Here is a 54,171-nt window from a genome sequence, read left to right on the forward strand (position 1 = left end):
TCGTCGCCGCCTGGACCAAGGTCATGAACGCCGATCGCTTCGATCTCGTCTGATCCCGACAGGGAGCGGCGCACATCGGCATGCCGCCGCGCCGTTCCCTCCCCCGCAGGCCAGACAACCTCAGCAGAATTCAGATGAAACCGCGGCGGATGCCATATTGGTCGAGCTTGCGGTAAAGCGTGGGACGGGAAACGCCAAGCCGGCGCGCCGCCCGGCTCAGATTGCCGTCCTCGGCCGCCAGGACCTGGCGGATCGCCTGGCGTTCCGCGTCCTCCAGCGTTCCCATCCCCGCCGCGGGCAAGGAAGCCGGAGCGTGAGCGTCGCCCTCGCCCCGGATGATCTCCGCCGGCAGGTCGGCAAGGCCGACGCTGCCGCCATGGCTGAGCACATGCAGCTTCTCGACCAGATTGCGCAGCTCGCGCACATTGCCGGGCCAGTGATAGGCCATGAGATGGTCCAGCGCCTGCGGCGTGAACACCAGCGGCTCCATCTGCATGCGGGTAGCGATCTTCTGGTTGAAGTGATCGAGCAGCAGCACGATGTCCTCTCCGCGCTCGCGCAGGGGCGGCACGCGGATCGACACCGTGCTGATGCGATAATAGAGATCCCGGCGGAAGCGCCCGGCCTCCACCTCCTGCTTGAGCTCGCGATTGGTCGAAGCCACCAGCCGCACGTCGACCGGCCGGCGCCGGCTGTCGCCGATACGGGTCACCACGCGGTCCTCGAGCACGCGCAACAGGAAGGGCTGGATATCGAGCGGCATTTCGCCGATCTCGTCGAGGCTGAGCACACCGCCATTCGCGAGCTCGAACACACCCGGCTTGCCCTCGCGGCTGGCACCGGTGAAGGCGCCGGGTGCATGGCCGAACAGCTCGCTGCCGAAGAGCTCACGGGTGATCGCCCCGCAATTGAGGGCAATGAATGGCGCGCTCGTGCCCGAGCGGCTGCCTTGCTGGAGGAGCCTGGCGAACAGCTCCTTGCCGACGCCGGTCTCCCCTTCGATCAGCAGGGATGTGACGTCACTGGATTGGGACACCCGGCAGGCGACGTCGACGGCTGCCCGCAAGGCAGGGCTTTCGCCGACGATGGCGGCCCGGGCCTCGTTGAGACGCGTGGATGCCGGATTGACGGCTGGCACGAGGCTCGGCGCCGCAACGGGCGGAAACACCAGCGCCGCTCCCCGCAGATCTCCATCCAGCTCCAGCCGGTTGACATGGCAGGTCTGGAATTCCTGCGGCAGCTGGCTGACCAGCCCCTCCAGGCTGTCGGCCCCCGTCAGTTCGACCAGCCTGCGGGCCGGGGCGCCCGAGAAGGAGGCGAGGAAGCCCCCCTCGATCGGCCTGGGCAGGTTGGCCTTGTAGATCACCCGGCCATGGCGGTCGACGATCATCAAACCGTCGGAACGGCGATAGCGCGGCGCCGAGGTGATGAAGGCTTCGAGCAGGCGCGTGCGCTCCTCGCTCTGCTGGTCGGCCAGGGCTTTTTCGATTTCGCGCGCGGCCGCCGCGACCAGAGCGGTGTTGTGGGGCCTGAAGATGTCGGGATGGCCCGAGAGGTCGACCACGCCGATGATGCGCCCATCGAAGGGATCGCGCACCGGGGCACCGGCGCAGGTCCACGCCTTGATGCCCGCGCAGAAATGCTCGGCCGCATGTACGAAGACCGGTTCACCGGCCCACAGCGCCGTACCGATGCCGTTGGTGCCCACGACATCCTCGGTCCATTTGCCGCCAATCGCCAGATGGATATCCATGCCGTCGCGCAAAGTGCGTTCGTCGCCGACCGTATCGATGAGGGTGCCCTCGCCATCGGCGAGAACCAGCATGGCGCCGGTGCCTTCGAGCAACCGGCCGATCGTGAAGAAGGACCGGCGTGCCGCTTCCAGGAGCTCGCGGTTGAGGTAAGCCAGGTGCTCGACCTCGTCCCGCCCGCCCCTGAGGGGCGCTTCGTTCTGCTGTGCATCGATGCCGCCGCTCGCACAGCGGTGCCAGGAATCGCGGATGAGGGAGCGGACCGGCGAACGCGCACGATCCCTGTCCGAAGCGCCGGAGAGCAGATTCTCCCAGGCCCGCATGGTCCGTCGTTCGTCATAGTCGAGGTTTGCCACGGACAGGCTCTGCGTCTGCCGGCCGGGCGGGGCAACGCTGGTGCGGATGTCGTCCAGATCGATATCGCGTGTCATGCGTGCTTCACATCGCTTTCTCGAGTAGCACCTCTAGTTCACGGGAGTTCCAATCGGGCGGCAGCGATAGTGCGAGGCACGGAATGCCAGCGCCATGCCGCAGGTCGTAAGAGCATCAGGAATGCACCGTCCTCGCAAGGTCCGTGGACACGGCGAGAACGGAGCTCCAGATTCATTCCAGATCCAGCCGGCGGCCGATCTCGGCAACAAGCCACTCTTCAGTGTGGTCGCCGGACAAGGTCTGGTTGTCGAGACCGGCAAGCAGGGTTGCGATCGGCTCATCCAGGGGAGCGAAAAAGCCATTCTCGCTGGTTGCCAGCACGAAGACCTCGCCGCCGTCCCGAGTCGTGATCTGGCCGAGATGGTGCAGCTGGCGACTGGTGTTTTCATCCACCATGATGACGCGGCCGTTGAGGCTGACGCGTATGCGGGCAAGTGGCTCCTCAGAGGGAGCGCCTGCGCTCATGTCATGGAAGATCAGCCCCTTGGGCTGCGGTTTCGGCTTGGCGACCTTGCTGGCGGAATAGGCACCGGCGCTGAACTGATCGGCAAGACGCGTGATGGTCGTGCGGTTCTCCGACAGAAGCCTGCGCAACGCGGCATCCTCCCGGCGCGGGCCATCCCGCTTGGAAATGATCTCGACCACGAACTCCTCCCAGATTTCATTGGCCAGAACGGCGGCATTTCATGCTCTGCTGCGAGCATATTCTTTTTCCGGCCACCTCACCAGCATGACCTTATAGGCCCGATTTTCTGGCTTGGGGTAGTAGAGGAGTACGACAAAGACCGGCAGGTTTGTGCTGCGACACCCAATGCGGGCCCGCTTCCGACCCAGACAATTTCGGCAAGCCGGCCACATTGGAGGAGGCCCCGACATGCGGAGCGCTCACATCTTCAAAGGCAACTTTCGTCAAAGACCACACGCCGGGCCAGAAGCCGGGAACGTCAAGAGGGCGAGCCACTCTCAATCCCGTTTTGAAGAAGCTCGGCCGCCGCAATACGCCTGCGGTAATGTTCCGTCCCCTGGACGATCTTGTCCATAAGCGCATCCAGCGCCCAGAATCGTTCGCGAATATCGAAAGTCACGGTCCGGCTGTCGGTGCAGGAGAAAGTGCCAATGCGCTGATGATAAAGCTTTGCCAGTTTCGGATACCCCATCGGCTCGGCCATTGCGGAGAGTGCGAGATAGACCGAGAGCTCATCGGCGAGGGCCGGATTGTCCGAGCTCTTGATCAGCAGCCATTTGTAGAGATCGGGATGGAAATTGGTAAAAACCCCGGTGAAACCGCGCGAGCCCGCCTTGATCGCGTCGAAAGCAATCGCTGCATTGGCATTGATGATGGAAAGCGGCGTATCCTTGGTGAGCTCGATGCGCCGCCTGACCGTATCGAGGTCGCACGACACGTCCTTCAAGATGACAAATCTGCCGCTATGGGCGCAGAAGGCCAGCTCATCATCCGTCAACAGACGGCGATAGGGAGCAGGACATTCGTAAAGACCCAATGGCATGTCCTTCGGCAGCCGCAGCAACAGCCAATTGAGATCGTCGATGAATTTCGTGCCGCCCTCTTTCTTGGCATCCAGACGGTTGGTGACGAGAACGATGCCGTCTACCCCTGTTGCCGCGATCGCGGTGAGTTCGGCGAGCTGATCATCGAGATCTTCGCTCACATGGCCCGATGCGATGACGGGGATCCGGCCTGAAGCCGCCTTCTTCACGAAGGCTGCGAGCTCGACACGCTCCTCCAGGCTCAGGAACTGCATTTCGCTGGATTGGCAAACGGCAAACAAGGCATCCGAGCCGTTTGCGACATACCATTCCACCAGATTGGCCACGCCCGCATAGTCGATCTTCCCGCTCGGCGTGAACGGGGTGATCATCACGGGAATGATGCCCTCGATTTTCTTGGTCATTTTGTGTTCGGCCTGGGTGTTTGTCTTGGACTCAACGAGGTTGGATCGTCAGTTTTAAACGGCTCGACATCGGCGACATTCGGGGAGGCTGATCCTACCCGCAGGACGCCGACATCATACCGGGCTCCCCTGTTCAGGTCCGAACAGAGGAGATCGTCGCGCTGAGCGGCTGGCTGTCCGAAACCCTTTTGATGAAGAGCACCAGGACGAATGCAAGAAACGCGGCTGCAGCGATCGCATAGAGACCATAGGCCTCGATGCCGGACCAGGTGATGGCTCCGGTACGGACGTTCGGAGCGACGAAGCCGCCCAGGGCGCCCAGGGAATTGATCACCGCAAAGCCGCCGGCCGCCGCCGCGCCGCCCAGATATTGCGTCGGGAAGGTCCAGAAGATCGGCTGCGCCGTCATGATGCCCATGGTGACAAAGCAGAGCGCCGCAATCGCCAGCGCCGGGCTGGCATGCGCAGAGGCCACCAGGCCGAGCGCGATCGCCGCCAGCGAAAACAGCAGGCAGATTTGACGCCGGCCCGAGCGCACCGCCCAGTCCGGATAGAAGAAGCCCGCGATCAGGGCACAAATCCACGGAATGGCCGAAATGCAGCCCACCAGCAGGCCGACCTTGACCCCGAGCAGGGCCGCAACCTGTGTCGGCAGATAGAAGGCCACGCCAAGGCCGGTGATCTGGATCAGGAAATAGATGGCGGCAAAATAGAACAGGCGCGGATTGCGAACGGCACGCGCAAAATCGATCTCCCCGCTATGGGCCTTTTCGGACTGCTCCGCGGCAAGCGCGGCCGTCAGGGCCTGGCGTTCGTCGGCAGGCATCCATTTGGCTTCGGCCGGCGTGTCGGTCAGATAGAAATAGGCCCAGATACCGACCAGAACGGTGATGCCTCCCTCGATCAGGAACATCAATTGCCAGCCATGGAGGCCGAACAGGCCGTCCATATCGAGGAACAGGCCGGATATCGGACCGCCGAAGATCAAAGCGAGCGGACTGCCGAAATAGAAGATCGCCAGGATTTTTCCGCGGACTTCCTTTGGAAACCAGAGCGTCAGATACAGGATTGCGCCGGGGAAAAGGCCGGCCTCGGCAGCGCCCAGGACAACGCGGATCAGCGAGAATGTCGTGTCGTTGTAGGCGAACATCATCAGCCCGGAAATGATGCCCCAAGTCACCATGATGCGGGCCAACCAGCGGCGGGCTCCGACCTTGTGCAGCATGAGGTTGCTCGGCAATTCGAAGAGGGCGTAGGTGAGGAAGAAGACACCTGCGCCAAAGGCGAAGGCCGCTTCGGTCACACCCGTGGTCGCCTGATAGGATTGCTTGGCGAAGCCGATATTGACCCGATCGAGATAGGCCAGCAGATACATCAGGATCAAGAACGGCAGGATGCGCCATTTCGCCCGAGATATGGCGCGGTCGAGCGATGCCCGATCGGACCTGTCGCGGCCGGCCAGGTGGGCCTGGCCATTGTTCATAGTCATCATAGTCTCCGTCCCATTGGCCTTTCCCATGTGGCCGGTTCTGTTTTAAGTCGGGTAATCTTCCGAAAGGTCCGTTTGGGGGCTGCCAGGATGCGCGGTCTGGCCCTGCCCTCGAGCCAGACGCCTATCTCCGGCTGCACCGGCTTGCGCGGCGCAGTTCGCTTCGGCCGCAGGCTCGGAGTGCCGACGAGGCAAGTGCGCAATGGCAACCGTCGTGGCTGCGCCACGGCCCGGCTCCGCCAGGCCTCAGACAACCTTTCCAGGGTTCAGCAAACCGCGAGGATCGAGAGCGGCCTTGATCGAGCGCATGAGCTCGAGCTCGGCCGGCGAGCGCGTGTAAGGCAGGAACTTCTTCTTTTTCAGCCCAATGCCGTGCTCGGCCGAAATGGTGCCGCCATGGCTGCGCACGAGGTCATAGACGATGTCGTCGATCGCCTCGTAAGGCTGCTGCGCCGCGCCGGGAACGCAGGCGATGATGTGCATGTTGCCATCGGCAATGTGGCCGTAGAAGTAGCTCTCGCACCCCGGCAGCTCACGCGCCAATCGTGCGCGGCAGGCCCGGGCATAGATATCCATGTCGGCAACCGGAAGGCCGATATCGAAGGAACTGTGCGGTCCCAGCACCTGCCTGAATTCGGCCGCCGCGTCTCGCGCGCCCCAGAATGCCTTCACGTCGCTCAGCGATTGCGCCACTGCCGCATCCTCGATGATGCCAGCTTCCATCTGGTTCTCGAGCAGGGCATCGAAGCGGGCCTTTTCGTCCTCATGGGTGCCCATGCCCTCGACGAGCACGTAGAAGGCATGTTCGCCGGAAACCGGACGGCGGATGTTGGGAACGCGCTGGGTCGCCACCTGCCAATAGTCGGGCCACATCACCTCGAAGGCCGACAGGGTCGGCCCCAGCCAGCGGCGGGTGCTGCCGAGAAACGAGAGAACCTTGTCGTAGCTGCCAAGGCCGCACAGGGCCGCCATCACGCAATTGGGCTTGGGATGCAGGCGCAGCACGGCCCGCGTCACGACGCCGAGAGTGCCTTCCGACCCAATGAAGAGCTGTTTGAGATCGAAGCCGGCATTGTTCTTGATCATCTTGTTGAGGCTGGTCATCAGCGTGCCGTCCGGCAGCACGACCTCGAGCCCGAGCACCATGTCGCGAGTCATGCCGTAGCGGATGACGCGGTTGCCGCCGGCATTGGTACCGATATTGCCGCCGATGGCGCAGGACCCGCGGGCCCCGAGATCCAGGGCAAAGAAGAAACCGGCATCGTCGGCCGCCCGCTGGATGGCCTCCAGCGTGGTACCGGCTTTCACGGTCATGGTCGCCGCCGCCGCATCGATCTCCTCGATGCCCACCAGCCGTTCGAGCGACAGGGCGATGGCGCCTTCGATAGGGCGGCTACCGCCGGCCAGGCCCGTCAGCCCACCCTGCGGCACGACAGCGATACCGTGACGCGCGGCAATCCGCATCGCCGTCGCAACGCCCTGGGCATCGGACGGCCGGACCACGGCCAGCGGACGGACGGGTCCGAGCGTGCTCCAGTCCTGGAGATTGCGTTCGGGAATATCGGCACCCGAAAGCACCACGGCAGGCCCAAGCGCCTCCTCCAGCGCACGGATGGCCTCGGCGGAGGCATTTGTCGACATCTTAGTAAGCATGAGCCCTGTCCATCGGCAGGGCGGAGTGAACCGCCACGCCCGTCCGCTCCTCGCGGAATTTCACCTGTTCGCGCACCACCGCCAGAGCGGCGTCGCGCATGAGACCGACATCGCTTGCCACCGGGACCAGGCGATAGCCGGCCTCGATGAGGGACTGCCAATTTGCACCGGCGCTCGGGACGGTGCCCATCGGCTTGCCGCTGGCAAGCAGCGCCTTTTCCGCTTCGCTCACCAGGACACGCACTTCCGGCCTGTCGAGCTGCTCCAGCATGCCGATCGAACCGGCCATGTCGTTGACCCCGAGAAACGGCACGTCGACGCCCTCGACGGCACAGATCTCGGCGGCACGATGCACGGCATCGGCGGATTCGAGCTGGATGACGATCAGGAGTTCTTCATTCGCCCGCGCCATGTAGTCGGCGACCTTGCCGAAGGTCGAGGCACGCACCAGCGGCGCCGCATAGCCGCGCCGTCCCTGCGGCGGGTAACGGCAGGCGGCGACAGCTGCCCTGGCCTCCTCGGCCGTCTCGACCGATGGGATCATCAGGCTGTTGGCGCCGGCGTCGAGCAAGCGCTTGAGGATAATCGGATCGTTCCACGGTACACGCACGATGCAGGGCGTGCCGCCTTCGGCCGCTCGAAGCATGTCGACGGCATCGCGCAGCTCGCCCAGGCCATGTTCGAGATCGAGGATGAGGAAGTCGAAACCCTGATGCGCCAGGATTTCGACATTGGTGGCGCTGCCAGTCTCCACCCAGGCGCCGAACAGGGCATCCCCCGCCGCAAGGCGTCGCTTCAGCTGATTTGGCTTGAACACTTTCCTCTCCCGTCGGGTGGCACGAGGCCTGTTGATGGCCGGCTTCCCGGATGCTGAGCCAACCAAGGCTGCCCGCAACTTAGACGCCTCCCTATCTGAAGTACAGTACCTCAGTAATTTTTGTTGCTAGCGCCTGCACCTCGGAGAATTTCACTCCCCATTGCCGGTGCGGGCTGTATCTTGCATACTGGAAAGCTGGAATCTGGGAGAACCGCCCATCGTGTCGCTCGCTTCATCCGCAGCCCTGTCGATCGACCGACCGCGCTCGCTGACGACCACCGTGGCCGAAAGGTTGCGCCAAGCCATCATCGATTCTGAATTGCCGCTCGGCAGCGAGCTTTCCGAACTCGGTCTGGCCGCCAAGCTCGGCGTCAGCCGCACACCGGTGCGCGAGGCCCTCTCGATGCTGCAATTGCAGGGAATGGTGAACATCGTGCCGCAGAAAGGCAGCTATGTTTTCTTCCCCACGGAGCAGGACCTGGTGGACCTTTGCGAATATCGCATCCTGCTCGAATGCCGGGCCGTCAGTTTCGCGCTGGCCCGCCGCCGTGCCGAGACGATCGAGATGCTGAATGGCGCCAAGGCGGCCATGGACGAGGCCAGGGCCAAGGCCGATCCCGTGGCTTATTCGCGGGCCGACACCGTGTTCCACGAGGCCTTCATCCGCAATTGCCGCAATCGCTTCATCGAAGACGGTTACGCCCTCGTCTCCGGCCCCATTGCGACGTTGCGCACCCATCTTTCGGTACCGCTCGCCGGCGTACAGGACCGCTCCTACATCGAGCATCAACAGATGATGTCGGCTTTCGAGAGAGGCGACCTCGTCGAGCTCGATTCGATCCTGGTCAATCATATCCTCAACACGCGGCACTCCTATGTCCGCGCCTTGCAGGAAGGCCTGATCGGCACTAGCGCCCGACACGACTAGGGCGCCGGCCACCTAGAACGTCTTGGCGCCGTTGACCGGCAGGCGGACGCCGTAGAGCGACGTCGTCCCGCAGATATAGAGATAATTGCGCTTCAGCCCGCCGAAACAGACATTGGCGACCACCTCCGGCACGAGGATCTTGCCGATGAGGCTACCGTCGGGATCGTAGCAATGCACGCCGTCGCCGGCGCTGGTCCAGATGCGGCCCTGCGTGTCGAGGCGCAGGCCATCGAAGAAGCCGGCTGTGCAGTCGGCAAACAGCCCCTTGTCGACGAGCGCCCCGCTCTCCCCCACGGCGAAACGGCGAATATGGGCCGGACCGTCCGGCAGATGGCTGCGGCCGGTGTCGACGACATAGAGCAGCTTTTCGTCCGGAGAGAAGGCGAGACCGTTGGGCTGGACGAAATCGTCCGCCACCACGCTCAGCTTGCCCGAGGCATCGAGACGGTAGACGCGATTGGCACCCTGCTCGCTGTCGGCCTGGTGGCCTTCATAGTCGGAATCGATGCCGTAAGTGGGATCGCTGAACCAGATATCGCCATTGGACTGCACGACCACGTCGTTGGGGCTGTTGAGGCGCTTGCCGTCATAGCGGTCTGCCAGCGTGATCACGCGACCATCGATATCGGTGCGCGAAACGCGGCGCCCGCCATGCTCGCAGGTCACCAGCCGGCCTTGCCGATCCACGGTGTTGCCGTTGGAATGGCCGGCAGGATGGCGGAATACCGAGACCGAGCCGCTGCATTCGTCGAGGCGCAGCATGCGATCATTGGGGATGTCGGACCAGACCAGCGAACGGGCTGCCGGGAAATAGGCCGGCCCTTCGGCCCAGCGGCAGCCCGTATACAACCGATCGAGCTGTGCAGTGCCGACGAACAGGCGCCGGAAGCGGTCGTCGAGAATTTCGAAACAGGACATCGTCACCGTCACCTCCGCAAGGGCGCCGCTATCGCGTTGTGGTCGGGCGCTTGACCACGTGACATATTGTACCTTAGGTTCATCGGCAAGCAGCCTGCGTTGGCAGGCAAGAAAAACATCAGAGCACTGAACCGGAGGACTCCCATGAATTCGAAGCTGGCCTTTGTCGTCGCGCCGATGCTGGCGCTCCTGCTGGGAGGCCCCGCGCTTGCCGACACGTCGGGCAAGAAGATCGCTCTTTCCAACAACTATGCCGGCAATTCCTGGCGTCAGGCCATGCTGCAGAGCTGGGACAAGGTCGGCAAGCAGGCCGTCGCCGACAAGGTGATCGCCGCAGCCGATGCCTTCACCACGGCCGACAAGGAAGCTCCGACCCAGGCCGCCCAGATCCAGAACCTCATCCTGCAGGGCTATGATGCCATCGTCATCGATGCCGCCTCCCCCGAGGCCCTGAACGGCGCGGTCAAGCAGGCCTGCGATGCCGGCATCGTGGTCGTGGCCTTCGACGGCCTCGTCACCGAACCCTGCGCCTACAAGGTAACGGTGGACCTCGCCGAGACTTATGGCGCCGAACAGGTCCGCCAGGTTGCCAAGCGCCTGCCCAATGGCGGCAATGTGCTCTATGTGCGCGGCCTGGCCGGTACGAGCATCGACGCCGACATCACCAAGGGCGTGGAAGCCGAAATCAAGAAACATCCGAACCTGAAGATCGTTTCCGAGGTCAACGGCAACTGGGACCAGACCACGGCGCAGAAGGCGGTGACGACGGTCCTGCCCTCGCTGCCGCAGATCGCCGCGGTGATCGACCAGGGCGGCGATGGCTACGGTACGGCGCAGGCCTTCAAGGCCGCTGGCCGGCCCCTGCCGCTGATCATGCTCGGCAACCGCCAGGACGAGCTTGCCTGGTGGAAGGAGCAGGGAGGCGCCAGCGGCTACGACACCTGGTCGGCCTCCGAAGCACCGGGCATGGTGACCTTCGCCTTCTGGGTGGCCCAGCAGGTCCTCGACGGCAAGAAGGTTCCCAACGAGGTGCCGATGGGTATCCTGACGATCGGGGCGAGCGAACTCGACAAATATCTCGCCGATACGCCGGCCGGGGGCGTGGCCAATCGCGAATACGGCCAGGACGAAGTCGCCAAGGCCATTGAGGCGGCCGCGAAGTAAGCGGCCGGGATGCAAGGCGGAGATTCATCGGTGACGCAAAAGCCTTCCGATATCGTTCGCCTCGACGGCGTGACCATGCAGTTCGGCACTGTCTGTGCGCTCGCCGGGGTCGATTTCACTGTCACCCCCGGCGAATGTATCGGGCTCGTCGGCCATAACGGCGCCGGCAAGTCGACGCTGATGAACGTGCTGGCGGGTACCCTGCCGCCTACCTCGGGCAGCATCCGGATCTCGGGCCGGCAGCAAATCGGCTATACGGTGACGGCAGCCAATGCCCTCGGCATACGCTGCGTGTTCCAGGAATTGTCGCTCTGCGCCAATCTCACCGTGGCCGAGAACACCCGCGTCAATCACGGCGCGCTGCGTGGCTTGGGTTGGCGACGCCGGGCCGGCGCCCTGATCACGGCCAAGCTCGACGAGATCTTTCCCGGCCATGGCATCGCCGCCGGCGACGTGGTGGAGGATCTCTCGATCGGCCGCCGGCAGATGGTCGAAGTGGCCCGCGCCTTCACGGTGACGGACGCACCGCTCCATCTCATCATTCTCGACGAGCCGACCTCCTCGCTCGACAGCCATACGGCGGGCCAGCTCCTCGCCTATATGCGCGCCGCAGTGGCAAAAGGCCTGAGCTGCATCCTGATCTCCCACATGCTCGGCGAGATCCTCGACAATGCCGACCGCATCGTGGTCATGCGCGATGGCGCCGTAGTCGCCAACGGGCCTGCGCGTGAGTTCGATCGCGACAGGCTCGTGAGCGCCATGGGCGCCGAACATCGGCAAGGCAGCACCAGCATTCAGGCGCCATCGGCGCATGGTGAGGTCTGCGTGCGCGTGCGGCCTGCCGGTGACGGATCGGCCATCGAGCTGCTGGCGCGCCGGGGCGAGATCGTCGGACTGGCCGGCCTGGCCGGCCACGGCCAGACCCGGATGCTGATCGACATCTTCGCGGCGAAGGGCGGACACAGCTCCGGCATCGAGGTCACCGTGCCCACGGCCCTGATCGCCGGCGACCGTCAGCGCGACGGTATCTTCCCCCTCTCCTCGATTGCCCGCAACATCGCCATCGGCTCGATGCGCGCCCTCCGGCGCGGCTTCCTGATCTCCCGCAAGCACGAAGACGAACTCGGCGAGACCTGGCGCAAACGTATGCGCATTCGCACTCCGGCCATGACCGATAACATCCTCACCCTTTCGGGAGGCAATCAGCAGAAAGCCCTGTTCGCGCGGGCGCTCGCCTCGGATGCACGGATCGTATTGATGGACGACCCCATGCGCGGCGTCGACATTGCCACCAAGCTCGAGGTCTACGATCTCCTGCGCGAGGAGGCTCGCAAGGGGCGTACCTTCCTATGGTACACCACCGAAACGGAGGAACTGGAGAACTGCGACCGGGTCTATGTTTTCCGGAACGGCAGCATCGTCGCCGAACTCGCCAGCCACGAGATTACTGAAGAGAAGGTCATCCAGTCTTCCTTTACGGAGGCCGCATGAGCCTTGCTTCCCCTGTCCCCGCTTCGGCCCGCACCGCCACCTGGCGTCCGCTCCTGCGGGCGGTGTTGCCTGCGATCTCCCTCTTCCTCGTGCTCGGCGCGATCGGCTGGCTGAACCCGCGCGCCATCAGCTATCTCGGCTTTAACCTGATGCTGAACCTCGCCGTGCCGCTGGTGCTGGTCACCATCGGGCAGATGTTCGTGATCACCGTCAATGATCTCGACCTGTCGCTTGGCTTCTTCGTCAGCTTCATCGGCTGTGTCACCGCCACCTGGCTGGTGCAGGCGCCCCTGCTGGGCACCGCGGTGATCATCGGCGCCGTCGTCGTCTATGGATTGATCGGAGCTCTCATCCATCTGCGCAACCTGCCATCCATCGTGGTGACGCTCGGCATGAGCTTCTTCTGGCAGGGTGCAGCCATCCTGCTGCTTCCCACGCCGGGCGGCAAGGCGCCGGACTGGCTTCACACGGTGATGACCATCAAGACGCCCTACGTACCGATGCCGATCGTCGCCGCTGTCGTCATCGCAGCGCTGGTGCATTGCGGACTGAAGCGCACGGCTTACGGCGCCATACTGCGCGGGGCCGGCGGCAATGCCGCTGCCATCCGGCGGGCGGGCTGGTCGCTGCTGAAAATCAAGATCGTGGCATTCATGCTGGCGGGCATGTTCGGTGTCCTGTCGGGCTTGGCCCTCACCGGCCTGTCGACGGCGGGCGATGCCAATATCGGCAATGGCTACACGCTGCTCTCCATCGCCGGCGTCATCCTCGGCGGCGGCGAATTCGTGGGCGGGCGCGTGTCGCCCGTCGGCGCAGTGATCGGCGCCCTGACGCTCTCTCTCGCCTCCTCCTCACTGCTCAGCTTCATGCATGTCCCGCCCGATTGGCAGGTCGGCGCCAACGGCGCCATCCTGATCGTCATTCTGGCGGCGCGTGCGCTCATCGCGAAACGAGAGGCCTGAGCGATGGATCTGACCCGCAAGCTCTTCGCCCTTCCCTGGATCTGGTCCTTCATCGGCGCCGGCCTCGTCTATGCCGCGACCATCCTCGCTACTGGCGGCGGTGGCGCGGCCGGCATGCTCGACGCAGCCTTCTCGCTGGCGGTATTCACCATCGTGGTCGGGATCGGACAGATGTTCGTCATCACGCTTGGTCCCGGCAATGTCGACCTGTCGCTGCCGGCCAATATCGGCCTGGCCAGCGCCGTTGCGATGAAAGTGATGGGGGGCTCGGATGCCATGATCCCGCTCGGCCTGTGCGCGGCGCTCGCCTGCGGCGCGTCCATCGGCGTGATCAACTACCTCCTGATCGCAGCCTTGCGCATCCCCCCGATCATCGCCACCCTTTCGGCAAGTTTCGTCATCCAATCCGTCGACATCAGCTATGGCCGCGGCCTGCAGATCAAGCCGCCGCCCGCCTTCGCCGCCTTCACGGATCTGCGCCTCGCCGGCCTGCCCCTCTTCGTGCTTGTCGCGATGCTCGCCAGCATCGGCATCGCCGTGCTGCTGCACCGCTCGATCTTCGGCTACAGCGTCACCGCCATCGGCCAGAACCAGCGGGCCGCCTGGCTCGCGGGCATACCGGTCGCCACCATCCGCTGTCTCACCTACATGCTCTGCGGCGGCCTGGGCGGCCTCAACGGTGCCTTGCTGGCCGGTTATTTTCGCGGTTCTTCGGTCGACATCGGCAACGAGTATCTGCTTGCCTCCATCGCGGTAGTGGTGATCGGCGGCACCGCCGTGGGCGGCGGCCAGGCGAGCGTCGCAGGCGTATGGGGGGCATCATTGTTCCTGGTGTTTCTGCAGATCATGCTCAACACGCTTGGCGCCGATGCGGGGATGCGTCTGATGGTGACCGGGCTCGTCATCGTCGCCGTGATCGCTGTTGCCGGCGGTCAGGCCAGCACCGGTCCACGGCGCTGAAGAGACATGTGCGCTCCCAGCACCTTATCGCGTTGTCCACCGTTGGCCCGCGGCGCCCTCTGGTCAGGAACGGGTGTCCTGGCTTCGACCACCGCGAGGAAGGGTTCCGAATTGTCGAGCGGCACGAAGCCGAGCTGGCTGGTTCTGCAGTTATCGACGATCTTGACTGTATTGTCGGAAATGCCGGACCAGATGACGTGACCGGCGCGCGGCGTAGCCCCCCGGACACTCCTACCGAAAAGCTGGCGAGGCAATCGCTTGGCTCACCACGCCGCCGGCGCGTCGAAAAGGCCTGCCGTCCACGCGTTGCACCGGCACCAGCGTCACGGGTTTCTCGGCTGCGCGTAGAGGCGCCAGGGCTTCGGCGCCAACCGCGTCATCGGTGATGATCTCGTCGATCTCCGAGACTTCGCAAAGGGTGCAGAAGCTCGGTGAGGTAAATTTGGAGCTGTCGACAAGCAGGATCTTGCGCCCGGCCGACGCAATCATGGCTCGCTTCAACGAGGCCACTTCCAGCGACGCCTCGGTCAAGAGGGTGCCGGTAACGGCCGATGCCCCCATGAGACAAAGATCGGCGTGCAGCGTGCGAATGAAGCTCTCCCCCGGCTCTCCGGCAAGGTGCCTGTAGCCGGCACGGATGCTCCCACCGGGCATGATCGTCCGCCAGGACCGGATGTCGGCGGCAAAATCGGCGATCTCAAGACTATTTGTCACGATCGTCAGGGGAAGGTCGCGCTCGGCCGCCGCCCGCACAGCCTCCATCACCGTCGAGGAACTGTCCAGGATGACGCTGTGTCCGGCGCTCAGCCGTGATGCAGCCTCCCGCCCGATTGCCAATTTCTCGACGCGCTGCAGCTGGGCATTGAGCGAATTCTCGCGCTCGAAGGTTGCGCGCGCCGGCTGAACCAGGTGGGCGCCGCCATGGGTTCTCTCAAGGTACCCCTTTTCCATCAAATATTCGAGATCGCGCCGTGCGGTGGATTGGGATCCACCCGTCGCATCAGCCAATTCCTGTACGCTGGCTGCACCATTCGCCCGCAGATGCTCCAGGATGATCGCCCTGCGCTTTGCAGGAACCATGTCCACTCGTTTGCTCGCTGATTCCATGGCTCCACCTTGGTTATCCCTGCTGCCTTCCGACAAGCGCGCAAGCCTGCAGGCTTTCCGCTGCCACCATCAGATCGCGTACCCGCAATCTGCGATCAGATCGGATCCGGTCATCGTACCTGATCCTTCAATTTCTATCATTATCGGTCAACCGAGCAATCGAGCCCCCGCCAACGATATCGCCGTCTTTAGTGGAAACGCAATAATCTGGATCATTTGATCTGCCTTGCGTGTTTTTATCGCCATTTGATCATAATTTTCCGAAGATGGGCAAAACACACAATCAAGAACGGAAATCGCCGCAAATCCGAGCTGCCTCCTGAGAGAAGGAAATGTCGGCGAATTTTGCTCCAAACCATTGAAAGAAATTGAAGGATACGGTCGCCCTCAAGAGCTCCAACGCGACGCTCACTCAATCTCTCTGCGCTAATTAGATAGAGATTGACAGAATTTGGAATTTTGCTTTTATGGCGAGCAAGCCAGAGCTATGCCCTCCAACGAGGTTCATCCGGTGTCAACCAGACTTGATCAGAAACTGGCAAATCGTCGCGCTGGCTGCGACAAGAGCAGTGATGTCGGCACGGCTGCATATGACACTGGCCTTGACCGACGCTACGAGCCGCGACGCCGATGGATCGGCCAGCCACCGACACTGCAACGCCTTCGTTCCCTTGTCTTGATGCGACCATAGCGAGGGAGGTTTACGCGCAAATACAGCGCAGCGCGTGCGCACCATAAATATAAAAATATCCAGGAGGAGGAGACGTTATGCGACGCAGAGCATTTCTTGGCACAAGCATGCTTGTGCTTGCCTTGTCGACCGTGTCGGCGTTTGCGCAACAAAAGGAAGTCACGGTGTGGTCCTGGTTCATCCAGAGCACCATGCAAAAGTCCATCGACGCCTTCGAGAAGGCGCATCCGGGCGTCAAGGTAACCTATACCTACTATAATTACTCGCCGGAATACATAACGGCGCTCAAGGCGGCGGCTGCCTCCAACAGCCTGCCTGACGTCATTGGCCTGCAGCCGGGTTCCCTGACCCAGCAATATCGCGACAATCTTGCCCCGGTCGACGAGCTCGCGGCAAAGACGTGGGGCAAGGACTGGAAGGACAAGGTCTTCGCCGTCAATCGCAAGCAGATGCAGATGGGCAATCCGGCGGGAGACAGCAATACCTATATTGTCCCTCAGGAATCACAGGTTCTTTGCGTTTGGTACAACAGAAAGCTCTTTGAAAAGCTGAAGATCGCTGTGCCCAAGACATATGCCGATCTGAAGGCAGCTTCGAAGGCTCTCACCGATGGCGGCTACATCCCGATGTTCCAGGGGGCTGCCGATGGTTGGCAGAACGAGAACGTCTTTCTGATGCTTGCCAACCAATTCTCGCCAGGGATCGTCGACAAGGCCCAGGCCGGCCAGGCCCCCTGGTCGGCACCGGAACTGGTCTCTGCGATGAAGGCCTGGAAGGGCTTGTTCGATGACGGCATCTTCCAGCAGGGCGCCCTGGGGGCGCATGCCTATCCCACCGGTGCCCAGCTATTCGCGCAGGGTCGCGTCGGCATGATGGCACTGGGTTCGTGGTGGATGCAGGAAAGCAAGTTTCCGCCGCCGCTTTCCGAATATGTCCAGAACATGGATGGCTTCGACTATTTCTATCTCCCGCCTGTCAAGGATGGCGGCTCCGCAAGCCCGCCGATCGGCGGCATCGACATCGGCTATGGCCTGACAAAGAACGGCGCGAAGAATCCCGAGGCCTGGACCTTCCTCTCCGAGCTGACCAATGGCGTCGGCCTGCAGCAGGCGTTGAACGACCTCAACGACCTGCCGGCTTTCGAGGGGCACGAACCCAAGGGCGACATCACCGATCACGTCAAGCAGATGTCGGCTCGGTTCATGGCCGATCTGCCAAAGGCCGAGAACCAGCGTTTCGCTTCGCCCGCCGTCGCCGAGGCGTTGGACAATGCGCTCGCCGGCGTTGCGGATGGCAGCGTGCAGCCGGAGGCGGCATTGGCCTCCGTGCAGGCTGCGACGGACAAGGCGCTCGGCAAGTAACCCGGCACGTGAGAAGCCCAGAGGACTGGGTGCGGTGCACCCGGTCCTTCCCGGAGAAGAAGATATGGCAGTAGGAACCGGGATGGCTGGACATGCGATCGCGACGACGAAATCTTCCTCCTCGAGGAGGGCTCTGGGTCGCTACGGCTTCGTGATCCCGGCAGTGGCGTTGTTCGTCGTCTTCATCGCCTATCCGATCCTCTGGGTTCTGGGCCAGAGTTTCTATACCAAGGATGCGGCTGGCGTGCCTTCGCTGAGCCTGTCGGCAAACTACATCGGCGTCCTGCGCGACCCGACATTCTGGGTGGTCGTCCGCAACATGACGCTCTGGGCCGTGATCACCATCCCGGTGCAGATGCTGATCGGCGGCCTGCTCGCCTATTTCATCGAACGCCATACAAATCGATTGCGCGGCTTTTTCCGTACGATGTTCTTCCTGCCCGTGGTGACGTCGGTTTCCGTCGTCAGCCTCGTCTGGGTCCAGATCTATGCGCCTTACTATGGCATCGCCCAGGAATATCTGAAGCATGTCGGGATCGTGATGTCGACCTCGCCCATCGGCGATGCCAAGACAGCGATCTATGCCCTCATCATCGTGAATATCTGGCAGTGGACCGGGTTTTCGATGCTGATGTACATCGCCGGCATTGCGAACATGCCGAGCGAAATCCTCGATGCGGCCCGTATCGACGGCGCCAGCGGCTGGCGCCTGGCCGTGAATGTCGTGATACCGATGCTCGCGCCGGCGACCAAGTCGCTGTTGTTGCTCGGCATCATCGGTACGCTGCAAACCTTCCCGATCGTCCATCTGATGACCGGCGGCGGGCCCAACCACGCCAGCGAAGTCTTCGGCACCTATATCTTCAAGCAGAGCTTCGTCCTCAACGACAGCGGAGGCGGAGCGGCGCTCTCGGTTATCGTCCTGCTGCTCGCTCTGGTGCTTTCGCTGATCCAGATCGTCCTCCTCGGCGCCCGCCTCACGCCTGCGCAGAAGGAGGGATGATGAACAACCTCACGCGCAACCAGGTCCGCTCGTTTGTCATCCACCTCGTACTGTTCATCGTACTGGCGCTCTGGATGGTTCCACAGATCTACATGCTCTCGATCGGACTGCGGACCCCTGCCCAGGCCTTCGACCCCTCTCTCGTCACCTGGCCCGTCACCTTCGACAATTTCGTGACGGTGATCCGGGACAATCCTCTCAGCAGGATCTTCCTGAACAGCCTCATCGTCACGGTTGCGACCGTGGCGATCGTGGTGGCGATCGCTTCGCTTTTTGCGTTCGCCTGCGCGGTACTGCGCCTGAGAGGGACGCTTTTCATCTATACGGCCCTTTTGACCACGCTGATGGTACCCCTCGCCTCGCTGGTTCTGCCCCTTGCAATCCTTCTGAAGAATTTCGGCTGGATCAACACCTATATCGGCCTGATCATGCCCTATGCCGCGCTTGGCGTGCCCTTCGCCATGGTGATCCTCAAGGCCTTCATGGAGGACTCGCCGCAGGAGCTGTTCGAAGCGGCGCGCGTCGACGGATGCACCCCCTGGCAGACCTATTGGCACGTGGCGCTGCCGCTGGTACGCCCGGCCCTGGTCTTCGTGACCATCTGGCAATTCATCGTGACCTGGAACGAATTCTTCCTGGCCCTGATCGTCCTGACCAAGGCCGAGATGAAAACGCTCACCATCGTTCCGATGCAGTATTCCGGCCTCTACATGGCCAACCCGGGCGCCTTGTTCGCGATCCTCACCCTGATCGCGCTCCCCCTGATCTTCCTCTACGTGCTGGTGCAGAGAGCCTTTGTCCGAGGTCTGCTGGCCGGCGCGGTGAAAGGCTGAGGCATGGCCACGCTATCGATCGACAACATCACCAAGCGGTTCGGAAACTACTCGGTCATACCGGAGCTTTCACTGACCATACCCGATGGGGAGTTCTGCGTGCTCGTCGGGCCCTCGGGCTGCGGGAAGTCAACCCTGTTGCGGATCATTGCCGGGCTCGAGCCGATCTCCTCGGGCCGGATCCTCATCGACGGTACCGATATGAGTGCGGCCGAGCCGACGGAGCGCGGCGTGGCGATGGTCTTCCAGTCCTACGCACTCTACCCGCACATGGATGTCAGCCGGAACATCGGCTTCGGGTTGGAAATCGCCCGCACGCCGCGCAGCGAGATCTCGGAGCGGGTCGCGACGGTGGCCGACAAATTGCGCCTGTCCACCTATCTTCGCCGCCGGCCACGGGAGCTCTCGGGCGGCCAGCGCCAGCGCGTGGCGATAGGGCGGGCGATTACGCGCAAGCCCAAGCTCTTCCTCCTGGACGAGCCCCTGTCGAACCTCGATGCGGCGTTGCGTGTCGGCATGCGGCTCGAGATCGCCCGGCTCAAGGCAGAACTCGCATCCACCATGATCTACGTCACCCATGACCAGGTCGAGGCCATGACTTTGGCCGACCGCATCGTGGTGATGAATGCCGGCCGTATCGAACAGGTGGGCCCGCCGCTGGAACTCTATGAGAAGCCAGCCAATCTCTTCGTCGCCGGTTTCATCGGCTCACCTGCCATGAACCTGCTGAAAGGCAGGGTCGAAACCCTCGACGACGGACACCTATCCATTGGGTTGGAAATCGGGGCCCATGTGCGCGTCTCCCCGGCCACGGGCTTGAAGCCTGGAGACCAGGTAACCTTGGGTATCAGGCCGGAGCATGTGACCTATTCCCTCGACGGGAGGCCAGCCGATTACGTCGGCCAGGCCCACATGGTCGAGATGTTGGGCAGCGACACCTTCATTCATCTGCGCTGCAACGACGAAGCCCTGGTGATCCGCGACAGCGCGGGCCGCCGTGCCCGGGCGGGGGATCAGGTTGCTTTGTCCTTCCCTCGGCAAGCCTGCCATTTGTTCAACGCGGAAGGCCTGCGCGTTTCACAGACGAACTGACGAACCGGCTTCGTGCCGCCGGCGACGCCGCGCAGATGCCTCGGACACCACAAGGACTTGCAAAGGAGACGACAAATGACCGACTTCAACGGGCGCACCATCCTGGTCACGGGCGGCAGTGGCGGCATCGGAGGCGCCACCGTGCGCCATCTCGTCAAGGCCAACGCCAAGGTCATCGCGAGCGGACGTTCGCACAGTGCGCTGGATGCCATCGCGAAGGAAACAGGCTGCAGCACGCTGGCGTTCGACCTGGCATCCGAAGAGGAGATCCGCAACGCACTGGAAGGGCTCGACCTGTGGGGCGTCGTCAATTGCGGCGGCTTTGGCGGAGAAATCGCCACCCCGATGGACAGCGATATCGCGATTTTTGACAAGGTGATCAGCATCAACGCCCGCGGAGCTCTGATCGTCACCAAATATGCCACCCAGTCGATGGTCCGGCTTGGCAAGGGCGGCGCGATCGTCAACGTTTCCAGCCAGGCCGCCCTTGTGGCCCTGGACGGTCACATCTCCTATGGCTCGTCCAAAGCCGCGCTCGACAACATCACGCGCGTCTCGGCGCTTGAGCTGGGCAAATACAATATTCGCGTCAACAGCGTGAACCCAACCGTGGTCATGACGCCGATATCTTCAGGACATTGGAGCCAACCCCAAGTTGCCGAACCCTTCCTGAAGAACATGCCGCTGGGCCGCTGGGCGACGGAGGACGAGATTGCTGCCCCCATCGTGTTCCTGCTGAGCGATGCGGCATCGATGATCACCGGCGTCTCGCTACCCATCGATGGCGGCTACACCTGCAGATAGGCTGGAAGAGATCGTACAAATGAGCGCGAGGGCCAGCCACGCTGTTGCCACGTCAAAGTCTTGCCAACGTGACACTGCCCCCGCACTCATCGAATTCCACCACCGGCTTTGCCGGATGGTGCCGTCAGCAGGTCCGGGCCACCGCAATCTGCACGGAACCGGAATAACCCTGGCCGATGGAACCCGTGTAGCAGACCGGCGAGGTCAGGGTGTAGTTGCCAGCCTCGATCTGGCCATCGGCCCAGACATCGCCGACAACGATCCCGCCAGGATGCTGATGCGTCGAAAACTGGGCGATCAGATCGCCTGCGGTCGGGCCGGCGGACGGGTCATAGAGCGTGAAGGTGATCGCCTGCCCCTTGATATTGCTGAGGCACTGTCCCAGCAGCAACACGGTACTGTAAGGCGCCAGTACGGTGTTGGCCGGCGAGAGCAGCGAGCCTTCCGTGCAGTCCGCCGCGATCGTCAGCATGTTGGGCGTGAGATTGGTGATCGCGACCGCCAGGATGTCGAAGGGCGGGGCGCCAGTCGGTTCATAGACGGCCTTAGACAGCCCCCAGCCATTATTGCCGGCGAAGAAGTCATTTTGCGGAACACCTGCGCCCCAGATGACATCCATGGCCTGGCTGGACGGATAGGTGCCATAGTCGTTCGCGTCGGCAATCCAATAGCAAACACTGCTTCCATCGGGCTGGGACGATGCGTATTTGCCGTAGCTCGGAGCATCGCCATATTGGCCGGCAAAGCCCGATCCGCTCCCATTGCTGGTTGAGTATTGATAGATGCGGAATTTGGCCTGCAACAGCATCTGCATCACCGAGGCGACGTAGCTCGGCTTGGCCTGCTTGACGAGTTCCGCGGTGGTGAGAGGCGGCCACGCCAGCCCATTGGGGGCAAACGATATGCCCAATTTGGCTGCCGCCTGGAGCTTGGTCCAATCGGTGAGGATCGTCGTTGCCATATCCCCGACGGTCGTCAGAAGGGCCTCAAGGGAATCGCTGAGCTGGCCCGCAAGTTGGGCGGCAGTGACCTGGAACGGACTTGCGGTAATGCTTTGCGTACTGACATCGCTCGCGGCCACGGCAACATTCACCGCGCTTTGGATGATATTGGCCGCCACCGCGGTCGCCGGGTCCGCCGAAAGTACGGTGTACACGATCGAGGAGAGGATGTTGATGATGACGCCCCAGACCCCCGTGGTCTGATCGTCCCCGGTCTCGAAACCGGCCAGGGCAATGAGTTCGGACAGCAGGTCGCTCTGGTCCGCGAAGAGGGCGTTGTGGAAGGTGCTATAATTGTTGAACAGGTTGTGCACGACAATGACGGCGGTCATCTCACGATTGAGCTGCTCGACGACGGGCTTCCAGACGTCAGGCTGGAAGGAGTCGAATTTCATCCCGAGTACGCTGGTTTGATAGCTGCCGATGGCAGCATTCAAATTGGTGTACTGCTCGCGCAAGGTCGAAGGCGCGAGGTTCAGCCGCTGGTTGATCTCGGCATAGACTTGTTGCTGCTCCGTCGTGAAAACCGGAAAGGACGGGTTTGCCGGGGGCAGCGCGATGATCGCCTGCAGTGGATTGGCCGGCATCACGAACCATTGCTGCGCCTGCGCACCGGTGAGCGATTGCGGTTGCACGGAGATGCCGTCGCTGGCAACACCGAGGGCCAGAGCCGCATCCAAGGCGGTGATGGCCACGGCCTCCAGTGCGCTGCTGAGGACCCAGATCTGCGCACCCGCCGGGGGCATGGTCTGGGTGGCGAGGGCCAGGCTGGCCGTGCCGTCGCTGGCTGTCTGCAAGGTCAGCACCTGGCCTCCCAGCAGGCCGCTGAGCAAGCGGCCGTCCGGGGTGAGCTGCCACATCTGCGAAGGCGCTGCCGTCTGCGGCGGGGTGAGCGTCAGGCCGCCGCTGCCTGCGGTGAGGACCAGGGGCGCCTGCCCTTGCTCGGACAGGCTGTACTGGATGTAGCTCCAGTTCGACTTGGGCCAGACTTGGCTGTCATTCGTATAGGTTGCCCATAGCACCGCGAGCTGGGCGGAGTAGAGCACCAGGTTGCCGTCATTCTGCACGGTCAAATTGGCCGCCGGCTGGCCGACCGTGCCGGAAGACCAGACGGGGGACCCGTTGCCGTCATAGACGACCAGGTTGCCGTCCGTCTGGACGGAAAAGGTCTTGCCGCCATTGGCATCGGTGCCGGTCCACCACAGCGCGAAGCCGGTAAAGCTCCCGCCACTCTCGGGAGGTGTGCCGATCACCTGGTACAGCACGAGATTGCCGTCCGTCTGCATGGTCAGCAGATAGGTATTGGCTGTGCTGATGACCCATTGACCTGCGGTCAGGGTGGTCCCGACCGGAATATTGCCGCCGGAGACCTCGACCTGGTCGCCGACTGTCACAGGAACGTAGCCCATTTCTTGCTCCTTATGGCCGGGAGGGAGGTTGAGTGGGCGAAAATTTGCCGCACCGCACCGTCCAACGGAGTCACCTCAATACCCCCGGCGGCTGTCGACTGATTATTGGAAGGTCAGGACCGGGCATGGTTGTGCCGGCCGCTGACAAATTCCACACGCTGCGTCGCGGTGGATGAACAACAACATCCCCAATAAATCTTCAGATGACTATTACCCAAAGGGGTATGATTGCATCGAAATTCAGATTTATCGGTGCAAATTACTAAAGATAATAAGTTATTCAATCGGTGAAATGACGCGAAAACTGGGATCGTACCCCAGATTTTTCCGCAAGATCCCATAAGCCAAGATCCCATAAGCAAGGACAGGGACGGCAAGCTCGATACCGATGTCCGACACATCCAAGAAGCGGAGCCAGGTCTGCAGACACTTCCCGCTCATCGACCCATGTTCTGATATGTCTGCTGTCAGGATGATGGCTATTCCGACCGTCCCGACCGACATGAGGGTGCAAACCGGCCATCACGGTTCAGGCAAGATGGTCAAGCGTAAACATGCTTTCGTTGTCACCTCGACTTCTCGAAATGCGGCGTTGCGGCGTTCGCCAGGCCGGCACGCCTTTGACAGCCTCTCAATCTGCCAGCATGTAGTCCGCCACGCTGTAGCAATGGCTCGCCTGGTAGGCGTTCCGACCTCGGTTCATATGCGTCAGGTTGAAGGTCCGAATGGCACGCAAGACGCGGCCGTTCGCGAGGAACTGGCGTACCGAGACGGAGCCGCGCACATTGATGCCGAACATGTCCGCACCGCGCGGGAAGAAATAACTGACGTCCTCCGGCGCCGCGACGCTTTGCTCGAGAAAGGGCTCGTCGACCTGGCTCGGCGTGGCGGAACGATCTTTGGTGAAATCCGAAAGATGCACGATGAACCTGGCGCGGACATCCTCGCCCTGGGCATAGAGTGTAAAAAGCTCCATCCAGCTCGCATTGACGCGTATCAGCGGTTTGTCCGAGGTCGACGGCAGACAGGAAACCGACCAGTAGTAACGCTCGGTCTTGCGCAGGATCGGAATACAATTTGGACCGTATAGCCTGAGAATCTCCAACACTTCCTTTGCCTGGGGACGGCAAAGCAGCTTTGCAAATCGAGCGGCATATTTGAATCGATGCTCCAGGGACTCCGAGCGATCGGCTATGTCCGGTAAATCGATCTTGCCCTTTATCCATTCGCGCTGCTGCTCAAGCTCGAGGAATTGCCGCAAGCCAGTGGTTCGCGGGCGAGGCGTCATGCCCATGTCAAGCGCCCTGTGACATTCGCATGCTCGGCATCAGCCGGCTCCTATGTTCCCGCCAGGGCGGTTTCAAGTCCAAGCACCGCACCTGATTCACCCCCGAATCATACGTCGCAGACGAAGAATTGAGAACATCTCCGCCGCGACGAGGAGAAACCGCATCATCATGCCCCGGCAGGGGCACTGAAATGCCATGGGAAGTCCTAGCGACTTCCCATGGCTCGCTGAAAGCAAAAGGGCTTCACTCGATGTCATCGGTCCTCGGAGCGCCTATCCTTCGGAAGACAGGAAAGCTCGCGTCGAAACAGCCGATACTTTCTGCCGCAACTTCACCTTGTTGCCCTCGACGGTGGAGACTTGAGACATGTCGAGAAAGGGCTTCCGGGGATCCAGCATGTCATGGCTGCTCAACTTGATCCGGGCGCCTTCCACTTTTTCGACGATACCGACATGTTGGTCATTGGCATCGACGACTTCCATATTTTCTCGGATATCCATCATGGGGTGCCGCTCGCGTTGAAAACGAGCACCTAACCACCAGGCAGATGCGAAGTTCCTCGAGCATCGCGCAGAGGCGACATCGGCTGGCCCGTCGAAACCCAGACCAACTGGCTTCCGCCGGCTGCCGGGCCGCAGCATGAAACAATCCTTGTCCAGGCTCGTTCTCCTTCAGAAGAGGTTTTTCGCATGCGTCCCGAACGCACGCCATCCCGCCGCCACGACTCCCCCCTCCCCGCGGGACTGCGCCGGCAGCGGCGGAAGGGCCAATATGGAGGATGGCATGGGCTGGATAGGCAAATGGAAAAATCAGTATGGCTCGATCCTCACCGTGACCGAAGATGCAGAAGGCCGGATCATCGGTACTTTCAAGACGGCACTCCTCGATAGCGGTTTCTACGGCACCGAAATCGCGGTCTGCGGCATTCATCTGGGACAGTGCATCAGCTTTGCCTTTACGGCGTCGACCGCTGGCGGGGACCTTTTGTGTTCCTATAGCGGATTGTTGCGGGACGACCGCCTCCACACGGTCTGGCACGTCATCTCCGCCGGCCGGCTCGATCCGGACGCCCGCATCACCGAGCGCCCCTGGCCGCATGCGGTGACGACGAATGCCGACACCTTCGTTCGGGAGGCCGGATGAACCCGAGGTGAAGACCGGTCGCGACAGAGTGCAAAAAAAGGCGCCCTGGCATGAAAGTGCCCGCCTCCAGGAGAAAACCCCATGGCTTCTCGTCCGTTCTGGAAAGGTTACCTGAAGCTCTCGCTGGTCACCTGCCCCGTGGCGCTGACACCGGCGACCTCGGAAAGCGAGAAGGTCCGTTTCCATACGCTCAACCGGGCAACCGGCAATCGCATCGTCAGCCAATATGTCGATGCGGTCACCGGCAAGCGCGTCGACGAGGAGGACGAGATCAAGGGCTATCAGCGCGGCGAGGACGATTATGTCATGCTTGAGGAGGACGAGATCGAAGCCGTCGCCCTGGAGAGCACCCGCACCATCGACATCGATCTGTTCACCCCGCATGACGACATCGAATGGATCTGGCTCGACAAGCCGCATTATCTCACGCCCGACGATCCCGTCGGCGAAGAGGCTTTCGCGGTCATTCGCGACGCCATGGTCACCACGAAGATGGTCGGCATCGCCCGCCTGGTGATGTATCGGCGCGAACGCGCGGTGATGCTGGAGCCCCGTGGCAAGGGCATCGTCGTATGGACACTGCGTTTCGGCGATGAGGTCCGTGACCCCCGCGCCTATTTCGGTGATCTCGGCGATCTCAGCCCTGATCGCCCCACGATGCAGCTCATGCAAAAACTGATCGACGGGCGTACCAAACACTGGAACCGGGACATGGTTCGCGACCCGGTGCAGGAGCGCCTTCTCGAGATTATCGCCGCCAAGAAGAAAGGACGGCGTCGGTCGGCGGCCCCGCGCAAGAGCGAGCAGCCCGGCAAGGTCGTCAGTATCATGGATGCCCTGCGCAAGAGCCTGGCGCGCGAGGCGCGGCGCTGATTCCAGCAGGTACGGCGCTCGCCTGCTCAGGCAGCCTTGCGCGCCGCGCGGGCCTCGAGTGGCACGGCCGCCTCGCGGAAACGCGCCCAGGGGTCGGCAGCAAGTGCCGATAGCCGCGTCGGCGTGTTCGTCACCGTGAAATAGGCAGGGCCTATCGCCGGCGCCAGTTCCTCCCAGGCAATCGGCATGGAGACGGCGGCACCGGGCCGCGCCCGCGTCGAATAGGGCGCAACCGCCGTGGCGCCACGCTGGTTGCGCAGATAATCGATCAGGATCTTGCCATGGCGTTTGGCCTTGGTGATGGTCGAGACGAAACGATCCGGACTGTCGGCGGCCATGGCGTCGGCAAGGACCTTGGCAAAGGCCTTGACCTTCGGCCAGCCGGCTTTCGGCTTCAGGGGAGCGACCACATGCAGCCCCTTGCCGCCTGATGTCTTCACAAAGGCGGCAAGCCCGGCTTGTTTCAGGCGTTCCTTCACCTGTTCGGCCGCCGCGATCACCTCGCTCCAGGCGACATCATCACCCGGATCGAGATCCATGGTGATCATGTCGGGTCGCTCCCAGTCGGCGAGCGTCGATCCCCAGGGGTGGATCTCCAGGACGGCCGCCTGGACCAGGCCGACCAGGCCATCGAGATCTTCGATTGCGATCAGGGGCTCGCCATTCCGGTCCTTGGGATCGCTCACTTGAAGGATATGTTCGTTCACCCCCTTCCAGGCATGCTTCTGGAAGAAGCGCGGCCCTTCGATGCCATCGGGGCAGCGCAGCAAGGCAAGCGGCCGGCCGACGATGAAGGGCGCCATGACGCGCCACACCTCGGCGTAATAATCGGCAAGTCCTTCCTTCGTCACGCCTTGCTGGGGCCAATAGAGCCGGTCCGGATGGGTGAGCTTCACGGTACGGCGCGGTGCTGCAGCCATGGTTCCTGCCTTTTTTCTGGTCTCCCTGACGACCTCCCTCGCCGGCTTGTCCTCACGAAGACCGCGAAAGGCAGCATGGCGCAGATGACGATCAGCCGTCCAGGCCCGGAATTCCACCTCGGCCACCAAGTCCGGACGCGTGAAGCGTACCTGCCGGCCTTCCTCGGCCGTGAGCGGCCGGCCGAACGGGCTTTGCTTGATACGCATGCCCTCCAGCCGCCGGAACAGGTCTTCGGCAACCGAACGGGTGAAACCGGTGCCGACGCGGCCGACCGGCTCCAGCTCGTCGTCCTGATAGACGCCAAGGACGAGCGATCCGATGGCCGTTCGGGACGTGGTGGACGGCACGTAGCCGCCGACCACGAATTCCTGGCGCGCCGAGCATTTGGACTTCACCCAGCTCCGGCCTCGCCCAGACTGGTAGGGGGCGGAGCGAAGCTTGGAGACGACGCCTTCGAGGCTCAGCCGGCAGGCATGGCGCAGGACCATGGCACCGCTTTCCTCGAAATGATCGGAAAAGCGGAGTTCCTTTGCGGACTGAGCCAGCAATTGCTGCAGGAGCGCCTTGCGCCGGATGAGCGGCAGGGCCCTGAGATCATAGCCGTCGAGATAGAGGAGATCGAAGCCGTAATAGACAAAGCGGTCGGAACGGCCTTCGCTCAGATCCGCCTGAAGGGTGGAAAAATCCGAAGCGCCCGTGCCCGCCTCGACCACCAGCTCGCCGTCGAGGAGTGCCGAGCTTGCCGGCAAGGCCTGCAACGCCGCCCGTACCGGCTCGCCGAACCTTTCGGTCCAATCGAGCCCGCTGCGGGTCAGCAGCTTCACTCGCTTTGCCTCGATGCGCGCCTGGAGGCGGTAGCCATCGAATTTGATCTCGTGGATCCAATCGGAACCTGCCGGCGCCTTGGCGACCAGCGTCGCGAGCGTCGGCTCGACGAAATCCGGCATCGGCGCCTTCCTGGCACCCTTGATCGAAGCTGGATCGGAGACGGCGCCAGGCTCCTGTCGCTCCTCCAATGGCTGAGCTCGCCTGCGTTTGGGCGCGATCCTGCCGGTCCTCGACGACCAGCCCGGCTCTTCGCCAGCGACCTCTGCAACCTGGCGGCCCGTCTTTACCGATTCCGGCCGCTCCTCGAGGATGTCGGGAGCGTCCGGCGGGCGAGCGGCCTCGTCATCGCCCTTGATCAACAGCCAGTTCTCGCGCTTTTCGCGCGGCCTGCCGCGCATGCGGATCAGATGCCAGCGGCCGGCAAGTTTCTCGCCCTTCAGCTCGAATTCGAGATGCCCCTTGTCATAGCCCCGATGCGCATCCCCGATCGGCTGCCAGGTCCCGCGATCCCAGACGATCACCGTGCCGCCGCCATATTCCCCCTTGGGAATGGTTCCCTCGAAATCTCCATAGTCGAGCGGATGGTCCTCGACATGCACGGCAAGGCGCTTTTCGCCGGGGTCAAGGCTGGGACCTCGGGTCACCGCCCAGCTCTTGAGCACGCCGTCCATTTCGAGCCGAAAATCATAATGCAGCCGCCTGGCATCGTGCTTCTGGATCACGAAGCTGTTGCCGCGCCTGCGTCCGGCGCGCCCCTTCGGCTCGGGCGTCACCTTGAAATCGCGTTTGTGGTGATAGGGTTCGAGCGCACTCATGTCAGCTCGCCTTGCGCCGGGCGGTACGGATCTTGCCCGCACGCGTCTTGCGCGCTGCGGTCTTGCGGACCTTGGCCGGCGGCGAGGAGCGCTGCGCCGTTTTGCCCCCTACCAGCCCGGCGCTCTCCCGCAACACGGCCATCAGATCGACCACCTTTTCGCGCACGGGCTCCCTGCGGATCGGAACCGGTTTTCCCTCGATCTTGGCCTTGACCAGGTCGGCGAGAGCCTCTTCATAGCGATCCTCGAATTTCGATGGATCGAACCGGCCCGACTTGGTTCGAATGATATGCTCGGCCAGATCCAGCATCTCGCCTTTGATGGCGAGGTCCGGCACCTCGTCGAAGACCTCTTCGGCCGCACGCACCTCATAGTCGAAATTGAGCGTGGTCGCGGTCAGGCCTGGTCCCTGCGCCCGGATCAACACCGTCCGAACCCGCCGAAACAACACGGTTCGGGCCAGCGCCGCGACCTGGCTGTCCCTCATGCCGTCGCGGATCACGGCATAGACTTCTGCAGCCTCGCTATTGGCAGGGGCGAGATAATAGGGATTGTCGAAATAGACATCATCGATCTCCCGGCATCGGATGAAGGCCTCGACCGCGAGCGTCTTGTCGCTTTCCGGCACGGCCGAGGCGACTTCCTCGGGCTCCAGCACGACATAGTCCCCAGGCGCGGTCTCATAGCCCTTGACCTGTTCCTCCCGGGGCACGGTCTTGCCGGTCTCGCCATCGATGAAGACGCGATGGACGCGATGGCCGGTTGCACGGTTGAGCGTGTGGAACACGATGCGATCGGAAGCCGATGCGGCCGTATAGAGCGCAACCGGACACGTGACCTCGGCGATTTTCAAGAACCCCTTCCAATTCGCTCGTGGTGCCATGGATCCGCCTCCGGGCTCGACGCTGAACGTCGCGAGAAGCTCTGAGCCGGTGCCCGCGACCGTTTCTCAAACCGGGCGTCGGCGCTATTGTTCCGGCAGGCCATCGATGTCGGCATCACCGCCAAAGGCAACCCCTGCGACAAGCCAAGGGACCTGCCTATCGGACATATGTCCAGATCATGTAGGCAACGAAACAGGCCAGTGCCGCACCGCCCATTCCCAGGATCAGGACGTAGAGAACCCGCCATCCCGCAGGCCCCTGCCGGACGGTATCGGTCGTGATGTTCTGCGTTTCCCGCCCATAGGGCGGTGCCGGCTGGACATTGTCCTTTTCGACCGTGGGGGTCATGTCAGCCTCCTTCTTTCGATCTCCCTGCGCTCCCAACTTCTTTCCTGGCGATACGTTCCTGTTCCGGCCATGCCGGAACCATCCGATCCCGCTCGGGTTGTTGAGCAGGAGATATGATATGGACACCCAGCCCTGGAGCCGCCCGGTTCAGTTTGGAACCGAGGGAGGAGCGGTCAGAATCCTGACGTCGACTGAAGAGGCCTCCTACTATCTGCAGAACGACTGGCCTGCCGATATCGGGCCGAAGTTCATCGAAGCACAGCGTACCTGCCTGGATGTTCTGGCAGGCATCGGAGGCCCCGACGATGCAAGGGCCGCCTTCCTCGAGGCTTGCAAGGAAGCCGAAATCGACGTCGTGCCTTGAGGGGAGGCCTCATTTCGCGGCCTCCTCGCCTCTCGTCAGGAACAGCGCCCCCGCTCGGCAAGCAATATCGTGGCAGGCGCCGCTAGCTCGCCTGCCTGTAGTCATCCTCGCCCATTTCACAGCTCAGGCGGGCCCTCGCCCGGTTGAGCCTGCTCTTGACCGTGCCTACGGCACAGCCGCAGATCCCGGCCGCGCTTTCGTAGGATTCCCCCAGAACCACGATCAGGGCGATGATCTCCTTGTATTTGTCGGGCAGGCTCTGGAACGCCCGGCCGACCTCGCCGATCCTGACATTCCATTCCTGTTCGCCCGGCACCGCCGCACTGTCGAACAACGTGTCGTCACCACGCAGCACTTCGCGGCTCCGCTTCTTGGCCTTCGTGCAATAGCTGTTGCGCATGATCGTGAAGAGCCAGGACTTCAAACGGGTACCTGGTTCGAACTGGTCGATATTGGCAAGAGCCTTGAGAAGTGTTTCCTGGACCAGATCGTCGGCATCGGCGGGTTCCTGACAGAAGGTGCGCGCAAAGGCCCGCAAGGCTGGGATCAGCTTTACGATGTCGGCCCGCTCAGCATTCTCGGTCACGTGATTATCCTGCAAAGGAAATCCCCTTCGTTTGACGGCTGAAATGATGGGATGTCCTGGATCAACGCGAAGATAACGGTGGTTGTTCCGTCGCCGGGTCGAACTTCGTGATGAATCTCCCCTCTTCGTCGGCAGTCTGGAACAGCATGGGCCGATGCAGGTTTGGTCGACACCAGCTGTGTCCGTCAATGGAGGCTGCATGCGTCACGCAGATATTCGCATCGGCATATCGGGCTGGGCCTACCCGCCCTGGCGCGGCGACTTCTATCCGGAAGGACTGCCGCACAGGGACGAACTTGCCTACGCCAGCACCATGTTCCGGACGATCGAGGTCAACAGTACCTTCTATCGTCTGCAGAGCCCGGCAACCTTCGGGCAATGGTTCGACCAGACCCCCGAGGATTTCACCTTCGCCGTCAAGGGTCCCCGCTTCATCACCCATGTCAAGCGACTGCGCGATAGTTCGGCGCCGCTCGCCAACTTCTTCGCGTCCGGGGTCTTGCGGCTGGGGCACAAGCTGGGGCCGATCCTGTGGCAATTGCCGCCCAATTTCCGGTTCGATGCGGATCTGCTCGCTGACTTCCTGAGACGGCTACCCCGGAACACCACCTCTGCCTTGCGTATCGCCAGGCAGCATGACGACAAACTTCGCACCGAACCCTGGCTGAAGACCGCCGGCGAACAGCCGATGCGGCACGCTCTCGAAATCAGGCATGAAAGCTTCCTCGTCGGCGATTTCATCACCCTGTTGCGCGAGGCCGACGTGGCACTGGTCTGCGCCGACAGTGTCGATTGGCCGCTCGTCATGGACGCTACGTCGGACTTCACCTATTGCCGGCTGCACGGATCGAAGCAACTCTATCGCAGTGCCTACGGCGCCAAGGCGATCGATCTCTGGGCAAAGCGGGCCAAGGCATGGGCCCAGGGCAGGAAGCCAGTCGAAAGCCGGTTCATCGGGCCGGCCAGGGACATATCAAGACGGCGCGATGTCTTCGTCTTCTTCGACAATACCGACAAGTTGCAGGCACCCCATGACGCCCAGGGCTTGATGGAGCGGCTGGGGCAGCCGGTCAGGCGCCTCACTTCCGCGGCTTGAGGCCTCCAGCCAGGCCGTGTCCACCCGAAAGGAACAGGTCATGACGTTTCATATCGTACAACTGGGCCCCGGCTCGAACGAACGGATCGTGCATGAAAAAAGCTATGCAACGCTTCAGGAAGCCCGCGGACGTGCCAGCAGGGAAATCGAGGCTTTCGAAGGCGAGCATGGCTACGATGCGCTTCGCGGCTATTGGTGGTGTCGGGATCGGCGGGGGCGGACGCGCTTCATCTTTGTCGTGGATTGATGCGTTCTCTACGCATGGCGCCGGCCTTCCCCCCGCCCCGGGACATGGAACGCCCCGGCTCACATGAAGGTGAGCCGGGGCGGTGGTTTTACTGCCACTTCTGACTGGCGTACCAGGAGTCGATCTCTGAGCGAACCCTGTCCTTGGTAAGCCCATAACGCTCCTGGAGCTTGCCTTCGAGCTGCTCGCGCCGACCTGCGATGACATCCAGATCATCGTCGGTAAGCTTGCCCCACTGCTCCTTCACCTGCCCCTTGAGCTGCTTCCAGTTTCCTTCCACGCGGTTCCAGTCCATGTCGTCCTCCTGTTTCGAGACGGCCCCAAACTCTCCAGGAGCCGAAATGTTCTGTCGCCCGGCTATGTCGTGCTGCGGGCATTGAAGGCTGGAGGGTCGCTGGCGGGAAAGGATTCATCCGCCGCCTCATCAACCTCATCCCAATGCCGGGGAGGATAGCGCATCGCCTCGGTTCCGGCATGGCGCTCCCCACCCAATCCGCGCCTGGCCTTCTCATCCAGGGCCAGTTCCCGAGCAATGCGGGCCTCCAGTTCCGCCCGCAAGCGGCGATTTTCGTCCAGCAACTTGGCGATGGTGAACGCAGCTGCAAGCGACGCCAGAAGACGAAGACCGGACATGACATCCTCCTCAAATAGGAAAATCACTGGCTGGGCTGAGCCGATATCGACCTAGGGCAAGATCGACCTAGGGCAAGCCTTGCCAGCTGTCAGTTGCCGGCATTCGCCAACCCTCACCAGAAGCGGCCGAGATTCCCCAATATTTTCGATCAAAAATTCAGAAACATATCAGTAACCAACAAATTCATGGAACCGATTTCGGTGCACACGAGTTATATGACGCCAATAGAAAGGAGATTTCCATGCTATACACAATTCTCCTCGTTATACTTATACTTGCTTTGCTTGGCGCGCTGCCAACCTGGCCTTATTCCGCCGGCTGGGGATATTGGCCCAGCGGCGGCCTCGGTCTTGTCGTCGTCATTGTGCTTCTGCTCGTCCTGCTCGGCCGATTATGAAGCTATCGAGGGCGGGAAGAGGGCGGCGCCCGCTTACGTCTCATGCCGCCTTCTTCTGCATCCCCCGGTCTGGAAGCCGATCTGTCGGCAGCCTCGGCCGCCCGCGCCGGCGTGACGCCACGCCGGATGGAATCCGCCAACCCCTCGGCATTTCCCCGTCCACCGGGGCCAAGGGTGCGGATTTCACGCCGGGATTCGGCTGCATAGGGGGCCATGCCGGTTCCGTCCTGTTTGGACCTCATGGAATCGCTCCTCCGGGCCTTACGATCTGAGCCGCGCCATGGCGCGACGTTCCTCTCCGAACCTTCGATGCCCGCAGGGGTTCCCGGCGCGGCAGATGGTTTGATCCGTTCCCAACCTTCGGAACCCGTTTGTTTTTCAGCCGTTGCCCTGCTGCGGGGAGGAACCCATGCCAAGATTGAAGATCGTCTCGCCCGACCAACTCGATCTGCGCCGGCGCCGTTGCGGGCGCGGATTTTCATATGTCGACGCGGCGGGTCATCGCATCACCGACAAAGCAGCCCTGGCACGGTTTCGCGCCCTGGCCATTCCGCCGGCCTATGCGCAGGTGCGCATTGCATCGGACGAACGGGCTCATATCCAGGCGATCGGCCGGGACGAAGCCGGCCGGCTGCAATATCGCTATCATCCCGAATGGGAACGCAGGCGAGAAAACCGCAAAACCCTGAACATGATGAAGCTCGTGCGGACGCTTCCCAGGATCCGGGCCGCCATCCGCCGTGACCTTGCCTCCCCGAAGCTGGACCGGAACAAGGCGATCGCCTGTGCCGTCGCCCTGATCGACAGCACGCATATCCGGGTCGGCGGCGCAGCCTATGCGCGGGACAATGGCAGCCATGGCGCCGCCACCCTGCTCAAGCGGCACGTCACCATCACGGCAAGCCGGGTGGAACTGCGTTTCCGCGGCAAGGGCGGCAAGCCCATCCGTCGCAGGGCTGAGGATGCCGCCCTCGCCCGTGCTCTCGCCCGCTTGCGCACCCTGTCCGGTCCCAGGCTGTTCCAGTTCGTGGATGCGGAGGGCGCCCGCCATGCGATCGAGGCTGACGACATCAATGCCTATCTGCGCAGCATTTCCGGCATCGACGTCACGGCTAAGGATCTGCGCCTGCTGGGTGCCAGCAAATGGGCCGTCCAGGAACTGGCCGCCCTGACTCCGGCCCGCAGCATGGCCGGCCGGAAACGCCAGATTGCTGCCGTCATGCGGCAGGTTTCGTATCACCTCGTCAACACGCCGGCCGTTGTCCGCAAGAGCTATGTGCCGGCGCTGATCATCGACTCCTTCAAGACGGGCCGGCTGCACACAGCCTTCATGAAGGCCCGCTCGAGCAGCCATCGCCGCCGCGCCGAGGCGGCGCTGGGTCTTCTGGCAGCGAAGGAGCAGACGGTCTGATCAGATCCCCCGCGCCCGCTTGTGCGGGCCTTCTCGGATTTCCTCGACGATCTTCGCTACGAAGGCCGGAATGTCCTGCGGTCCCCGACTTGTGACGATGCCGTTGTCGGCGACGACGGCCCGATCGATCCATTGGCCGCCGGCATTTTCGACATCCGTTCGGATGGATTGGTAGGACGTTACGTCGCGCCCTCGAATGGCATCGGCCTGGACCAGAAGCCAGGGGGCATGGCAAATGGCGCCGACGACCTTGCCGGTGTCGATGAAATTGCGGACGGTCTCGATGGTCGCATCATCCGTCCTGAGCTTGTCCGGGTTCATCACGCCGCCGGGCAGGACGAGAGCATCATAGTCATCCGGCCGGGCCTCTCCTATCTTGAGATCCGCTTCGATCGTTTCCCCCCAGTCGGTCCTGTTCCACCCACGGATGGGCAGGCCGTCGGGCGTAGCAAGGTCGACCTCGGCCCCGATGCTGCGCAGCTGATTGCGCGGTTCGATCAGTTCCGATTGTTCGAAGCCATGCGTGGCGATCATGAGTATCCTGGCGTGCCTGATATCGGGCATGGAAACCTCCTGTCGGCGGGCTTGTCCATGCTCTTCGAACCCTCGATGCCGGTACCGGTTCCTCCTTCCCTCGCATCGACGACAAGCCATGGCGGCCGTCACGCCGAGGAGCCCCGGGAACCCCGGGCGGCCGTGCCGGTTAGGAAGGCCAGCACAAAGGAGGCCCGTCATGCCCCGTGGAGACAAGTCGAAATACACCGACAAGCAGGAACGCAAGGCCGATCATATCGCCGAAGGCTATGAGGCACGTGGCGTATCCGAGAAAGAGGCCGAAAGGCGCGCCTGGGCCACCGTCAACAAGGACGATGGGGGCGGCAAGAAAAGCGGCGGTTCCGGACGTGGCAAATCCACGAGCCATCCGGCATCCCACAAGGGCGGCAAGCTCGGTGGTGAGGCTTCCGCCTCGCGCCCGGCAGCCGCGCGCTCCGCTTCGGCCAAGAAGGCAGCCGCCACGCGCAAACGCCACGAAGCCCACAATGCCTGAGGCGATGTCTGCAGCATGAGGGAGGATATCATGGCCCGGCAGCCAAAACGGACGGACAGGGAGCGCGACCAGCCCTACACCACCGAGCGGGAAGAATATCGGTTCGACAAGGTGAAACCGCCGACCGATCCGGAGGAAAGGCAAGCCCACAGCAAGCGCGGCGGCGGCATCAAGCGCCCACCGGACAAAGGACCTCCTCCGCGCCGATCGGACGGCCCGGAGCGATGACGGCCCGGCTAGCTCGAACGGGTGCCGACACCCATCCTCCGACCGAGGCGGAAACCTCGGCTTCGGACCGCGAGGAGATCGCCACGCTCGCCGATATCCGGCGACTGGCGGGCGGCTGCCGGCGCTGTGATCTTTACGAGCACGCCACCCAGGTCGTGACGGGAGAAGGCAGCGAGCACGCCCGCCTGGTTCTGGTCGGTGAGCAGCCGGGCGATCAGGAGGATCTGCAGGGGCGCCCCTTTGTCGGGCCGGCCGGCCGATTGCTGGATCGATGTCTCCAGGAAGCGGAATTGGACCGCGACGAATGCTATGTCACCAACGCGGTCAAGCATTTCAAATTCGAACGCCGCGGCAAGCGCCGGATCCACGAAAGGCCTAATGCCGGCGAGGTGCAGGCCTGCAAATGGTGGCTCGACAGGGAACTGAAAATCCTCAAGCCCCGATTGGTGGTGGCCCTGGGAGCAACGGCCGTCCAGGCCCTGCTCGGGCGCGCCGTCGGCGTGATGAAGCAGCGCGGCCAGGTTCTGCCCGGCCCGGACGGGCTCCAGGTTCTCGTAACCGTTCATCCCAGCTATCTGCTGCGTATCCCGGACTCGGGTGCCGCCGAACGCGCGCGCGCCGCCTTCATCGAGGATCTGCGCAAGATCCACACGGTCCTCGGGAAATAGCTATCGACGCGAAGCCGGACCGGCCAGACCTGCCTTGCCTCAAGACAATCTCGCCTTGTGAAGGGGAACAAGCCTGCCGTAGCCGGCTTAGGAATGCGGCTGGCAGCCGACGTCGTCGGCTGCGGGACCCTGCCCTCACCCGATGGAGCCTTGCGTCCAGCCAGGCCTTGCGTCCGGGATCGCGATCCGCCGCAAGTGAGGGCATCGCCCCGGCTTCAGTCATCGATGACGGAGGTTCAAATGATACAACCGGAGAGAAAATCCCTCGACTTCGCCGAGCATCGCCAGGCTTATGACGGCTTCATACGCCTGACACTGATCGTTATCTTCCTGCTGCTCTCCCATCTTGTCGCGCTTGCCGTGGGGGGAGTGGCCCATTTGTGGGTTCTGGCCTGCCTCGAACTGGGGCTGTCGATCCTGGCCGCCGTGATCGGGGCTGCGGTCCCCGGCCTGGATTGGAAACCCGGAGCCGCCGTGCTGGCCTTTTGCCTTCTCACTCTGGCGATCGCCACCGGCTGAGCCTGCTCGCCGGGGCTACGAGGAACAGATGGGCAAGGTCAAGGCTGCTCTCGACGAATCCCGCACTCTGATGCTCGGGGCTCAGATCCTGCTCGGCTTTCAATTGCAGGCTCCTTTCCAGAACGCCTTCGAGCATCTCACCCCCGGTGAAAAGGCCATCGAGATCGTCGTGCTTTGCATCATGGTGCTGGTTGTGGGCCTGCTCATCTGTCCCAGTGCCCACCACCGCATCGTCCACCGGGGACATGCAGCTCCGAGTGTTGAAGGGACAGTCAAATGGGCTATGGCTGCGACCCTGCTGCCCTTCGCGGTGGCGCTGGGGCTGGACCTCTACATCGCCGGAAACCGCGTCGCCGGCTTCACGACCGGCGTGGTGGCGGCGGCGGCTGGAACCACCCTTGCATTGGGCTTCTGGTACGGCCTGCCGCTCCTTCACCACCGGCAACAGCGAGAACAAGCCATGCCGATCGCCAAGGAGACCCCTATCGGTACCAAGGTGGAGCACGTCCTCACGGAGGCGCGCGTGGTCCTGCCCGGTGCGCAGGCGCTGCTGGGTTTTCAGCTGGCCATCATCCTGACCGACGGCTTTGAGCATCTCCCGCCATCCGCCAAGCTCGTGCACGGCTTGGCGCTTGGCCTGGTGGCGCTCTCCACCGTCCTGCTGATGGCACCGGCGGCCTACCACCGGCTGGGCTACCAGGGGCAGGACACCGAAGGGTTTCATGCGATGGCGAGCCGGCTCGTCCTGGCCGCGACCGTCCTTCTCGCTCTCGGCCTCTGCGCGGACATCCATGTCGTCGTGCAGAAGATCACCCTGAGCGGCGGGCTCGCCAACCTGCTTGCCGGCCTCTCGGCCACGCTGCTGCTGGGGCTGTGGTATGTCCTGCCTCTCTGGCATCGCCACAGGCAGCTGGACAAGGCGCAACCAGAGGGTATCCAGGCACGCGACCAAGGCCCGCGGGTTGGACCTGGCTCTCACAACCTTCCGATGTGAATGACGCAGGTGTGGAGCAGGATTTCCCGTGCGATCTGCGGCCAGTCATTGGGATGCAGTTCGTGGCCACCGCCCTCGATGGCGACCAGGCGGGCACCCTTCACGGCCGCCGCCATGGCGTCGGCATGCGCGATCGGAAATACCGGGTCGGCCGTGCCATGCAGGATCAAGGTGGGAACCTGGATATCGGCGGCCTTGGCTTGAACAGGCGATGGCGCCGCCACCGCCAAATGATTCCGCAGGCTGGAAAAGGACGGCGAGAGGGCCAGATCCCTGTCGATCAGCTGCCGGGCCGCATCGGCATCGTGCGGGTGGCGCCTGCCGGCAACCGCTTCGGCATCGCGGACCAGAAAATCAGCCACCTGGTTTTTGTCGTTCCAATCGAGATGGTGGAGCATGGCCATGTGCTGCCTGTAGTCCTCGCGAGGCGGCGGCAACCACTCGACGCCGAGCGGCGTGGAGCTGACGACGGTCAACGTCTTGACCCGATGCGGCCGGATGAGGGCCGCCAATTGCGCGATGACGCCTCCCATCGACATGCCGACCAGATGACCTGCCTGGAGGTTGTAACCGCTGAGCACGGCCATGGCGTCCTTGGCCATATCTCCAGACGTATACTTGGCCGTTCCGGGCGCGTAGGCCGTGGACGCACCGGTATCCCGGCTGTCGTAGCGGATGACATAGCGCCCGCCAGAGGAAAGCAATTCCACGAAGTCTTCCGGCCACCAGACCATCGAGGCGAATGCACCCGCGATCAGGAGGATCGGGGGATCGTCGAGATTGCCGAAAGCCTGCGTCCGGATCCTCACGCCGTCGCCATCGATGATCCGCTCTTCCATCGCGCCAATGTCCTCGTTGGTGAGGCTCTCGTACCGAGCAATCCCCCACGCGGGAAATCGGGGACGTGGTGGCACCCGCCCGGGTGGGTCGGGCACAGGTCCTCAACCGTGGCTTCGCCGGCGCATCTACCCTATCGCGTGGCGCCGGACATCGGATCGAGATGCAGTTCGACCTTGGCCTTGTCGGTGGTCATATAGGTGACCTCATAATAGCCACTCTGGCTCCATTCGATCTCCGAGATATAGGCAAAGCCATCGCGGGCTTCGACCTTGGCGATGATCTGCGACAATTTCAGGCTGCCCTGCGGAGGTAGAGCGGTGCTGGTCGTCTGGGCGCTGGCCACGCCAGCGAGCAGCAGAAGGCCGGCAAGGGCCCCGACTATTCTTCCCATTGCGCATCCCTCATGTTCCGAATGCGCAACAAGAACCCAACAGAAGGCTTTAGGTTCCCAAAGAGGCCATAGCCGGGATCAGGCGGCGACGCGACTCAGATCCATTCTCAGTTCGATGACAAGCCCTTCCGGACGCCATTGGCGTGAAAATCCGCCGAATTGGCTCGCGGCGAGCCGCACGAGACGGCTGCCGAAACCTTCCGCGTCCGATGGCTGCACCTCTGGCCCGCCGATCTCACGCCAGATGATCACGGCATCGCCATCCCGCCGCCGGCATTCGATCGTCAATCGGCCTGTCGACGTCGAAAAGCAGCCATATTTGGCAGCGTTCGTTGCGAACTCATGCAGGAGAAGCGCAACGGGCGTCACCACATTCTCAGCGAGCTCGATATCGAGGCCTTCAATCGTGAACCGCCTGCGCTCTCCCTGCGCCCCTTCCACATAGGGAGCCAGGATCGCTTCGATCAGCGCGTGCAGCGTCGCCGTTTTCCTGAAGCCGGTATCGGCCGTTCCGGAAGCCAGGGTCAGGGCATGTGCCCTCGATAGCGCCCCCAATCGATCGGCGACGATCGAGGCAAGCATCGCCGGCGTCTCGGCGGAAGCCACACTCAGATTGACGATGCTGGTGGCAAGGGCAAACAGGTTCTTCACCCGGTGGTTCATCTCATGCAGCAGGAGCTGCTGCTGCTCGTGGGCCCGGCGCCGCTCGGTGATGTCGCGCGCGATCTTGGAAGCCCCGATGGTCACGCCCTCGGCATCCTTGATCGGAGAGACACTCAGCGAGATATCGACAAGGCTGCCATCCTTGCGCCGGCGGATGGTCTCGTAATGGTCGATCCGTTCACCCGCCCGGATCCGCGCCAATATGGCCGGTTCCTCATTATGCCGGTCGGGCGGGATCAGCATCATTACGGATCGGCCGATCGCCTCGGAGGCAGTATAGCCGAAAAGCTGCTCGGCCCCGGCATTCCAGCTGGTAATGATCCCCTCGAGATTCTTGGAGATGATGGCATCGCCGGAAGATTCCACCAGCGCCGCGAGGCGGCGGGCAGTCTGGTCGCTGTGCTGGCGCTCGATCGCAAAGCCCAGCTGGCGGGCGACGATCAATATCGTTTCACGCTCCTCATCGGTGAAAGGACGGGGCGTGTCGTAACAGAGCACGAACTCGCCGGCCACGCCGTGGCTGACCATGATCGGAATGAAGGCGAGTGCGCCGATGCCCTCGTGCCGGATCAGGGTTGCAAGGTCGGGCGGCAGATCGGCCTGGCCGATATCACCCATATAGATCGCCGCCGGTTCCTGGTCATCCGACCGCCATGGCGAATGCCCCTCGGCGCCGGCGCGATATTGTTCGGTAAGTCGCCGCCAGGCCGCAAAGCGCAGAACACCCTTGCCATCGAACCGCAGGATCGCTGCCCGCGTGCAGCCCAGCATGTCGTGGATGACGTCAAGGGCCACGTCGTAGATCTGATCGAGAGTGCGCGCGCGATAAAGAAGATCGGTGAAGTGGAACAGCGCATTTTGCTGGCGCATCGGATGCGCGAGCGGCGCCTGTTCATCCTGCTCCGGATCCGTCACGCCGGAGACGAGCGCCGGCCTACCGCTCGGCTCCTTCTTGGTTTTCAACGCCGACACAGCCCTGATTGCTTCAAAGACCCGGACCTATTGCCTGATATCCGCTCCCAGACCAAGCGGCAGATGAAATGCGCCGCGCGCCCGAAGCATGGAGAATATCACGATCACAATAGCCAAGCCGTTCGGATAAAGACAATCCAAAACTCGGCCGGCCCGATCTTCGGCCGCTTCGGCAAAGGCCGAGACTGCGTTCATCCGTATCACAACCGAAGCGAGAGAGGCCCTCTATCCGGGTCCGGCCTGTTCACGACGTGGTCTCGCCGGCATTGCTGCGGTTCCTGCCTTTAGGCGCACCGGTCTGATCCTTCGGCGTTTCGCCATGTTTGAGCTTCTCCGCCTCTTCGTTCCGTCCATTGTCGTTGGGGCGTCCCGGAGGCTCCTTCGTCCTGGTCTTTTTCTCGGGCATCGTACTCTACTCCGTTGAGGTAGGGACTTCCTGAACGGTCCGGCGACAATTCGGTTCCAATACCAGACACCAGCCTGCCAGCATCACCGCGCCGAGGCCTTGCCCTCTTCCTTCTTCCTGTTGGTAAAGCGCGCATTGCCCAGCCCCGTGCCGATGGTCAATATGCCCCAGCGCTTGACGTCGCCCATGCGAGGCACCTCCGACAGTCCCTGGACTACCGCATCATTATGCAGAACGATGTGGGTTGCCTGCCCGCCAATCTTGGGCACGAATTTGAGCAAGGCCGCCGGCAGGTTGAAATTGGCGCCTTCCCAGTTGGAACCCGGAAGATTCTGGCCTCCACGCGCGATGGAACCGTCGGATCTGATGGCTCCCGGACAGCCCACGCCGATCACCGGGGTAAGCCTGATCTTGTTCTTCTCCGCGCGCGAGCGCAGGTCCTGCAGCATCTCACCGAGGCGGCCGATCGCCGCCGTTCGTGCCGGCTCGTCATCGGCATGACGCCAGATCGCGAGCTTTTCCACTTTGGCCCGGCCGAGATCGGCTTGCTTGTCCACCTGGCTCAGCACGATCCCGGCGCGGATGTTGCGTCCACCGATATCCACCGCCAGCATGCCGTCGTGATTGGCCAGCACATAGGGTGGCAGCAAATGCAGGCTGCCGATCAACCCCGCCTCGTCGGGGTGATTGGCGATCGGCACCACTTCCACCGAGACCCCCTCTCCGCTGAGCAGCGCCTGGGTCCGTGCGATCGCCAGCCGCCCTACGCGGCTTTCCCGAAAACCTCCGCCGATGACGATCCGCTCGGTGCGCCGCCAGGAGGCAGTTCGCAGGAAGCGGCGGATGACCCCGGAAAGAGACCGCGCGAACTCCTCCAACGCTCCGTGCACCAGCGCGGCGCTGTTCAGATCGTCGCCAGTCAGCATCTCGTCGATTTGCTTGCGCTTAATTTCCTCGGTGGCTTCCTCGCCCAGGGGATCCTCGCCAGCCTTGCGGTAGAGCAAGCGCAATTCCTCCAGCTTTTCGAGAAAGGCCCCCGTATTGGCCCTGTCGCCGACAAAACCCTCCTTGTCGCGCAGGCCGATATTATAGCCGTCCACGCGGACGGATGGCAGCACCTCGCCGCCGTGATTGAGAAATTGCCAGCCCGCCTGCTCGTTCATCCCCGAACCCGTCGATCCCCTCCGAACCCTGCTGCTGGCGACAACCATTCGCGCCCGCGAAGGTTCCCACCACGCCCTGCTGTAAGACCCGCCGGCATTTCAGCCGTCCGCAAAAATGGCCCATGCCTGGTGGAACCCTCCTCGGCGGGGGTCGTTCGGTAGACGAACAGGCATCGAAACGAGCCATAAGCCGTGGAAACCGGCACGTTGGGCCCGCGGTTCGCCTGTTTGCAACCGATCCGACAGGGAGACCGACGATGCCTCAAGCATCCTATCGCATCACGGGCAGTACCGATGGCTGGGTCATCGAGCATGATGGCAAGCGCGGCGGCGGATATGAGCTTCCGGAAGCGGCTTTCGAAACCGCGGTCGCCGCGGCCTCCCTGGATCTCAAGGAACGCCGGGACGTCACCATATCCGTGCAATTCCCCGAAGGCCCCGAAGATACCGAAGCCTTGGCGAGCGGATCCGAACCTGCGCTTCAGCGTGCGGAATTCGACAGCCCCCTCGGCAAGGCGAAGTGACGCCGTCAGGCGCTCAAAGGCAAAAGGAGGATGTGATGAATATCAGGCAGGCCATGACGACCGAAGTTTGTGTCGCCACGCCGGACGAGACGATCCAGAAGGCGGCCCAGCTCATGTTGGGCCTCGATATCGGCATGATTCCCGTTGCTCACGAAGACCGGCTGGTGGGCATGATCACGGATCGCGATATCGCCGTGCGCGGCGTCGCCGCAGGCCGGGGCGCGGATACGCCGGTTCGAGACGTGATGACAGAGGATGTCAAATATTGCTTCGATGACGAGGAGATAGAAGACGTTCTTGATAATCTGGGCGAGATCCAGGTCCGCAGACTCCCCGTCGTCAATCGCGACAAGCGCCTGGTCGGCATCGTCTCGCTGAGCGATCTCGCCCGCTCCAGAGCGCCTGACAAGGCAGGAGTCGCCCTCGGCGAAATTGCCCGGCCAGGTGGCGAGCACAGCCAGGCGACGTTCTAGATTTTCCTTCTCGCCTCCCTGCCGTCGGCTTTCCCGAGCCGGCGGCGCATCAGGAGATCCCCACACGCGCTCCGTCCAGGCAGCTGCACCACTTTCGAATTGTCTTCTTCGTCGGGGCACAGGAACCTGAGCGAATCCCTGCTGGCCACGCGGAAGGAAAGTGCCATGACCAGAACCGAGATTCCCGCCGACGCCATCCTCCAGGGCCAAACGATCCTGGTCGCCGACGACGAAATCATCATCGCTCTCGACATCGAAGACATGCTGATATCAGCCGGAGCCCGGGTTGCCGGCCCTTGCCTGACCCTGGCCTCCGCATTGGAGACCGCCAGCCAGCAACCCATCACAGCGGCTGTTCTGGATATCAGCCTCGGCAAGGACACGAGCGAGCCTGTCGTCGACCTGCTCGCGGCGCGCAGCATTCCCATCGCCTTCTGCACGGGCAAAGTGCTTCCGGAGACCTTGCGGCAGAAGGTTCCCGACGCGCCGGTTCTGGTCAAACCCGTTCTGCATCAGATCCTGCTTGAAACCCTTGTGCGCCTGACCAAGGAGTAGCGATCCGCCCTATCGCCACCCAGACATCGCAAACCGTCCCAATTGCTGCAGGGAACATGTGCAAGTTTGCATCGTTACACAGAAGCACCGGGTGAGATGAAAGCGGAGTGATAGCCCGTTCCAGCGCGAAGATTCACCGGGACGGAAGATACAGCATCCGCATTCGAGCGAACCGGCTCAAAACGAGTGACGATCCATGCAGCAACTCCAGGGCATGCGTCTCCTGATCGTCGAGGACGAGATATTGCTCGCGGGCGATCTGGCTGACTATTTCGAAGAGAGGGGGGCGGTAATCCTCGGACCGGCGTCGACGATCGAGGCTGCGCAATGTCATGTGAGTTCAGCCAATGCAGCCATTCTCGACGTCAACATCAATGGCAAGATGGTCTTTCCGATCGCAGACCGCCTGCTCGCCCTGGGCATCCCATTCGTCTTCTTCAGCAGCTATGACGAAGACATCATTCCCACCCATCTCAGGCATGTCGACAATGTTCGCAAGTCGGGCGGCCGTCACGCTCTGCTTGAAACCCTGTTCGTGGCGCGCCGCAGGACGCAGGACGAAATCAAGGGCATTGACGGGGACCCGAGCGCTGACGTCGCCGGGCTTCTCCCCGAACTCAGGCTGAGGGCCCGCCACTATCTTGACGGCAGGGCCGCCGCCGACCGACTGGTCGAGCAAACGCTGCTGACCGCCATCGATCTGGCAGACCGCAAGCCGCCGGACCGCGATACGCTGCCATGGCTTTGCGACCTCATGGACAGGACCTTCAGGGCCGTCGGCCATCAGCTGCTCGACTGAACGGTTCGCCCGAGTTTCTTCTGCTATTTTTCCATCCGAGCCCGCCGGCCGCGAACACGGCGGAACCGGAGCGGACGACGACGCGTTGATGTTTCATGGTCAATTGCATCGGAAGAAGATATGAGCCGCAACATCGTCTTATTGCTGATTGTCGCAATCGTCGCGGTAGCCGGCATTGGTGCCTATATCTACCATGAGCAGAATAAGAATACTGTGCAGATTACCATCGGAAACCAGGGCGTAAAAATCAAAGGGCCGTCCGACTGAGCCGCGGTGCCAGGCGCCTCAGCGCTGGTCTTCCGTCTGCCCTCGATGCGGACTGCTCCCCTGGAACACCGCTTCTCCTGGAACATTGTCGTGCGAGGATGGTTAGCAAGGCCATAGCAATTCCCCGCCCCCGCCGCATGCGTGGGCGACACATGCGACAGGACCTTTGCAAGTGACTTCCCGGCACAAACCTCCTAGTCTGTCGGCAGGCGAGCGAGGAAACTGCGTCTTGATCTTCCCTGGCTCGTGCAAGTTGCCCCCGACCAACGGCGAGACGAGCAGTTCAGTGGACAACGATCAGAAAAGCGACAAGGCCAGATCCGCAGACAAGGAAGTGGCGCGCATTCTGGCCCGAGTCGAGCGTGAACCCATTCCCCAGCGTCTGCTCGAACTTGCCTTCAAGCTCCAAAAGGCCCTGAGGGACGCCAAGAAGGCAGACTGACCAGGAAGTGCGCTCGCTCTCCTCTCCCCATGAAACGCGGAGTTCAAGCCTCGATCATCCTGTCTATCGCTTGGCTAGAATCGTCCGACGAGCCCCCTTCATGCAATGGCCTTCCAGCGGCCAGAATGTGGTCGGATTGATATGGCAGGATAATTGGACAGCTTGTGAGCCCGGCCCAGGGAATGGGATATGGCCCCGATGGGGTGGCAACGGCGTTTTGACTTTCCCAGGTCGTCGGCAGACATCCGATTGGTCGCCTTTACGGTGGCTACAGATGGGAGTTCTTCCAATGAAGCTGTCGCCCACGCACGTCACACAAACACTGAATCAGATCAGGGCTGAACCCATCGCCGAAAACCATCCCGTATACAGCCAGTTCGCCCGGTTGTTCGGGGAGCATACGTTCTTTGTCGACGACGAGGGGCTCAACATTGTCGAGCCGATGGCATCGGATAAGGACAGCGCCCAGAAGATGGAAGTGGCCCGGTTGGTAAGGCTGGCCCATTGGTGCGACGAATATCATTCCAGCCTGGTGCCGCAGGTACCGCAAAAGACCGATACCGTGGTCATGCTGAGCAAGGCAGCCTGACGCCCAAGCGTCCCGGCCGCGAGCCGGCGGGATAGGCGCGGCGCGGATTTCGCAATAGGCCGGCGCAGCAGGCCGACGTCATCCGCACCGCTGTTTACACTCGCTTACTTGCGAGGCGTAGCCTTCGCATCTCCGGGAAGAGGTATGCAATGTATGGCAAAGTTTCCCTGTTACTGAGCGGCATCGCAATGGGCGCGGCAACCGCATTCGCCGTCACGCATTCCGACCTGCTCGGCCACGCCAACGCCTCCGCCAGCGATGCCTATCGCGAGCTCAATCGCTTTGGTGACGTCTATGAGCAGGTGCGCGCGAGCTATGTGACCGAGCCCGACGATGCCAAGCTCGTCGCCGGTGCCATCAGCGGCATGGTCTCCGGCCTTGATCCGCACTCGCGCTATGTCGATGCCGCCGGTTTCCAGGACATGCAGGCCCAGACTTCCGGAGCATTTTCGGGAGTTGGCCTCGAGGTCACCATGGAGGGTGATCGGCTCAAGGTCGTTTCCGCCATCGACGATACGCCCGCCGCAAAGGCTGGCCTTCTTTCCGGCGACATGATCACGGCCATCGACGGCAAGTCCACGCAGGGCATGCCACTGCAGCAGGCCAGCCAGAAGATGCGCGGGCCGGAGAACAGCACGGTCACGCTCACGGTGCGGCGTGGGGGCGATGCACAGCCTGTGGACGTCAAGCTTGTCCGCGATACCATCAAGCTGTCTTCCGTGCGGACCAGGAAGATCGGCGGCGATATCGCCTATATCCGTATTGCCCAATTCAGTGGGAATACGTTCGACGACTTCCTCAAGGCCATGATGGAAGCCGGGGCGGACAAGGGAGGCCGGAACCTTGCCGGTTTCGTCATCGACCTGCGCAACAATCCTGGCGGCCTGCTCAGCCAGGCCGTCGAGGTGGCGGGTGCCCTGATCGGGCGGGGCGAAATCGTCTCCACGCGCGGACGTGGGCCCGACGATTCTCTGCGTTATAGCGCCACGGGAGGCGGCCTCGTTCATACCAAGCCGATCATCGTGCTCGTCAATGGAGGCTCGGCCTCCGCCGCCGAGATCGTAGCAGGCGCGTGGCAGGACCATCGCCGTGCGACGATTCTGGGCACGCGTTCCTTCGGCAAGGGATCGGTTCAGACCGTCTTTCCGCTTGGCGACAACGGCGCCCTGGTGCTGACGACTGCCCGCTACTACACGCCGTCGGGCCGATCGATCCAGGCCAAGGGCATCGATCCGGAAATCGTGGTGAAGCAGGCCATCCCAGCCAATCTGAACCAGCAGGATGCCGCCGGCGGTGAAGCCGGCCTTAAGGGACATCTCGACAGCCAAGGCGATACCGAGCAGGGCGGCTCGTCTGCCTATGTCCCTGACAACGAGAAGGACGATATGCAGCTCAATGCCGCGGTTGAATTGCTTCATGGCGTTCGCAAGAACCCATCCTTTCCAGCCGGCGGAGCGGCACGCCGCTGAGCATTCGGGACAGGTGTCGATCCCACAAAATTGCCATTCGAGCGGCAAACGATCGAACCCTTTCCGTGCGAGGCTTGTCCGTGATGATCCCTGACCACAGAGCGGAAAGGAGACATCATGTACAAGCTCATGTCCGCAACCTTCGCCACGATCGTCCTGGCTTCGGGCATTGCCACCGGCCTGGCCCAACCCGCCACCAATCCGGCGGACACACCCAATGACGGCGTTATCGAGCGTGCTCCCGGGAAAATCAGGGCCGTCACGGTCTCAACTCTCGACGAACTCTCGATTCCGCAGCGTATCGCGGCCAATCAGCAGATTGCCGAAACAGGCCCGAGCGAACTGCAGCATTTGAGACAGGTCATCGCCGATACGCCCCGCCTGCAAGCCGCACTCGAAGATTATGGCTCGACGCCGTCCTCGGTGATCGCGATGACGTTCGATGACACGGACGAGGTGACGCTGGTCATCGCCTCGTAAACCGCCTCGGCCCCTTCCCTTGGCAAGGTGCCCTCAAGATCCTGCGGCTCCCTCGGACGGCAGGATCTTGAGATTGCCCGCCTTCGACTTGCCGGTCTTGGCATCGACCACCAGCTCATAGCCCATTCTTTGGCCCTCGCGCACCGTACTGATGCCGCTGCGTTCGAGCTCCCTGATATGCACGAAAGCGTCGATACTGCCGTCATCGGGCGCGATGAAGCCATAGCCCTTGTCGTAATTGAACCATTTCAGGCTGCCGGTGATCATTTCCAATCCCTCCATGGCAGAACGCCACATCGAATTCGAACGCAAGCCGAAGGCATTCGTTCCGATTTGCACGTGGATGGACGGTCGATCGATCGGTGGACAAACGAGCGATGCCGGGGAAGCACCGCATGGAACGATCCGGCCCAAACCAGGTTGGGAAGATGCGAAGCACGGAACGCCAAGCGTTCCAGGCTTCGTTCGACCGACGCAAGCGTTGGTCGTGGCGGCTCGGCCCCTACAGATCGACCCGAGATCCCCGGGGTCGGGCCGTTCGGCCATCGTCCATGTGGCTCGGTATCCGCGCCTGGGATCGGCCGATGAATCGAAATCTTCGATATGAGGGAGAATTCGAACGATGATCCGAAAATTGAAATCAGGAGAATATCGCATCTATTCGCGAAAGGTGGATCCCAAGACGGGCAAAAGGCGCAATCTCGGCACGTTTCAATCGAAGGAAGCTGCCCAAAAACACGAACGCGAGATCCAGTATTTCAAGCGGCACTGAGGCTGGACGACAGACCGGAAGCCAATCGCGCCGGCCTGATCCTCCGGCAGTGCCCGATGGCCAGATGCGCCGCCTCCTCGCTCGTTCACGCCCACTACGCTCAAATCGACCGGACCGCCGCCTGAGCAGAACCTTCGCTGCCTCGTCGGCATCGGCAGAGCAATCATCGCCCGTAACGGCGAGGGCGAACCCCTCGCCCTCCCCCCCGTTGATCCTGCCGACGCCCATGGACCATGTCGGGCCTAGGCAACGGTGAGGACACCCAACAGCACCAGCAGGAATACGATCAGGGCGATCCCGATCAAGACCCGGGCTCCCGTCGCGGCCGCTCCCGCAAGCGCGGGCATACCCAACAAGCTGGCTGCGGCAGCAACGATCAACAGAATGAGGATCCAGTGAAGCATGGTAGCACCTCCTTGATGTGGCGCTATCGAACCTCGACGGCCGGCCTTTGTTCCCGCCCCGCCATCGAGACTGCACCAATCCTGACAGCTGACTTGGGTTCAACCGATCGAATGCTGACAGGGGCTGTGTATCCGAGTATTTCAGCTCGGAAATACTCTCCACCCCTAATAGGGTGCTCCGATTTGCCTGCTCGTCTCGATCAGGAACCATGCCTGACATTCTCTGGACGCGGAGACCTCGCAAATTCGAAAGCGGAACGATCCCCCGGCTGCGCAGTTTTTGCATTGTTGCAACCAGGGATAACGATCATGGCTGATTTGCTTAGAATATTTGCGGCGGCCGGCATGGCCATCTCCGTCGCAGCCTGCGCGAGCGACAATCCGGGTGATCGCGCCGCCGGCGGCGCGGTTATCGGCGGCGTCGGTGGCGCAGCTGTGGGTGCTGCCGTCTCGAACCGGCATCCCGGCCGCGGTGCGCTCATTGGCGGCGCCATCGGTGCCGTCGGAGGGGCTGCCGTAGGTGCCGCGACGACACCGCCCAGCAGCGGCCGGTCATGCGCACGGATCGGATATGATGAGTATGGCAACCGTGTATGCACCGCCTATTACTTATGCTGTGGCCCGGAGCGGTTCCCAGCTCCGGACCGCGACGCGTGCAGCCACCGCGCGCCGTGCTCCTTCCTCCGACCGGGATTGGAAGGTCTCGATTACCAGCCATTTCCTGGGTGCGCGCCGGCAGATCGTCTGGCCTTGATGCCGATCGACAGCGCGCATTCCGGTAACGTTGAAAGATGCAACAGTCTGGGTCGCAAAGCATTGCTTCGACGATTCTTGGCATTGATCTGCAGGCGAGTTACGGCACAGGCCGGCCCGCATGAGAGCCCGCATACCTCCCCGAATGCTCAAATGCCACCGACCCTGGTCGGATTCATCATTTGGGTCTCGGGCCGGCACCAGATCTGGATCGGCCTATGCGCCATTTTGCTGTTCGTTGCGGATACAGTGCCGCTCGAGGTGCAGCGGCGCCTGGTCAACGCCGCCGTGAAGGGCGGAGATGTCTATAACGTGCTGATACTGGCGATGATGTTCGCCGCCCTGACCTTTCTGCAGGGCCTGATCAAGATCGGCCTCAATCTCTATCGCAATTGGATCGGCGAGTCGGCCGTGCGGTGGCTCCGAAACGAGATCTCACATGTTGCGCAGCGTCCCGACTCCAAACTGCCTTCGGGTAAGGCCGGCGGCGTCGAAATCGCCATGGTCGTCGCCGAAGTCGATCCGATCGGCGGCTTTGTCGGCGCGAGCCTTTCCGACCCGATCCTCCAGATCGGCATCTTGCTGTCGGTGTTCGGCTATCTCATCTATCTCCAGCCGTTGATGGCCCTCGTCGGCGTCCTCGTGTTTCTGCCGCAATGTTTCCTGGTGCCGCTGATGCAGGGGGCGATTAACCGCCGAGTGGGGGCTCGCATCTGGGTGCTGCGCAAGATCAGCGTGATGCTGGTCGACACGCTGCAACGCGACGAGACGACCAATCATTCTCAATCGAGACGCGTCGACCAGGTATTCCGCCTGAACATGAGCATCTTCAGGCTCAAATTCGTGCTCAGCTTCACGATGAACTGGCTCAACTCTCTGGGGACGGCGGTCATCCTGGGAATTGGCGGCTATTTCGTCGTTCAGGGCCGGACGGAGATCGGAACCGTCGTCGCCTTCGTCGCCGGGCTCGCAAAGATCAACGATCCCTGGAGCGATCTGGTGAACTGGTATCGCGATTATCGGGTGATCCAGGCCCGCTATCACCTGGTTTCCAGTGCCTTGCGCAATGCCGGTACGAAGGCAGACGGTCGCGAGCGGCCAAGCTCTCTTTCGCCACCGCGGGAGTGATGGCCGCGCATCCGAATGACGGGACCGGCCTTCCTGGCCAACGGGCCATTCGACGACCCGCGCCGGAACCATCGCCCTCCCCTCGTGTTTCTCGCAAGGAGGTAGGAGATGACATCTTCAATGTTCACCCAGCCGATCAATATCGACGGCATCACCATCGGCGACGCAAACGAGGCCGCGGACTATCTGCTCAACAACTGGCCCGCCGACAGCGGCGAGCGCTATGACTTCGCCAAGCGCGTCTGTCTCGAGGCGATCGAAGGCAAGCGTGATCCCGAAGACGCCAGGGCGGCTTTCCTGCTCGCCGCGGAGGAAGCCGGGGTGATCCTCACATGATCACGCCCTTCCATCGGAACGAAATGTCCCCACCGCAGTTCGATTAACCGGAGGGTTGACATGTATAACCGCGCTTGGCTGCGCCCGGTCGAGCTCCAGACCTATATCGGTGATTACCGCATAGTTGGCTCGACGGACGAAGCCGTCATCTTTCTGCTCAAGCACTGGCCCATCGATTCCGATGGCGAACCGGCTGCAGGGCGTCAGGGATTCCTGGAGGCCCTTGAAGGAGCGGAGGCCGGAGATGCCCGGGCCGTGTTCATCGAGGCCTGCCTGCAACTCGAAATGCATGTGATCGGATGATCGGAGAGGAAAAGCCCGAGGCCATGGCTGCAGGAACCGGCATGCACCGACAATGTTTGAGTTTAGGAGGTGTGCCATGGCCATGAAAATCTGGAGCAGCCCCGTGAAATTCGAGATCGGCGCAGGTCAGTTCCGAGTGGTTGCCTCATGCGAGGAAGCCTCTGACTTCCTGCTGAATCATTGGCCAACCGAAGGCGGAGACAAACATCTGCTTGCCAGACGCGCTTGTCTCGATGCCTTGGCCGGATCGCTCCCCGCCGATCACGCCCGCAGGGCCTTTATCGAAGCCTGTGAAGAATCCGGCATGCATGTCACGCAATGAGGGAGAGTACGATGCCCGATCCGAAAGAACCGAAGCCCGCGACTCCAGCGCCGACGGAAAGCCCTCCGCCCATGCCGGAGCCAAACCCGAAACCCCCGAATGAAGTGCCCATCGTGCCGCCGCCGCCGGGAAACACGCCGATCGCGCCGGATGTGCCCAACCCGCCGGAGATGCCCCCTTTGGTCGATCCCAACCAGATATGACCGAAAGCGCCCCTGACGATGCCTTCCAAATAAGCTCGGACATCATTTGCTTTCATGCTACGCTGCCGGCGTAGCATGACGCTTCGCTTTTGAAGGGAAGACAACGGCAAGCCGAGCCGACATCCTTCCCGAAAAGCTCACCACGGTTGGCGTGGAGCGCTGGCGGAAGGCCAGCATGCCGTAACCTCATACGATATGTCGGAGCCTTCGGCCCGTTTCCGGCCTGATGGACGAGAGGAACACTATGGATACCCTGCCCTGGAGTCGACCGGTCCGATTTGAGACCGATGTCGGGCGATACCGCATTCTCGTCTCGACGGAAGAAGCATCGCATTTTCTGCTCAATGACTGGCCCCAAGTCACTGGACCGCGGCTTATCGACGCTCGCCGTATCTGCCTCGACGTCATGGCGGGCACGGACGAACCCGACAATGCCAGAACCGCGTTCGTCGCGGCCTGCAAGGAAGCCGATATACGCGTAATGCCGTGAAGGAGGTTCGGATGGCCGCTTCGAAGCATCGGAAACCACTCGACGGTCCGTTCCGCGGGACCAGGAAGAAGGGGCCTGGCGTCGAAGAGATTTCACCGGACGAAACACCGATCATACGGCCAAAGGTCGACTATCCTGCACAGGCGGACGATAAACCTGTCCTGGAGCCCTATCCGCAGCCCGCCAAGAGAAGGAAAGGCGGAACTGATCGGATGCATGTACTCTGACAGCGCTCCGACGCTGGTACCCGGCCATACCGCTCGCCGTCATTGCAAAGACGACGAATGGCTTCTGCCCCCGCCCGCCATCGAGGGTAGCGGGCCAGAGAAGGCCTTGCGCATTTTTCGCAAGAGGG

Annotated in this window: 62 protein-coding genes; 36 read left to right on the top strand and 26 right to left on the bottom strand. The window is 62.4% G+C overall.

Features of this window, described 5'->3' with window-relative positions:
* Positions 1 to 130: 130 nt before the first annotated feature.
* The 6 genes from QM672_RS09050 to QM672_RS09075 form a co-directional block, all read right to left on the bottom strand.
* Positions 131 to 2,182: a sigma-54-dependent Fis family transcriptional regulator gene (locus QM672_RS09050; RefSeq protein WP_415082067.1), complete on the bottom strand. Its 2,052-nt coding sequence runs from the start codon at positions 2,180 to 2,182 to the stop codon at positions 131 to 133.
* A gap of 172 nt (positions 2,183 to 2,354) precedes the next feature.
* Positions 2,355 to 2,828 (bottom strand): hypothetical protein, encoded by a 474-nt coding sequence (locus QM672_RS09055; protein WP_311939414.1) that lies wholly within the window; start codon positions 2,826 to 2,828, stop codon positions 2,355 to 2,357.
* A 299-nt stretch (positions 2,829 to 3,127) separates the two neighbouring features.
* Positions 3,128 to 4,096 carry a dihydrodipicolinate synthase family protein gene (locus QM672_RS09060; protein ID WP_367625879.1) on the bottom strand — a complete coding sequence of 323 codons (969 nt, stop codon included), beginning with the start codon at positions 4,094 to 4,096 and terminating at the stop codon, positions 3,128 to 3,130.
* A gap of 133 nt (positions 4,097 to 4,229) precedes the next feature.
* Positions 4,230 to 5,585: an MFS transporter gene (locus tag QM672_RS09065; RefSeq protein ID WP_367625878.1), complete on the bottom strand. Its 1,356-nt coding sequence runs from the start codon at positions 5,583 to 5,585 to the stop codon at positions 4,230 to 4,232.
* Positions 5,586 to 5,831: 246 nt separating this feature from the next.
* Positions 5,832 to 7,238, bottom strand: a complete 1,407-nt coding sequence (locus QM672_RS09070) for an FAD-binding oxidoreductase (RefSeq protein ID WP_415082071.1) — start codon at positions 7,236 to 7,238, stop codon at positions 5,832 to 5,834.
* Positions 7,228 to 8,055, bottom strand: coding sequence for an HpcH/HpaI aldolase family protein (locus QM672_RS09075; protein ID WP_367625876.1), 828 nt, complete (start codon positions 8,053 to 8,055; stop codon positions 7,228 to 7,230). Before QM672_RS09075 ends, QM672_RS09070 begins: the two co-directional genes overlap by 11 nt.
* Positions 8,056 to 8,275: 220 nt before the next feature.
* Between QM672_RS09075 and QM672_RS09080 the strand changes: the two genes are divergently transcribed.
* Entirely contained in the window at positions 8,276 to 8,983 is a 708-nt protein-coding gene (locus tag QM672_RS09080) for a GntR family transcriptional regulator (protein WP_311939429.1), read from the top strand.
* A 12-nt stretch (positions 8,984 to 8,995) separates the two neighbouring features.
* Here QM672_RS09080 and QM672_RS09085 read toward each other — a convergent pair whose 3' ends face one another.
* On the bottom strand, positions 8,996 to 9,901 hold the full coding sequence (locus QM672_RS09085) for an SMP-30/gluconolactonase/LRE family protein (protein ID WP_415082280.1): 906 nt from the start codon (positions 9,899 to 9,901) through the stop codon (positions 8,996 to 8,998).
* 144 nt (positions 9,902 to 10,045) lie between these two features.
* Here QM672_RS09085 and QM672_RS09090 point away from each other — a divergent pair, with 144 nt between their 5' ends.
* The 4 genes from QM672_RS09090 to QM672_RS09105 are packed head-to-tail and all read left to right on the top strand — an operon-like array spanning position 10,046 to position 14,478.
* Positions 10,046 to 11,065, top strand: coding sequence for an ABC transporter substrate-binding protein (locus QM672_RS09090; RefSeq protein WP_415082073.1), 1,020 nt, complete (start codon positions 10,046 to 10,048; stop codon positions 11,063 to 11,065).
* Between the two features lie 30 nt (positions 11,066 to 11,095).
* Positions 11,096 to 12,556, top strand: coding sequence for a sugar ABC transporter ATP-binding protein (locus tag QM672_RS09095; RefSeq protein WP_394315049.1), 1,461 nt, complete (start codon positions 11,096 to 11,098; stop codon positions 12,554 to 12,556).
* On the top strand, positions 12,553 to 13,518 hold the full coding sequence (locus QM672_RS09100) for an ABC transporter permease (protein WP_415082076.1): 966 nt from the start codon (positions 12,553 to 12,555) through the stop codon (positions 13,516 to 13,518). Before QM672_RS09095 ends, QM672_RS09100 begins: the two co-directional genes overlap by 4 nt.
* Before the next feature lie 3 nt (positions 13,519 to 13,521).
* Positions 13,522 to 14,478, top strand: a complete 957-nt coding sequence (locus QM672_RS09105; RefSeq protein ID WP_394315047.1) for an ABC transporter permease — start codon at positions 13,522 to 13,524, stop codon at positions 14,476 to 14,478.
* Positions 14,479 to 14,709: 231 nt separating this feature from the next.
* Here QM672_RS09105 and QM672_RS09110 read toward each other — a convergent pair whose 3' ends face one another.
* A complete protein-coding gene (locus QM672_RS09110) occupies positions 14,710 to 15,585 on the bottom strand; it encodes a DeoR/GlpR family DNA-binding transcription regulator (RefSeq protein ID WP_415082078.1) in 876 nt (291 codons plus the stop codon).
* A 768-nt stretch (positions 15,586 to 16,353) separates the two neighbouring features.
* Here QM672_RS09110 and QM672_RS09115 point away from each other — a divergent pair.
* The 5 genes from QM672_RS09115 to QM672_RS09135 all read left to right on the top strand — a co-directional run bounded on the left by QM672_RS09115 (position 16,354) and on the right by QM672_RS09135 (position 21,369).
* Positions 16,354 to 17,637, top strand: a complete 1,284-nt coding sequence (locus QM672_RS09115; protein WP_311939446.1) for an ABC transporter substrate-binding protein — start codon at positions 16,354 to 16,356, stop codon at positions 17,635 to 17,637.
* 82 nt (positions 17,638 to 17,719) lie between these two features.
* A complete protein-coding gene (locus tag QM672_RS09120) occupies positions 17,720 to 18,640 on the top strand; it encodes a carbohydrate ABC transporter permease (RefSeq protein ID WP_415082081.1) in 921 nt (306 codons plus the stop codon).
* Positions 18,637 to 19,473, top strand: coding sequence for a carbohydrate ABC transporter permease (locus QM672_RS09125; RefSeq protein WP_415082083.1), 837 nt, complete (start codon positions 18,637 to 18,639; stop codon positions 19,471 to 19,473). The genes QM672_RS09120 and QM672_RS09125 overlap by 4 nt, the downstream gene beginning before the upstream one ends.
* 3 nt (positions 19,474 to 19,476) lie before the next feature.
* A complete protein-coding gene (locus tag QM672_RS09130) occupies positions 19,477 to 20,565 on the top strand; it encodes an ABC transporter ATP-binding protein (protein ID WP_415082085.1) in 1,089 nt (362 codons plus the stop codon).
* 75 nt (positions 20,566 to 20,640) lie between these two features.
* Entirely contained in the window at positions 20,641 to 21,369 is a 729-nt protein-coding gene (locus QM672_RS09135; protein WP_415082282.1) for an SDR family oxidoreductase, read from the top strand.
* 124 nt (positions 21,370 to 21,493) lie between these two features.
* Here the strand turns inward: QM672_RS09135 and QM672_RS09140 are convergent, their stop codons facing one another.
* The 3 genes from QM672_RS09140 to QM672_RS09150 form a co-directional block, all read right to left on the bottom strand.
* Positions 21,494 to 23,779: a hypothetical protein gene (locus QM672_RS09140; protein ID WP_415082087.1), complete on the bottom strand. Its 2,286-nt coding sequence runs from the start codon at positions 23,777 to 23,779 to the stop codon at positions 21,494 to 21,496.
* Between the two features lie 631 nt (positions 23,780 to 24,410).
* Positions 24,411 to 25,073 (bottom strand): hypothetical protein, encoded by a 663-nt coding sequence (locus tag QM672_RS09145; protein ID WP_415082089.1) that lies wholly within the window; start codon positions 25,071 to 25,073, stop codon positions 24,411 to 24,413.
* A gap of 267 nt (positions 25,074 to 25,340) precedes the next feature.
* On the bottom strand, positions 25,341 to 25,709 hold the full coding sequence (locus QM672_RS09150; RefSeq protein ID WP_415082091.1) for a DUF2171 domain-containing protein: 369 nt from the start codon (positions 25,707 to 25,709) through the stop codon (positions 25,341 to 25,343).
* Between the two features lie 142 nt (positions 25,710 to 25,851).
* Between QM672_RS09150 and QM672_RS09155 the strand changes: the two genes are divergently transcribed.
* The gene (locus tag QM672_RS09155) at positions 25,852 to 26,211 is read left to right on the top strand and encodes an avidin/streptavidin family protein (RefSeq protein ID WP_311939468.1); all 360 of its coding nucleotides are present in this window, start codon (positions 25,852 to 25,854) and stop codon (positions 26,209 to 26,211) included.
* An 81-nt stretch (positions 26,212 to 26,292) separates the two neighbouring features.
* On the top strand, positions 26,293 to 27,084 hold the full coding sequence (locus tag QM672_RS09160) for a Ku protein (RefSeq protein ID WP_415082093.1): 792 nt from the start codon (positions 26,293 to 26,295) through the stop codon (positions 27,082 to 27,084).
* Positions 27,085 to 27,110: 26 nt separating this feature from the next.
* Here the strand turns inward: QM672_RS09160 and ligD are convergent, their stop codons facing one another.
* From ligD to QM672_RS09175, 3 genes are all read right to left on the bottom strand, one after another.
* On the bottom strand, positions 27,111 to 29,648 hold the full coding sequence (gene ligD / locus QM672_RS09165; RefSeq protein ID WP_415082095.1) for a DNA ligase D: 2,538 nt from the start codon (positions 29,646 to 29,648) through the stop codon (positions 27,111 to 27,113).
* Position 29,649: 1 nt separating this feature from the next.
* Positions 29,650 to 30,531: a Ku protein gene (locus QM672_RS09170; RefSeq protein ID WP_415082097.1), complete on the bottom strand. Its 882-nt coding sequence runs from the start codon at positions 30,529 to 30,531 to the stop codon at positions 29,650 to 29,652.
* A 157-nt stretch (positions 30,532 to 30,688) separates the two neighbouring features.
* On the bottom strand, positions 30,689 to 30,880 hold the full coding sequence (locus QM672_RS09175) for a hypothetical protein (protein ID WP_415082099.1): 192 nt from the start codon (positions 30,878 to 30,880) through the stop codon (positions 30,689 to 30,691).
* A 118-nt stretch (positions 30,881 to 30,998) separates the two neighbouring features.
* Between QM672_RS09175 and QM672_RS09180 the strand changes: the two genes are divergently transcribed.
* Positions 30,999 to 31,244 (top strand): DUF982 domain-containing protein, encoded by a 246-nt coding sequence (locus tag QM672_RS09180; protein ID WP_367625860.1) that lies wholly within the window; start codon positions 30,999 to 31,001, stop codon positions 31,242 to 31,244.
* A gap of 82 nt (positions 31,245 to 31,326) precedes the next feature.
* Here the strand turns inward: QM672_RS09180 and QM672_RS09185 are convergent, their stop codons facing one another.
* Positions 31,327 to 31,830: a sigma-70 family RNA polymerase sigma factor gene (locus tag QM672_RS09185; protein WP_311939484.1), complete on the bottom strand. Its 504-nt coding sequence runs from the start codon at positions 31,828 to 31,830 to the stop codon at positions 31,327 to 31,329.
* Between the two features lie 199 nt (positions 31,831 to 32,029).
* Between QM672_RS09185 and QM672_RS09190 the strand changes: the two genes are divergently transcribed.
* Both QM672_RS09190 and QM672_RS09195 read left to right on the top strand, forming a co-directional pair.
* Complete coding sequence (locus tag QM672_RS09190; RefSeq protein WP_415082102.1) at positions 32,030 to 32,926, top strand: DUF72 domain-containing protein; 897 nt, start codon at positions 32,030 to 32,032, stop codon at positions 32,924 to 32,926.
* A 40-nt stretch (positions 32,927 to 32,966) separates the two neighbouring features.
* Positions 32,967 to 33,173, top strand: a complete 207-nt coding sequence (locus tag QM672_RS09195) for a hypothetical protein (RefSeq protein ID WP_394315034.1) — start codon at positions 32,967 to 32,969, stop codon at positions 33,171 to 33,173.
* An 88-nt stretch (positions 33,174 to 33,261) separates the two neighbouring features.
* Here the strand turns inward: QM672_RS09195 and QM672_RS09200 are convergent, their stop codons facing one another.
* Positions 33,262 to 33,468 carry a CsbD family protein gene (locus QM672_RS09200; RefSeq protein WP_311939491.1) on the bottom strand — a complete coding sequence of 69 codons (207 nt, stop codon included), beginning with the start codon at positions 33,466 to 33,468 and terminating at the stop codon, positions 33,262 to 33,264.
* Positions 33,469 to 33,530: 62 nt separating this feature from the next.
* Positions 33,531 to 33,806 carry a hypothetical protein gene (locus QM672_RS09205; protein WP_415082104.1) on the bottom strand — a complete coding sequence of 92 codons (276 nt, stop codon included), beginning with the start codon at positions 33,804 to 33,806 and terminating at the stop codon, positions 33,531 to 33,533.
* A gap of 242 nt (positions 33,807 to 34,048) precedes the next feature.
* Here QM672_RS09205 and QM672_RS09210 point away from each other — a divergent pair, with 242 nt between their 5' ends.
* Positions 34,049 to 34,204, top strand: coding sequence for a DUF3309 family protein (locus QM672_RS09210; protein WP_367625856.1), 156 nt, complete (start codon positions 34,049 to 34,051; stop codon positions 34,202 to 34,204).
* A gap of 409 nt (positions 34,205 to 34,613) precedes the next feature.
* Entirely contained in the window at positions 34,614 to 35,615 is a 1,002-nt protein-coding gene (locus tag QM672_RS09215; RefSeq protein WP_367625855.1) for a DNA topoisomerase IB, read from the top strand.
* Here the strand turns inward: QM672_RS09215 and QM672_RS09220 are convergent, their stop codons facing one another.
* A complete protein-coding gene (locus tag QM672_RS09220; RefSeq protein WP_311939500.1) occupies positions 35,616 to 36,179 on the bottom strand; it encodes a type 1 glutamine amidotransferase domain-containing protein in 564 nt (187 codons plus the stop codon).
* A 169-nt stretch (positions 36,180 to 36,348) separates the two neighbouring features.
* Here QM672_RS09220 and QM672_RS09225 point away from each other — a divergent pair, with 169 nt between their 5' ends.
* The 5 genes from QM672_RS09225 (at position 36,349) to QM672_RS09245 (ending at position 39,072) form a co-directional block, all read left to right on the top strand.
* Positions 36,349 to 36,663 carry a plasmid stabilization protein gene (locus QM672_RS09225; RefSeq protein WP_311939503.1) on the top strand — a complete coding sequence of 105 codons (315 nt, stop codon included), beginning with the start codon at positions 36,349 to 36,351 and terminating at the stop codon, positions 36,661 to 36,663.
* Positions 36,664 to 36,693: 30 nt separating this feature from the next.
* A complete protein-coding gene (locus tag QM672_RS09230; protein ID WP_311939506.1) occupies positions 36,694 to 36,891 on the top strand; it encodes a hypothetical protein in 198 nt (65 codons plus the stop codon).
* Positions 36,888 to 37,559: a UdgX family uracil-DNA binding protein gene (locus tag QM672_RS09235; RefSeq protein ID WP_415082108.1), complete on the top strand. Its 672-nt coding sequence runs from the start codon at positions 36,888 to 36,890 to the stop codon at positions 37,557 to 37,559. Before QM672_RS09230 ends, QM672_RS09235 begins: the two co-directional genes overlap by 4 nt.
* A 240-nt stretch (positions 37,560 to 37,799) precedes the next feature.
* Positions 37,800 to 38,078, top strand: a complete 279-nt coding sequence (locus tag QM672_RS09240) for a hypothetical protein (RefSeq protein WP_415082110.1) — start codon at positions 37,800 to 37,802, stop codon at positions 38,076 to 38,078.
* Positions 38,079 to 38,106: 28 nt separating this feature from the next.
* The gene (locus QM672_RS09245; protein WP_415082112.1) at positions 38,107 to 39,072 is read left to right on the top strand and encodes a DUF6328 family protein; all 966 of its coding nucleotides are present in this window, start codon (positions 38,107 to 38,109) and stop codon (positions 39,070 to 39,072) included.
* Here the strand turns inward: QM672_RS09245 and QM672_RS09250 are convergent.
* From QM672_RS09250 to QM672_RS09270, 5 genes are all read right to left on the bottom strand, one after another.
* The gene (locus QM672_RS09250) at positions 39,054 to 39,911 is read right to left on the bottom strand and encodes an alpha/beta fold hydrolase (RefSeq protein ID WP_415082114.1); all 858 of its coding nucleotides are present in this window, start codon (positions 39,909 to 39,911) and stop codon (positions 39,054 to 39,056) included. The genes QM672_RS09245 and QM672_RS09250 overlap by 19 nt on opposite strands.
* Before the next feature lie 131 nt (positions 39,912 to 40,042).
* Positions 40,043 to 40,303, bottom strand: coding sequence for a PepSY domain-containing protein (locus tag QM672_RS09255; protein WP_068290161.1), 261 nt, complete (start codon positions 40,301 to 40,303; stop codon positions 40,043 to 40,045).
* A 78-nt stretch (positions 40,304 to 40,381) separates the two neighbouring features.
* Positions 40,382 to 41,929 carry a PAS domain S-box protein gene (locus tag QM672_RS09260; RefSeq protein WP_415082116.1) on the bottom strand — a complete coding sequence of 516 codons (1,548 nt, stop codon included), beginning with the start codon at positions 41,927 to 41,929 and terminating at the stop codon, positions 40,382 to 40,384.
* A 253-nt stretch (positions 41,930 to 42,182) separates the two neighbouring features.
* Positions 42,183 to 42,344, bottom strand: a complete 162-nt coding sequence (locus QM672_RS09265; RefSeq protein ID WP_394315024.1) for a hypothetical protein — start codon at positions 42,342 to 42,344, stop codon at positions 42,183 to 42,185.
* 83 nt (positions 42,345 to 42,427) lie between these two features.
* The gene (locus QM672_RS09270) at positions 42,428 to 43,507 is read right to left on the bottom strand and encodes an ROK family protein (RefSeq protein ID WP_311939526.1); all 1,080 of its coding nucleotides are present in this window, start codon (positions 43,505 to 43,507) and stop codon (positions 42,428 to 42,430) included.
* Between the two features lie 257 nt (positions 43,508 to 43,764).
* On the opposite strand from QM672_RS09270, the gene QM672_RS09275 reads away from it, so the two are divergent.
* The 9 genes from QM672_RS09275 (at position 43,765) to QM672_RS09315 (ending at position 49,105) form a co-directional block, all read left to right on the top strand.
* Positions 43,765 to 44,031 carry a hypothetical protein gene (locus QM672_RS09275; RefSeq protein WP_415082119.1) on the top strand — a complete coding sequence of 89 codons (267 nt, stop codon included), beginning with the start codon at positions 43,765 to 43,767 and terminating at the stop codon, positions 44,029 to 44,031.
* Positions 44,032 to 44,066: 35 nt separating this feature from the next.
* Positions 44,067 to 44,504 carry a CBS domain-containing protein gene (locus tag QM672_RS09280; protein WP_415082120.1) on the top strand — a complete coding sequence of 146 codons (438 nt, stop codon included), beginning with the start codon at positions 44,067 to 44,069 and terminating at the stop codon, positions 44,502 to 44,504.
* Positions 44,505 to 44,669: 165 nt separating this feature from the next.
* Complete coding sequence (locus tag QM672_RS09285) at positions 44,670 to 45,059, top strand: response regulator (RefSeq protein WP_394315021.1); 390 nt, start codon at positions 44,670 to 44,672, stop codon at positions 45,057 to 45,059.
* Positions 45,060 to 45,255: 196 nt separating this feature from the next.
* Positions 45,256 to 45,858, top strand: a complete 603-nt coding sequence (locus tag QM672_RS09290) for a response regulator (protein ID WP_415082122.1) — start codon at positions 45,256 to 45,258, stop codon at positions 45,856 to 45,858.
* A 120-nt stretch (positions 45,859 to 45,978) separates the two neighbouring features.
* Positions 45,979 to 46,125: a hypothetical protein gene (locus QM672_RS09295; protein ID WP_311939540.1), complete on the top strand. Its 147-nt coding sequence runs from the start codon at positions 45,979 to 45,981 to the stop codon at positions 46,123 to 46,125.
* Positions 46,126 to 46,354: 229 nt separating this feature from the next.
* Positions 46,355 to 46,567 carry a hypothetical protein gene (locus tag QM672_RS09300; protein WP_311939544.1) on the top strand — a complete coding sequence of 71 codons (213 nt, stop codon included), beginning with the start codon at positions 46,355 to 46,357 and terminating at the stop codon, positions 46,565 to 46,567.
* 289 nt (positions 46,568 to 46,856) lie between these two features.
* The gene (locus tag QM672_RS09305) at positions 46,857 to 47,156 is read left to right on the top strand and encodes a hypothetical protein (protein ID WP_415082125.1); all 300 of its coding nucleotides are present in this window, start codon (positions 46,857 to 46,859) and stop codon (positions 47,154 to 47,156) included.
* A gap of 149 nt (positions 47,157 to 47,305) precedes the next feature.
* Positions 47,306 to 48,625 carry a S41 family peptidase gene (locus tag QM672_RS09310; protein WP_311939548.1) on the top strand — a complete coding sequence of 440 codons (1,320 nt, stop codon included), beginning with the start codon at positions 47,306 to 47,308 and terminating at the stop codon, positions 48,623 to 48,625.
* Positions 48,626 to 48,742: 117 nt separating this feature from the next.
* Positions 48,743 to 49,105 carry a hypothetical protein gene (locus QM672_RS09315; protein ID WP_415082127.1) on the top strand — a complete coding sequence of 121 codons (363 nt, stop codon included), beginning with the start codon at positions 48,743 to 48,745 and terminating at the stop codon, positions 49,103 to 49,105.
* Positions 49,106 to 49,138: 33 nt separating this feature from the next.
* Here the strand turns inward: QM672_RS09315 and QM672_RS09320 are convergent, their stop codons facing one another.
* Complete coding sequence (locus tag QM672_RS09320) at positions 49,139 to 49,372, bottom strand: cold-shock protein (protein ID WP_311939552.1); 234 nt, start codon at positions 49,370 to 49,372, stop codon at positions 49,139 to 49,141.
* A 747-nt stretch (positions 49,373 to 50,119) separates the two neighbouring features.
* Positions 50,120 to 50,281 carry a DUF1328 domain-containing protein gene (locus tag QM672_RS09325; protein ID WP_311939554.1) on the bottom strand — a complete coding sequence of 54 codons (162 nt, stop codon included), beginning with the start codon at positions 50,279 to 50,281 and terminating at the stop codon, positions 50,120 to 50,122.
* Between the two features lie 309 nt (positions 50,282 to 50,590).
* On the opposite strand from QM672_RS09325, the gene QM672_RS09330 reads away from it, so the two are divergent.
* The 4 genes from QM672_RS09330 to QM672_RS09345 all read left to right on the top strand — a co-directional run bounded on the left by QM672_RS09330 (position 50,591) and on the right by QM672_RS09345 (position 53,123).
* Positions 50,591 to 52,162, top strand: coding sequence for an ABC transporter transmembrane domain-containing protein (locus tag QM672_RS09330; protein WP_415082130.1), 1,572 nt, complete (start codon positions 50,591 to 50,593; stop codon positions 52,160 to 52,162).
* 108 nt (positions 52,163 to 52,270) lie between these two features.
* Positions 52,271 to 52,498 carry a DUF982 domain-containing protein gene (locus QM672_RS09335; RefSeq protein ID WP_311939560.1) on the top strand — a complete coding sequence of 76 codons (228 nt, stop codon included), beginning with the start codon at positions 52,271 to 52,273 and terminating at the stop codon, positions 52,496 to 52,498.
* A 60-nt stretch (positions 52,499 to 52,558) separates the two neighbouring features.
* Positions 52,559 to 52,801, top strand: coding sequence for a DUF982 domain-containing protein (locus QM672_RS09340; RefSeq protein ID WP_311939562.1), 243 nt, complete (start codon positions 52,559 to 52,561; stop codon positions 52,799 to 52,801).
* 76 nt (positions 52,802 to 52,877) lie between these two features.
* Entirely contained in the window at positions 52,878 to 53,123 is a 246-nt protein-coding gene (locus QM672_RS09345; RefSeq protein ID WP_311939564.1) for a DUF982 domain-containing protein, read from the top strand.
* Here QM672_RS09345 and QM672_RS09350 read toward each other — a convergent pair.
* Positions 53,113 to 53,382, bottom strand: a complete 270-nt coding sequence (locus QM672_RS09350) for a hypothetical protein (RefSeq protein WP_394315016.1) — start codon at positions 53,380 to 53,382, stop codon at positions 53,113 to 53,115. The genes QM672_RS09345 and QM672_RS09350 overlap by 11 nt on opposite strands.
* A gap of 188 nt (positions 53,383 to 53,570) precedes the next feature.
* On the opposite strand from QM672_RS09350, the gene QM672_RS09355 reads away from it, so the two are divergent.
* On the top strand, positions 53,571 to 53,816 hold the full coding sequence (locus QM672_RS09355) for a DUF982 domain-containing protein (protein ID WP_311939568.1): 246 nt from the start codon (positions 53,571 to 53,573) through the stop codon (positions 53,814 to 53,816).
* The last annotated feature ends 355 nt before the right edge of the window (positions 53,817 to 54,171 follow it).

It is taken from the genome of Labrys sp. (in: a-proteobacteria) (genome assembly GCF_047605565.1).
GTDB classification, from domain to species: domain Bacteria; phylum Pseudomonadota; class Alphaproteobacteria; order Rhizobiales; family Labraceae; genus Labrys; species Labrys neptuniae.

Coding starts and splice junctions, on each gene's coding strand:
- QM672_RS09265 (WP_394315024.1), bottom strand. CDS start 42,344: ATGCCCGAGAAAAAGACCAGGACGAAGGAGCCTCCGGGACGCCCCAAC.
- QM672_RS09155 (WP_311939468.1), top strand. CDS start 25,852: ATGGGCTGGATAGGCAAATGGAAAAATCAGTATGGCTCGATCCTCACC.
- QM672_RS09150 (WP_415082091.1), bottom strand. CDS start 25,709: ATGCTGCGGCCCGGCAGCCGGCGGAAGCCAGTTGGTCTGGGTTTCGAC.
- QM672_RS09085 (WP_415082280.1), bottom strand. CDS start 9,901: ATGTCCTGTTTCGAAATTCTCGACGACCGCTTCCGGCGCCTGTTCGTC.
- QM672_RS09275 (WP_415082119.1), top strand. CDS start 43,765: ATGCCTCAAGCATCCTATCGCATCACGGGCAGTACCGATGGCTGGGTC.
- QM672_RS09140 (WP_415082087.1), bottom strand. CDS start 23,779: ATGGGCTACGTTCCTGTGACAGTCGGCGACCAGGTCGAGGTCTCCGGC.
- QM672_RS09250 (WP_415082114.1), bottom strand. CDS start 39,911: ATGGAAGAGCGGATCATCGATGGCGACGGCGTGAGGATCCGGACGCAG.
- QM672_RS09115 (WP_311939446.1), top strand. CDS start 16,354: ATGCGACGCAGAGCATTTCTTGGCACAAGCATGCTTGTGCTTGCCTTG.
- QM672_RS09320 (WP_311939552.1), bottom strand. CDS start 49,372: ATGATCACCGGCAGCCTGAAATGGTTCAATTACGACAAGGGCTATGGC.
- QM672_RS09355 (WP_311939568.1), top strand. CDS start 53,571: ATGGATACCCTGCCCTGGAGTCGACCGGTCCGATTTGAGACCGATGTC.
- QM672_RS09180 (WP_367625860.1), top strand. CDS start 30,999: ATGGACACCCAGCCCTGGAGCCGCCCGGTTCAGTTTGGAACCGAGGGA.
- QM672_RS09100 (WP_415082076.1), top strand. CDS start 12,553: ATGAGCCTTGCTTCCCCTGTCCCCGCTTCGGCCCGCACCGCCACCTGG.
- QM672_RS09235 (WP_415082108.1), top strand. CDS start 36,888: ATGACGGCCCGGCTAGCTCGAACGGGTGCCGACACCCATCCTCCGACC.
- QM672_RS09060 (WP_367625879.1), bottom strand. CDS start 4,096: ATGACCAAGAAAATCGAGGGCATCATTCCCGTGATGATCACCCCGTTC.
- QM672_RS09220 (WP_311939500.1), bottom strand. CDS start 36,179: ATGCCCGATATCAGGCACGCCAGGATACTCATGATCGCCACGCATGGC.
- QM672_RS09065 (WP_367625878.1), bottom strand. CDS start 5,585: ATGACTATGAACAATGGCCAGGCCCACCTGGCCGGCCGCGACAGGTCC.
- QM672_RS09325 (WP_311939554.1), bottom strand. CDS start 50,281: ATGCTTCACTGGATCCTCATTCTGTTGATCGTTGCTGCCGCAGCCAGC.
- QM672_RS09145 (WP_415082089.1), bottom strand. CDS start 25,073: ATGGGCATGACGCCTCGCCCGCGAACCACTGGCTTGCGGCAATTCCTC.
- QM672_RS09125 (WP_415082083.1), top strand. CDS start 18,637: ATGATGAACAACCTCACGCGCAACCAGGTCCGCTCGTTTGTCATCCAC.
- QM672_RS09315 (WP_415082127.1), top strand. CDS start 48,743: ATGTACAAGCTCATGTCCGCAACCTTCGCCACGATCGTCCTGGCTTCG.
- QM672_RS09230 (WP_311939506.1), top strand. CDS start 36,694: ATGGCCCGGCAGCCAAAACGGACGGACAGGGAGCGCGACCAGCCCTAC.
- QM672_RS09285 (WP_394315021.1), top strand. CDS start 44,670: ATGACCAGAACCGAGATTCCCGCCGACGCCATCCTCCAGGGCCAAACG.
- QM672_RS09225 (WP_311939503.1), top strand. CDS start 36,349: ATGCCCCGTGGAGACAAGTCGAAATACACCGACAAGCAGGAACGCAAG.
- QM672_RS09135 (WP_415082282.1), top strand. CDS start 20,641: ATGACCGACTTCAACGGGCGCACCATCCTGGTCACGGGCGGCAGTGGC.
- QM672_RS09175 (WP_415082099.1), bottom strand. CDS start 30,880: ATGACCCCCACGGTCGAAAAGGACAATGTCCAGCCGGCACCGCCCTAT.
- QM672_RS09215 (WP_367625855.1), top strand. CDS start 34,614: ATGCCAAGATTGAAGATCGTCTCGCCCGACCAACTCGATCTGCGCCGG.
- QM672_RS09280 (WP_415082120.1), top strand. CDS start 44,067: ATGAATATCAGGCAGGCCATGACGACCGAAGTTTGTGTCGCCACGCCG.
- QM672_RS09295 (WP_311939540.1), top strand. CDS start 45,979: ATGAGCCGCAACATCGTCTTATTGCTGATTGTCGCAATCGTCGCGGTA.
- QM672_RS09290 (WP_415082122.1), top strand. CDS start 45,256: ATGCAGCAACTCCAGGGCATGCGTCTCCTGATCGTCGAGGACGAGATA.
- QM672_RS09210 (WP_367625856.1), top strand. CDS start 34,049: ATGCTATACACAATTCTCCTCGTTATACTTATACTTGCTTTGCTTGGC.
- QM672_RS09205 (WP_415082104.1), bottom strand. CDS start 33,806: ATGTCCGGTCTTCGTCTTCTGGCGTCGCTTGCAGCTGCGTTCACCATC.
- QM672_RS09070 (WP_415082071.1), bottom strand. CDS start 7,238: ATGCTTACTAAGATGTCGACAAATGCCTCCGCCGAGGCCATCCGTGCG.
- QM672_RS09305 (WP_415082125.1), top strand. CDS start 46,857: ATGAAGCTGTCGCCCACGCACGTCACACAAACACTGAATCAGATCAGG.
- QM672_RS09350 (WP_394315016.1), bottom strand. CDS start 53,382: ATGAAAGCAAATGATGTCCGAGCTTATTTGGAAGGCATCGTCAGGGGC.
- QM672_RS09335 (WP_311939560.1), top strand. CDS start 52,271: ATGACATCTTCAATGTTCACCCAGCCGATCAATATCGACGGCATCACC.
- QM672_RS09245 (WP_415082112.1), top strand. CDS start 38,107: ATGGGCAAGGTCAAGGCTGCTCTCGACGAATCCCGCACTCTGATGCTC.
- QM672_RS09190 (WP_415082102.1), top strand. CDS start 32,030: ATGCGTCACGCAGATATTCGCATCGGCATATCGGGCTGGGCCTACCCG.
- QM672_RS09050 (WP_415082067.1), bottom strand. CDS start 2,182: ATGACACGCGATATCGATCTGGACGACATCCGCACCAGCGTTGCCCCG.
- QM672_RS09330 (WP_415082130.1), top strand. CDS start 50,591: ATGGCTGATTTGCTTAGAATATTTGCGGCGGCCGGCATGGCCATCTCC.
- QM672_RS09120 (WP_415082081.1), top strand. CDS start 17,720: ATGGCTGGACATGCGATCGCGACGACGAAATCTTCCTCCTCGAGGAGG.
- QM672_RS09270 (WP_311939526.1), bottom strand. CDS start 43,507: ATGAACGAGCAGGCGGGCTGGCAATTTCTCAATCACGGCGGCGAGGTG.
- QM672_RS09345 (WP_311939564.1), top strand. CDS start 52,878: ATGGCCATGAAAATCTGGAGCAGCCCCGTGAAATTCGAGATCGGCGCA.
- QM672_RS09105 (WP_394315047.1), top strand. CDS start 13,522: ATGGATCTGACCCGCAAGCTCTTCGCCCTTCCCTGGATCTGGTCCTTC.
- QM672_RS09130 (WP_415082085.1), top strand. CDS start 19,477: ATGGCCACGCTATCGATCGACAACATCACCAAGCGGTTCGGAAACTAC.
- QM672_RS09310 (WP_311939548.1), top strand. CDS start 47,306: ATGTATGGCAAAGTTTCCCTGTTACTGAGCGGCATCGCAATGGGCGCG.
- QM672_RS09110 (WP_415082078.1), bottom strand. CDS start 15,585: ATGGAATCAGCGAGCAAACGAGTGGACATGGTTCCTGCAAAGCGCAGG.
- QM672_RS09200 (WP_311939491.1), bottom strand. CDS start 33,468: ATGGACTGGAACCGCGTGGAAGGAAACTGGAAGCAGCTCAAGGGGCAG.
- QM672_RS09160 (WP_415082093.1), top strand. CDS start 26,293: ATGGCTTCTCGTCCGTTCTGGAAAGGTTACCTGAAGCTCTCGCTGGTC.
- QM672_RS09255 (WP_068290161.1), bottom strand. CDS start 40,303: ATGGGAAGAATAGTCGGGGCCCTTGCCGGCCTTCTGCTGCTCGCTGGC.
- QM672_RS09240 (WP_415082110.1), top strand. CDS start 37,800: ATGATACAACCGGAGAGAAAATCCCTCGACTTCGCCGAGCATCGCCAG.
- QM672_RS09340 (WP_311939562.1), top strand. CDS start 52,559: ATGTATAACCGCGCTTGGCTGCGCCCGGTCGAGCTCCAGACCTATATC.
- ligD (WP_415082095.1), bottom strand. CDS start 29,648: ATGAGTGCGCTCGAACCCTATCACCACAAACGCGATTTCAAGGTGACG.
- QM672_RS09195 (WP_394315034.1), top strand. CDS start 32,967: ATGACGTTTCATATCGTACAACTGGGCCCCGGCTCGAACGAACGGATC.
- QM672_RS09090 (WP_415082073.1), top strand. CDS start 10,046: ATGAATTCGAAGCTGGCCTTTGTCGTCGCGCCGATGCTGGCGCTCCTG.
- QM672_RS09170 (WP_415082097.1), bottom strand. CDS start 30,531: ATGGCACCACGAGCGAATTGGAAGGGGTTCTTGAAAATCGCCGAGGTC.